Below are 57,671 nucleotides of genomic sequence, written 5' to 3'. Positions count from 1 at the left end.
TGAAATAGATGAAATGAAACTAAACTTTTTCACTCATCTAAGCCATGACTTCCGTACCCCACTATCTTTAATTATAGCTCCACTAGAAGAAGTGCTCAAAACTCATCACAACGAAGATATTACATCAAACTTGAATATTATTCATAAAAATGCTTTGTCCCTTCTGAATTTAGTGAACCAAATATTGGATTTCCGTAAAATTGAAATACAAGAAATGAAACTGCATCCAGAGAAAGGAGACTACATTGAGTTTATAGACGATATTATCAAACATTTTTCCGTATATGCAACCACTTATCAGATTACTTTAACCTTCGAAAAAGAGATTGACACTTTATCTATGGCATTTGATAAAGACAAAATACATAAGGTTCTTATGAACCTTTTATCTAATGCTATAAAATATGCAGGTATTCCTGGTAAAATTACAGTTAAAATATGGATCGAAGACGAAAAAGTATTTACTAGTGTAGCCGACAACGGAAAAGGGATAGAAGATAATGAGAAGTGCAAGGTCTTTGATGCTTTTTATCAAATAGCTGATGAAAAATCATCGTATGGAAGTGGCATAGGACTGCATATTGTAAAAGAGCTTCTCTCTTTACATCATGGAGACATACATATAGAAGACAACCTGCCAACAGGAGCTAAATTTATATTTTATATTCCTATTACTCCCATGGAGCAAATTGTAGAAACAGAATTTCATATCCAACCGACCGAAGAAGAAATGGTATCTTTAGAATCAGAGGAGAAAAACGAAAATCTGGATCAAAACACCCTACTCATTGTAGAAGACAACCAAGACTTACGCTTATTTTTATCCGATTCTCTAAAAAAGGAATATCATATTTTTTCTGCAGTTGACGGACTACATGCATTATCTATTCTCAAGAAAGAGCATATTGATATGGTCATTACGGATATTATGATGCCTAACATGGATGGGATTGAACTATGCCATGCCATAAAAAGTGACATCAAAATTTCACATATACCAGTTATCATGCTGACAGCTAAGAATGATATTGAACATATAAAGAAAGGACTAACTGAAGGAGCAGACGATTATATTGCCAAACCCTTCAACCTGAATATTTTAAAACTTCGCATCAATAAAATACTTAAATGGAAACAAGAATGCCATAGAAAGTTTTCTATTGCAGATATACCAGTGAGTGACATCACCTCAAGCTCATTGGACGAATCTTTCATTCAAAAAACCATCAAGACTGTAGAAGAACACATCGAAAATCCTCAATTCTCGGTAGAAGAATTAAGTAGCATTATTGGTATGAGCAGAAGTAACTTATACAATAAACTCATGTCTATAACAGGAAGTTCTCCAAGCAAATTCATACGCATCATACGGCTTAAGAAAAGTCTGAAACTACTGGAGAAAACCCAGATGACAGTCGCAGAAGTAGCTTACAAAGTGGGATTTAATACTCCAAAAATCTTTACACATTATTTCAAGGAAGAATATAAAATGACTCCTACGGAATACAGAAAGAAAAAAGAAGCATCCCCTAATGAAGCGCAATAGCAATTTTCTAGATTTTCTCCTACCAGCTTACCATTACAAAGTAGTCACATATTGCGGAACAACCTGCACTGAATCAACCCGAACTACCGAACCTTTGGAAAAATCAGGAACAGCTTCTCCCGGCAAATCAGACAGGAAAGGTGCATTTTTCCGCAACGGACGAATGTAAAAACTCAGTTCCTCATCAGTCAGTTCTTGCTGGAAACGTTTCAGACTAATCTGCCAAGGGGCTCCATAATAAAAGTGATCCAACACCAGCTCACCCTTCAAGAAAGCCATGGCCACGTCGCCTGTATAATCCAGCCGCAAGAAATAGTCATTTACCTGAGGATATTCCTTTCCGGAAAAACGAACTGCCAACCGACGGCTTCCAACCTTACGGAAGGTATATTCGGGCTGCACGGAAGGAACTTCTTTCATCTGTTCCTTAAAGCCTTTTGCCGAAGAATATTCTACATAACGGAACACCGGGTCTCCCATATTCAGCAACCGTACTCTTCCTGCTTCCGGCAGCACCATGGAAGAAGTTATCAACAACTTACCGTTGATTTTACAAGCATTCAAAGCCTGTTCGCGGGTCAGCGTGGTTACTTTAAACCGTTTTCCACCGGATGTCTTCACCGTAAACGTACTTTTTAAGCCTGCTTCCGGAGTATAACAATATTTTCCGGCTACCGTAGTCTTGTCAAACACAAATTCCGGTTGAATACCTTCCGGCACAAAGAAAAAGTAATGGTCTGTCCCCCTGTCATCCAGTTTCAGCAATAACTGAGCGGTGGCATACTTCAACAAGGCATCTTCCATCTGAAAATTAAACGGCAGAATCAGGCTCTCATCTTTCGGCAGAGTAAACGTACCTTGCGAAGGAATACGAAGTGTTTCATCCGCAAACTTCAGCCGTAAGCACAAATCTTTCTGGTCTACCCGAGCCGTATCGTGGTCTTGAAAGTTCACCATAAACACGAAACCCGATTTTCCTCTTACCCGCGCCGCATATCGCAACGTTTCCCGGTTATCCGGAGTCATCCGTTCATATCCCTTCGGAAGCACCGTTTCCATCGGTGCCAGCTGGCTGGAGAAATCGTTCAGGAACAGATGCAACAGGCGCAACGCACGATAAGAACCATGTTCCAAACCAAATTCTCCCAAGGGAGCCTGAAAATCATACGATATCTTGGGCATTCCCATCGGTTCATCGCTGAAAAAGGCCGTAGGTCCCATTTTCGGAGTAGAACCTCCATGATACATATAATACCCGATGCCATTGGCACCGCTCCCCAGCGTACGCACCATCAACGCCTCTGCGGCCTTAGCCGTGACAATAGGGCGGCGGGTATAAATCATCTGAATGCCGACTCCCATTTCTGCACAGAAGGAAGGATATTTCTCGGTGTCATAACGCACCGGTGCATAATCGGGATTCTTCTGAATATCCTTGAACATGCAAAAAGGAGACATACCCGGTTTGGCCCAGAAAGGATATGTATAGGCAGCCGTCACAGGAATGGCCTCCTCTCCGATTACAGCTGCATTACCCCATCCGGTAGCTGTGTACAAAGGTGTCTGAATTCCGGCCTCTTCGGCCATCTTTTTCAGCGTTTTCATGTGCAGGTTACCTAAATCAGCCGTCGTGATTTTCTTGTCCTGTACACTCACTCCTATCATCGTAATATTGGCATCATAAGTGGCCGACGTCATGTCCTTCGGTTCGCCCGGATATGTAATTCCCCAAGGAGCCGCCGAATGCTGGTGTTCATTTTCTATCTGCGTGCCGATAATCGTTCCACCGTCTTTATAATACAATCCTTCCAACTGTCGGCCAATCTCTTCATAAAGCCGTTTCACATACTTCAGGTAGTTCGCATCGTTCGAACGAATTTCCAAGGGCTTGGCAAACAACCAGTCGGGAAGTCCTCCGTTTCGTATTTCCCCATGACAGAAAGGACCAATTCGTACCACCGTCCACACATTATGTTTCTGACACAATGACAAAAACTTACGAAGATTTCGGTTCCCTTCCCAATTAAATACGCCTTCCTTTTCTTCATGAATACTCCAGAATACATACGTAGGAATCACCGTTACTCCTCCTGCCTTCATTTTCAGAATTTCTTCTTCCCACTGGCATTCCGGATAACGGCTATAGTGGAACTCTCCCATTACTGGAATAACCGGCTTTCCCCCTACCGACATATAATAGCTGTTTACCTCAATACGCTCACCGGAAGGATTACTTCCTCCCAACTTCAGGTGCCCACTATAAATTGTCTTTTCCTTGACAGGCATATCCAGTTCATACACTTGCTGTGCCATGGCCAGCATTCCCGTCATCATACATATAATTGTTCCCGTAAATCGATTCATTGTTTTTCCTAGTTAAAGTAAAAAAATGAGACATAATATCTTCAATTCAAAAGTACCGCCTCAACATACACGAAAAAATGGAATCTTTTACGGAATACATGTAATTTTTTGCGACCATACTATCACACGTTTTCAACAGATACACGCAAAGCTTTTATATTCTTCCCCAAACGCAAGTACATTTCAAACGGAACGTAAGTACATTTTACCTGAAACGCAAGTACGTTTAGATACAAACGTAAAGGCGTTTACCTCCAAACGTACTTGCGTTTTTCCGATTACATCCAATCGGACTATATAAACTTAATAGTCAGGATATTACAGACCAGTTTACATTTTTCTTACGAAGTTCCTTCAACTGTTGCCAGATAATTTGATTTTCCGGTTTCATGCCTTCAGGGTCGTCATCCAGCAGGCGTTCAGCTATTTCACGGACATACTGCAACAACTGGCCGTCTTTGGCGATGTCAGCAATTTTCAAATCGAAGGCGACCCCGCTCTGCTGGGTACCTTCCAAATCGCCGGGACCACGTAGTTTCAGGTCGGCTTCGGCAATTTCAAAACCGTCATTGGTCTGTACCATGATTTCAATGCGCTTGCGGGTTTCTTCCGTCAACTTGTATCCGGTCACTAAAATGCAATAGGACTGGTCGGCACCACGACCTACTCGTCCACGCAACTGGTGGAGCTGGGAAAGTCCGAAGCGTTCGGCATTCTCAATAGCCATCACCGAGGCATTGGGTACATTCACGCCGACTTCTATCACGGTAGTGGCCACCATAATCTGGGTTTCGTTGGCCAAGAAACGCTGCATTTCTTCTTCTTTCTCGGCCGGTTTCATCTTACCGTGCACCTTGCTGACCTTGTACTCGGGAAACTCCTCGCAGACGTGCATGTAACCCTCTTCCAGGTTCTTGATGTCCATCTTTTCGCTCTCCTGTATCAATGGATACACGATGTAGACCTGACGGCCTTCCTGAATCTGTTTCCGCATGAACTCGTACATGCTTTTCCGGCGGTTGTCAAACTGATGAATGGTCTGGATAGGCTTTCGGCCAGGAGGCAATTCATCAATGACCGACACATCCAGGTCGCCATACAAGGTCATGGCCAGCGTACGTGGAATCGGAGTGGCCGTCATAACCAGTACATGAGGAGGACGGGTATTCTTAGCCCACAACTTGGCTCGCTGGGCTACTCCAAAACGATGTTGTTCGTCAATCACCACCAGTCCCAAAGAAGAGAAGTTGACGGTATCTTCAATCACAGCATGCGTACCAATCAAGATATGCACATCCCCTGTTAATAAGTCGCGAAGAATCGTTTCACGACGCTTTCCTTTCACGTTGCCGGTCAACAACTCCACCCGTACAGACATCCCATTCAGAAAGCGACGGATGGTTTCATAATGCTGTGTGGCAAGAATTTCCGTCGGAGCCATCATGCAGGCTTGGAATCCGTTATCCAAGGCTATCAGCATAGTCATCAGGGCTACTAATGTTTTTCCACTACCCACATCGCCTTGCAACAAACGGTTCATCTGTCGTCCACTGCCCATGTCGCGACGCATTTCCTTGATTACACGTTTCTGTGCCCCCGTCAACTGGAAAGGCAGGTGATGCGCATAGAAGGTATTGAAAATTTCATCCACCCGTTCAAATACCAGTCCACGGAATTTATTGCGACGTTCTTTGGTATAACGGAGAATATTGAGCTGTACGTAAAACAGTTCCTCAAATTTCAAGCGATACTGTGCCTTACGAAGAAGTTCCGGATTCTGCGGAAAATGAATATTATACAACGCATCGGTCAGGGGCATCAGCTGATGTGCTGCGATTAAAGAGGGACTTAGCGTTTCCTCAAAGCTTTCTTTCTGCAAGGCCTGAAAAAGATTTTTCATCAGCTTTTCCAGCGCATGAGAATTCAGGCTGGTACGCTTCATCTTTTCCGTAGTATTGTAATAAGGCTGAAGCCCCATGGTAGAAAGGGTCAGTTCTTGTGTCGGGTCAATATCGGGATGCGCCACGTTGATACGTCCGTTGAAAACCGTGGGCTTGCCGAACACAATGTATTCTTCGTTGGCTTTGTACTTTCCAGTGATATATTTCAATCCTTGAAACCACACTAAGTCCACCACTCCCGTACCGTCGGAAAAATGTCCCACCAGCCGGCGCTGACGACCTTCTCCGAACATTTCAAAACTCAGAATCCGTCCGCGCAACTGTATGTAAGGCATGTTGCCGTCTATCTCATGGATGTAATACAGACGACTGCGGTCCACATACTTGTATGGGAAATAATACAACAGGTCGCGTAAGGAATAGATATTTAATTCCTTATTCAGTATGGCCGCCCGCTGCGGCCCTACTCCTGGCAAATATTTCACATCGCGTGTGGATAGGTCAAACATTAGTCATCGATAAGAGATTCTGCTACTTTCAAGTCAAAAGGCGTGGTGAGTTTGATGTTCTCCCGGTTGCCGGATACCGGATGTACAGGCTGTCCCAATGCTTCCACCACCGAAGCATCGTCGGTAAAGAAGGGCTTGTAGTCCTGGGCATAGGCCCGTTTCAACAACTCCACAGTGAAGACTTGAGGAGTCTGCACCAGCTTGTAGTCATTGCGTGATACAGTCTCACTTCCTCCTTCGGGCAACAAATGACGGACTGTTTCCACTACATCTGTTACCGGAACCACAGCCTGCAAAGTGGCTGCCTGCGCATAACAATTCGCAATGACTTCGGCAGAGACGAAAGGACGTACCCCGTCGTGCACACCGACCACACCGTCTTCTTCCACCAGTGCCAATCCGTTCTTTACGGAATGGAAACGCGTTTCTCCACCTGCCGCAATACGGTGAGGCAACGTAAAGCCGTATTCAGCACAAAGGTGCTCCCAGTAGGAACGCTGTTCCACCGGAAGCACCACAATCAATTCAATGTTCGGGTCACAGGCATGAAAAGTTTCCAGCGTACGCATCAATACCGGCTTTCCTTTTACCGGAATGAATTGTTTGGGAATCTCTCCCCCCATACGCAGGCCTTTTCCTCCCGCTACCACTATCACATATTTCTTCATTAAGCCAGCAACATTCCTTTTTTCACTTCGAGTGCTTTTTCTGCTCCTGCAAATTTCTCCAGGATAGTAAAGCCAAAGGCAGGTGCGGCACCCGGACCTTTACCCAAAATGAAGTTGTCGACTACTTCCACCATATTTCCTGTATATTCAGCTCCTTCCAGGAACTTGTCGAAGCCCGGATAGCAGGTAGCTTTCTTGCCTTTCAGCAAACCGCGCTTGCCATATACCATCGGAGCGGCACAAATGGCAGCCAACGGTTTTCCGGCAGCCGCAAAGCTCATAATCAGTTTGTCCAGTCCGGCATGTGCATCCAAGTTAGTAGCACCCGGCAGTCCACCAGGAAGAACAATCATTTCTACATCTTCCTCCTTCAGTTCTTCGAACAACAAATCAGCCACAATGGGTACCTGATGAGAACTGATGACCGTCTTGTTTCCAGTGACAGACACCGTTTTTACGTTCAATCCGCCTCTGCGCATAATATCCAACGGAAACATGGCTTCCATTTCCTCGAAACCTTCAGCCAAAAAGATACAAACTGCTTTCATAAATCTATTATTTAGAATTAAAAGTTTTATTTCAACTTAAAGTAGTACGTAATGGTACCGCTCTGATTATTCACTCCATCCACCGCATTAAAGCGTGCTTTTCGAGCTGCCTCTTCCGCCGCTCTTCGCAATGCCGGATTCACTGTGTTCGTCCGTTTGTTAATGCTGGTACTGATGACCTGTCCGGCTGGATTCACCACAATGGTTACAACCACACGTCCTTCATCCTGCACATTGTAGACGGGTACAGGAAGCTTTCCACCTCCCAAAGTTCGCCCGTTCAGGTCGAATGTGCCATAACCACCTACACCACTCGTTTTTCCAGTAGAAGAATTTCCTGTAGGACTACCCTGCAGTCCGGCTCCGGCGGCATTTCCTTTGCTCCCCATCTGAGAACCTTTTCCAAATGCCCCAGCAATGGCATTGGCCGCAGCCTGAGCAGCCGCTTTTTCTGCTTCTGCCCGTTTTTCAGCCTCTGTTTTCTCCTTCGGCTTATTCACCTTCTGCGTTTCAGTCTTTACCGGTGTCTTTTTAGGTTGTTCCTTCTTCGTCTCTGTTTTAGGCTTTTCTTTCTTCACCTGCAAAGAAGGTTCATCCTGCTGCGTAATCATGGGCTGTTCCACCTCTGGCTCTGCTGCAGCTTCCGGTGCAGAAGAAGGAGCTTCCGACGGCATGACATCCACCTCGGTCATCGTATAAGGGTCGGCATCACCTGCAGCCAGTTCCGTATTGCCTAACATGACGGGCACACCGCCTTCCTCCTGTTCTGCCGGAACGGTCAGCTTCAGAAGAAACAGCAACAGCAGCACCAGCACGTGCAAAGCCACCGTACATACAATTCCGATTACCTTATTTTTTTTCAACGTTACTCTGTTTTAGTTTTTATCCGGACGGCGAGTCGCCAGGACCATTTTAAAATGATTCTCGTTCGCAATATTCAGCACCCGCACGATTTCCCGATAAGGAATCGATTCATCGGCATACAATGCCACATACATTTCCGGTTCTTTCCGAGCACATTCCTGAAGAAAAGCCGTCACTTCATCAATGGCCAGCGGCATTTCATCTTCGTTACCGAAAGCCCCGTAATAATTCAGGTCCTTATCTATAATCACCCGTGCCATAGGTTTAGCCGAAGTCTGCTCCGAACCTTGCGGCAGAAGCACCTTGATGGCATTCGGCGATACCATGGTAGAAGTAATCATAAAAAATATCAGCAGCAGGAAAATCAAGTCGGTCATAGACGACATGCTGAAGCTGGGTGATATTTTCTGTCTTCTCTTTAAAGCCATACGCGATTATTTTTCAGTCGGTTCATTCAGCAAGTCCATGAAAGCCAGCGTACGTGCTTCCATCTGACTTACTACCTTATCTACACGATACACCAGATGATTATAGGCAAACATCGTAGCAATACCTACTACCAGTCCACCCACCGTAGTAATCATGGCCTCATAAATACCACTTGACAAAAGGGTAATATCAATGTTGTTTCCAGCGTTAGCCATATTCCAAAAGGCACGTACCATACCGGTTACCGTACCCAAGAATCCCAACATCGGTGCCCCACTTGAAATGGTAGCCATAATGGACAAACCATTTTCCAGCTTGGCCACTTCGATGTTTCCGGTATTTTCAATGGCAGCCTGCACATCGGCAACCGGACGTCCCATACGTGTGATTCCTTTTTCAATCATACGTGCAGAAGGAGTGTTCGTAATGCGGCAATAATTGATAGCCGATTTGATTTCTCCCGATTTGATATAATCACGGATACGGTCCATAAACAAAGGATCATCCTTTCCAGCCTTGCGGATAGCCACCGCGCGTTCAAAGAAAATATAAAAAGCAATTACCGACATCAAAGCCAGTACAATCATAATCCAGCCTCCTTTGCAGGCCATATCCCAAAGATTCATCTGCGGTTCCCCCGAAGCAACCGGAGTCAACACCGGATTTGCTCCGGCCATTGTATCGGCTACAGCTTGTGCGGCAGCCAGTAAAGTTAATGTCATCATAATTTAACGAAGGCAATTTTTATATTCTTCAATGGTTTTCTTTAATCCTAAATAAAGTGCATCACAAATCAGTGCGTGACCAATAGAAACTTCATCCAGCCAAGGGATATTATCATGGAAATACTTCAAGTTCACCAGACTCAAATCGTGTCCGGCATTCAATCCCATTCCCAGTTTATGTACTCTCTCAGCCGCTTCTATAAAAGGAGCCACGGCTGCTTCCGGATTCTTGGGATAGAGTGAGGCATAAGGTTCCGTGTACAATTCCACACGGTCGGCTCCTGTCTTGGCCGCATACTCAATCAGTTCCAGGTCTGTACCTACAAAAATAGAGGTACGTATGCCTGCTTCACCGAACGTATCCATCAATTCTGTCAGGAAAGCCTGATGCGTTTTGGTGTCCCATCCACAATTCGAAGTAATCTGGTCAGGAGCATCCGGCACCAAAGTCACCTGTGTAGGTTTTACTCTCAGTACCAGGTCGATAAACTCTTTCGAAGGATATCCTTCGATATTGAATTCAGTTTTCAACACCGGGCGCAAGGCATATACATCCGCATACCGGATATGACGTTCATCCGGACGTGGGTGAACCGTGATACCTTCCGCCCCGAACAGCTCGCAGTCCAGCGCTACTTTCTCTACATCAGGGTTGTTTCCACCTCGTGCATTACGAAGCGTAGCCACCTTATTTATATTCACACTTAATTTAGTCATATTTCATGAATTTCGTTATCTTTTAAGAAGACAGGAAACGGCTCGGCATAGTCCTATCGAAAAACTTTGTTTTTCGTTTGTCTCTGCTCTCGCCTTTCACTATCTTTGCATCAACAACGTGCAAAGTTAGCAGGTTTTACGAGAAACTTGACATGTTTATTCTTAAAAAGATTGATAAAAAAGACACATTCTATGCAGCGGAAGATGAAATTCGCCCTCTTTGGAAATACGTATCAGGAGCATAAATCGGCTCATGTAACCCATCTGCTGGAAATCCTCCGGCGCAAGGAGGCACACATTTGTATCCATCGTGAGTTTTATGAGTTCCTTCGCCTGCACACAAACGCAGATTTAACCAATTTAGAGATTTTCAACGGTCATGACTTTACCGCCGACATGGCACTCAGTGTAGGAGGAGACGGTACGTTTCTGAAAACAGCCAGCCTGGTTGGCAACAAGGAAATCCCCATATTAGGCATCAATACCGGACGATTGGGCTTCTTGGCTGACATTTCACCCGACCAGATGGAAGAAACCTTCGACGAGATTTATCAGGGAATGTATCTGGCAGAACCACGACGGGTACTGAAACTTACCTGCAACGGCCAGGTACTGAAAGGTTATCCTTACGGACTGAATGAAATCGCCATTCTGAAACGAGACAGTTCTTCCATGATTACCATTCGTGCCTATATCAACGGGGAACTGTTGAATGTGTATCAGGCAGACGGGCTGATTGTGGCCACCCCTACCGGCTCTACAGGCTACTCCCTCAGTGTAGGCGGTCCGATTTTAGTACCTCAGAGCGGTACCATCAGCCTGACTCCCGTAGCTCCACACAGTTTAAACGTACGCCCCATTGTCATTCGCGACGAGTGGGAAGTCACACTGGAAGTAGAAAGCCGCAGTCATAATTTTCTGATTGCCATCGATGGCCGGAGTGAGACCTTCCGTGAAGGTACCCGACTCACTATTCGGAGGGGAGAATACTTCATCCGCATCGTCAAGCGCTGCCACCACTCTTTCTTCAATACCTTACGTGAGAAAATGATGTGGGGAGCCGATTCACGCAACTAACTATCCATCATACAAATACACAAAAAGCCGGAGCGTTCAACTTGTCACTCCGGCTTTTTGTGTATGTATACCTTACAGTATCCTATTTGGAAAGCTGCACATCATAGCTCTTTCCTTCACGGCAAGTAAACTGCAATATGGTGTGCTTCTTGTCCGATTCCAGCACCTTCACGGCAGGATGAGATGCCACATTCCATTTCCCTTTCAAAGTGATGGTTACCGGAATCTCCTTACTCTCGTCATCAATCCACGGGCGAGAATAAATACTACGTTCAATGCGTTTGCCATTTTCATCAAAGGCCTCATCACTCGGACCGCGATAGAAAGCCATATCCGGTTGTGCCACGGTCAGCACCAGTTTTTTCTTGTCCACCTGCTTTACCATAGCCAGACAAGAAGTATCCGCCTTCTCAATGAAATCACCTGGCAAAGCCTTCTGTGGAGTTTCAAAAAGCACGTATGAAGTCAAATGTTCTGCACTGGAAGTCACGATATGCGCATTCCGGTCTCTCTGCAACACCTGATAAGTCGGTTGTTTGGCAAACTGTGTCAAACCTTGTTCATCAGTCTGCGGCAACACCGCATATTCATACGAAGCCCCCTGAGGTGCTTTTCCGTGATTGAACACCAAAGATACCCAATCGCCGGAAGTCGGTTTTACACTACGTTCACCAACTGTTACCTGAGGGAAGTTCTTTTCAAACTGTACATTTCCCGGTACATAATACCCCACTCCATTAGGAGCCAGATACGTATGTCCGTTATCCTTCCAGTTGTCCCAATATGCTTTTTCTTCCGGCGTAATGGCAGCCAGCTGGAATACAGTAGTTTCTGTAGGATAGTCCTGATTGACATTCTCAATGTCAGAGCCAAGAGCTACGATGGTATTTCCAAAGAAATGATACGAAATCCGCGCACGGTGCGAACCGTTGTACTTATCATGTTCGTGCAACTTCATACCAAAGTTTCCATTCTCACGTTCTTGAGAAAGCCCTCCGGCAAATGCCTCATCAGAATACAGCATTTCTTCCATTCCGGAAAAAGCATCCACATTCAGCACTTTCGCACGCAACTGGTCAAAAGGCAGATGAATGGAAGTAGCACCCGGAATTCGGTTCCAGTCGAATCCGTTTTCCTGCCAGCCACTCGTTGTAAAGGTTACTCTTTCTCCCGGCTGAGCAGTCAGCACCTGCATGCTGCCATAACCCAAGTATCGTCCATAGAAATTGGCATCCAAGTAATGCTCGGCATCCCATAAGTAACGTGAATGACCACGTACCACTGCCGCCCAGTTGTTCCGTCGCTGTACAGACACACAGCCATATCCCAACGCTAAATTTCCCTGCGGGTCTTTTTCAGGAGTAAAGCCTGCCTTCAGCAGTTTCTTCTCCAGCTTGCGTTCCAGTCCGGCCGGTGCCTGCGGTAAATAATCCGGTTCATTGGCACCCGGTTTTGCCGGTTCTCTTACCAGACGCAGGTAAGCAGCAGCCATATCGGCATCATACTTTTCTTTTCCGTCAGGAGTTCCAGAGATAGCCATCATGGCATACTGTACCGGAATCAGCTTTCCTTTTCCATTGGGGTGACGTCCCGACATTGACAGCGGGAACTGTTGCTGGTTACAATAGAAACGCATGGTCAGCAACACATCTTTTACAGTCTGATGAGCCAGTTCAGATACCGCAAAAGTTGTTCCGCTCATCAGGTAAATCATGTTAGTTGCCCCATCCAGACCTCCAACCGCATACGCAGGATAGTTGTTACGGTGATGGAAAGCAGCCCCGTCACTCTTGAAGGCACCTGCCAATCCCGGAGCCGGACGGCATCCGTAGTCAATCCAGCGTGAGAAGGCACGCAAGTAACGAAGTTTTTCCGGCGTATCCTCCATCATCAGAATGCTGGCAATGCGTCCGGAAGTCTGCGTGTTAAAGGAATCCATGTCAATACCGTTTCCGGTCGGCTTTGGATATACTTCATTCGTAATGGCATACCAGCGCATAGTAGCTTCCGCTTCCGCCAGACGATTTTCTTCACGCAGCACATCCTTCATCAGGAAATAAGAAAGATACAAACTGCGTACACTGTATCCATAATGATGTATGTTTCCCCAGCAGCTGCCATACGCTACTCCCTGGTCGGTGATATGGTCATACATAGCCATGAATTTCTGGCGCATTTCCTGTTTCACCTGTGCGTCCTGCGCGTTGTGATATGCCACGGCAATGGCTTTCATCAGGTCGAAATAAGCCTTCATTTCCATACCCAGTTTCGTAAACATATCCTTGTTCCAATGGGGAATCATACGCTCGTATGCTTCCGACTGACGTACCATAAAAATAGGCAGTCCGCTCACCTTACCATTTTTACATACAATCTTATAGGCATCATACTTCCGGCGAATTTTGTCTATCTGTTTTTGAGACAATTTACCCGGTGTATAAATCAAATCCCGGTAGCGCTTTTCCATCAGGTGCATATCCTGAAGCTCTTTTTCTGAAACCGGTTTCAAAGGTAAATCCGATTTCCACAATGAATGCGGATAAATCACCAGCCAGTGATTGGTCGTTCCTTTATGCACAAAAGGTACCTGTACATCGGCAGCCTGCTGACGCGCGTCTACCTTGCTGGCCGGAATCAGATGATCGATAAAAAGTTCCCCTTCTACATCCGGTGCCAGTATCCTCAACTCATTCATACCTTCTTCCGGCGTACCTTCCATATCGCGTTCATAGCAAACCCATGCCGCGCGCCATCCGGTGAAGTTTATGCCGAAGGGAAAAGATGTACATACCTTTCCATCCTTCAAGAATTGAAAGGTTATTTTCTTATCTACTGCCTTCTCGTTATACACCCATACAATAAAAGCCGACAGATACGTATCTTTTCCCGTCGGATCTTTGGCTTCAAACTTCAAATCCTTTTTCAGGGAAAGGACAGCCCCCGGTTTATACGTCCAACGCAGGGAACGGCTTCCATCTTTATAGTGTTCATCACTAAGAGATAAAGTCGACCCTGCGCCGGAGAGTTCCTGCGGTACAGCTTCTTCAAAAGAGAGCAACCGCTCATGCTTTACGACCTGTGCTGTCAACTCACCAGAGATCGCAAAGAAACTTAATACAGATGCTAGATTAATAAAAAATTTTCCTTTCATTTGCACCGTTCTATATAAAATTTAAGTATCGATGCAAAGATAGTATTTTTTATCATTTAATTGTTGTCTTTTTGACGGATTTCCACACGGCGGATTTTTCCACTGATGGTTTTCGGCAGTTCATCCACAAACTCAATGACACGCGGATACTTGTAAGGAGCTGTCACCCGTTTCACATGGTCCTGCAATTCCTTTATCAGTTCCGGTCCGGCCTTCTGCTTGTAGTCCTTTGCCAATACGATAGTGGCCTTTACCACCTGACCGCGGATTTCATCGGGCACACCGGTAATGGCACATTCCACTACTGCCGGATGCGTCATCAAGGCACTTTCTACTTCAAACGGGCCGATACGGTAACCGGAGCTCTTGATGACATCGTCGGCACGTCCTACGAACCAGTAATAACCGTCTTCATCACGCCATGCCACATCGCCCGTGTAATAGATACCATCGTGCCAAGCCTCACGGGTAAGTTCAGCATCACGATAATATTCCTTGAACAAGCCTAATGGTTTACCTCTATCCGTACGTACCACAATCTGTCCCTGTTCTCCATCTTCCGCTGAACGGCCGTCTGGTTTCAACAAGTCAATGTCATACTGCGGATTAGGCACACCCATACTTCCCGGTTTCGGTTCCATCCACGGGAAAGTAGCCAGCGTCAATGCCGTTTCCGTCTGTCCGAATCCTTCCATCAGACGGATGCCCGTAATGCGTTTGAAAGTCTCATATACAGAATAGTTCAACGCCTCGCCCGCCGTCGTGCAATATTCCAGTGAAGACAAATCATATTTCGACAAGTCTTCCCGAATCAGGAAACGATAAATCGTAGGAGGTGCACACAGTGAAGTAATATGATAATCATGAATCTTTTGCAGAATATCTGCCGGAGTAAACTTCTCATGGTCGTATACAAAGATATTGGCACCGGCAATCATCTGTCCGTACAGCTTTCCCCACACTGCCTTTCCCCATCCGGTATCTGCAATGGTCAGGTGCAGACTGTTTTCATGCAGATTATGCCAGAAGCATCCGGTAGCAATATGTCCGAGCGGATAAGTAAAGTCGTGTGCCACCATCTTCGGCTCCCCGGTAGTTCCCGAAGTAAAGTACATCAGTGAAATATCCTCGTTGGTATTCACATGTTCCGGACGTACAAAAGGAGCGGCAGCTTCCATACCCTTATGGAAATCTTCAAAGCCCTCCGGATATTCCGGACCGACACTCACCAGGCGTTCTACCGTAGGAGAATCAGGCATGGCTGCCAGAATATGTTCTGTGATGACCGGTTCACCGGCAGCCACAATCATCTTGATACCGGCAGCCTGACAACGATATACAATATCTTTCTTTGTCAGCAAGTGTGTAGCCGGAATGACCACTGCTCCCAACTTGTGCAGAGCAATGATAGAGAACCAAAATTCATACCGGCGTTTCAAAATCAGCATGACCTTATCTCCATGACCTATTCCCAAGCTCTGGAAATAGGAGGCGGTCATATCGGTATATTTCTTCAAGTCCGCATACGTAAACTGTATATGTTCTCCTTTGTCGTTTGTCCACAGCAACGCATTTTTATCGGGCTGTTCAGCCGCCCAGGCATCTACCACATCATAACCGAAATTAAAATTTTCCGGCACCTTCACTTTAAAATTCGCAATGAAATCCTCTTGTGAGGTAAAGTGAGTTTGTTCAACAAATCTTTCTAGCATATTTCTTTTCAAAATTAATTACTACATAACGATGGCGAGGAACTTCACCGCTTTCCCGTCGAGCGCCTTCATTCCGTGAGGCAGTGAAGAATCGAAATACAAACTGTCTCCCTGCTCCAGAATCAGATCTTTTCCGTTTATGCTCAACAGCATCCGGCCCTCAATCACCAAGTTGAATTCCTGTCCGTAGTGCGTATTATAATAAATAGGTGTATCCTCCGGCTTGGGCTCTACCGTTACCAGGAAAGGATCGGCCTTGCGGTTGCGGAACCCTGAAGCCAGCGACTGGTATTTATATGCCTTCGTACGCTCCACCGAAATACCGGTTCCCCAGCGTGTCAGGAAATAAGCATTCATCTTAGGTTCTTCCCCGAACATCAGCACGTCAAGCGGCACGTTGCACTTCCGTCCGATTTGCTGCAACGTACTGACCGCAATGTCACACTCGCCCGACTCAATCTGCTTATATTGTTCCACCGGCAATCCACATTGTCCGGCCATGTCCTCTACACTCAAATCCAGCGCATCGCGTAGTCCGCGGATACGTTCTCCTATTTGTCTTATTTGTTCGTCCATAGTGCAATTTTTTAGTTATTCGCTCAAAATTACGAAAGATTATGAAAAACCAAGAAAAATATTTCGAACTTTGTAACCGAAAATTTTAAAACCATGATCAGACAGGATTACATCATACGCATGATTCAGGAAATATTTGCCGCAATAGCCAACCTGATTCTCCGCCGGAAGCACATCAGCAAGTCGGACTGGGAGGAATATGAAAGTACGGCACGGCAAGTGCTGGAGGTCACTCCCCAGCAGCTGGAAGAAATGGACGGACAAACCATACTGGAAAAATACAGTCAGGAAAAAGATGGCATAGAGAAGACCGAACTAGCTGCCATGATGTTACTGAAAATGGCAGAAGACACCGAAAACATCGTGCCTAAAGCCCGACTTCGTCAGGAAGGACTCTACCTGCTGAAATATGTGCAGGAACATGGAAATACCTATTCCCTACCCCGCAACCTGCTGATTCAATTTTTACACGCTAAACAATAATATCAAATGAAAAATTCCGTATCACCGAAGTTAATACGGAATTTTTCCTCATTTATCAAACTTGTCATTTCGTAGAACTATTGGCATAAATTCCTCATCGGTTACTTTCGCTTTCTCCTGCAAATAACCTTTTTTACGGAACAACAAGCACTCTCCCTGCTGAGCATGAATCAAATATCGTCCATTTGTATCTGTATATCCCAAAAAGTTCCCCTTGCTCTCTGATAAAATCTCCACTCCCTCAACTGGAGTAGCTTGTATATCACGTACTACTCCTCCGATTTTCATGTTTTTCCCCAAACAAGATTGTACTTTTTTCACTTGCCGAGACAATTCCCCCCAGTTCCATCTTCCCCTATCACCTACCTGAATCACCTCCTTAAATAAAATGTAATCAGATGACTTACCTATCTGAATTTCAAATTCACCAGGCTCGATACGACTATTTCCGTTCTCATCCGTCAAAGCTAACTCTTCCAAAGGAAATGCCAAAACGATGCGCATAGAATCCTTTGAAGATAATTCTATTTTCTGAAATGCCTTTAATTGCCGTACTGGCGTTTCTATCGAACTGACTACATCCCTTACATATAATTGAGGAACGTCCATTCCCGTTCTTTCTCCAACATTTTTGATGGTCACGAAAGCATAGACAGAATCGTTCCGTAAAAGAATCTCTGGAGAAGAATATTCAAACTGTGTATAGCTCAACCCATACCCAAAAGCCCACAATACATCCGGTGAAGAAAACACATAATCTCTTCCTGGTTTATCCAGAGTGCCTGGTTGATGATAAAAACCTTTATCACTAGGAAGATAATTATAAAAAACAGGCAAATGTCCTGCGCTTTGTGGAAAAGAGACAGGCAGTCTTCCAGATGGATTCACTTTTCCAAAAAGGATATCAGCAATCGAAGCACCTTCCTGTTCACCAGCATACCATTGCACCAAAATAGACGGCAAATGCAGCTTTTCCCATGATATAGCAAAAGGTTTTCCAGTTACTAAAACGAGTATAACAGGAGTTCCTGTGGCATACACAGCCTGAATCAGTTTTTCTTGTGCCCCAGTCAAACTCAAATCAGAAAGATCAAAACCCTCGCCACAATTAGCACCTTTATAATCACGTGCTAAAGAAGCACTAGAACTTCCGCAGAAAACAACAGCAACGTCACTTTTACGAGCGACTTGTTGAGCTTCTACAATACCACTCTCATCATTCGACATCAAATCACACCCCAAAGCATAATTCACTTGAATACCACGATTTAACGTGTATGCCAGAATTCCTTCCAAAGGACTTATACCATCTTCTGTCGACCTACTCCAACTATAATCACCAAACTGTACACTCTGGGCATTAGGACCTATTACAGCTATAGAGCTGATTTTAGACAAATCCAAAGGCAGTAATCCACCTTCATTTTTCAACAACACCACGGACTCGTCTGCAATTTTACGAGAAAGTGCCACACTCGCATCAGAGTGCATTTGAGCATGTGCCCATCGTTCACCATAAGGATCTTCAAACAAGCCCATTTTAAATTTAGCCATCAATACCCGCCTTACAGCCTTGTCTATTATTGCTTGCTTCACCATGCCTCTTTGCAATATCTCTGGCAACCACGCATAACATTGGCTGGCGGCCTCCACATCAAGGCCTGCAGATACGGCCAGAAAAGCTGCTTCTGCAGAATTAACAGCAGTACGATGAAAAGTATGAAGCATATCTATAGCTCCCCAGTCAGCATAGACATATCCCTCAAACCCCCAGTGTTCTCTCAAGACCTCAGTCAATAAATAGTGAGATGAAGATACAGGAAATCTATTCCACGCATTATAAGATGACATCACAGCCTGTATCGGGAATGAAGTAATTACTTTCCGAAAAGGCTGCAAATAAATATCATGAAGTTCACCAATACCGCAATTAACAGAAGCTAAATTCAATCCTCCAGAAGGATTGCCATGAGGACCAAAATGTTTCAACATCGGAGATATTCCATTATCCAAATAACCTTTCACCTCCTGACAAGCAAACATTGCATTCAAAAAAGGATCTTCCCCATAACTTTCTTCTACACGTCCCCACCTCAAGTCACGCACCACATCCACACAAGGAGCCAAAATCTGACGTATTCCTTGATAATGTAAATCTTCCGAGATCTTAGATGCCTTATCATAAGCCAGAGAAGGATTAAAAGTCGCCCCCAAAGCTATATTTTGAGGATAAATAGTGGAACCTTCATGCACCGACCCATGAAGAGCTTCTGCTATGGTAAACACAGGAATACCTAATCTGGTTTTATTTACCATATATTCCTGTATACGTCGCATATGCAAACGGCAATTCTCGCCAGTAAGTGGAAAACCTTCTACAAACCCCCAAGCAACGTCTCCCGCTAATTTTTGAAGTTTTTCTTCATCCAGTTCCTGGTCATTGAATATGTCCCATGAATGAATATGCCTAATTTGAGCTATTTTCTCTTCTAGTGTCATACGCCCTAATAAATCATCCACACGAATATCCACAGGTAAGCGTGAATCTTTATAAGGCTGTGAATACAGTTGAACAAGAAAGCAAAATACAAAACTTAAAAATAAAATCAGTCGATTCATAAACCTATTTAATTTAAATTATAGTGAACAGGTGTATACACCCGTTCACTATAAAAATATATTGGTATAATACTTCCATTCAATCAGCGAATGCATGCCGATATCCCTTTACCTTATTCCATGCCCCCCGAGTAAAATCGGGTACTTCAACTGGAACAAACCCATTTTCTATAGACAACTGAGTCAAAGGTATCAGCGCACACCATTCCGCTAAATCATATACATCCATATCCAACGGAAGTCCATGATGTAAACAATAGATTAGACGGGAATCCATAATAAAATCCATACCTCCATGGCCACCCACTTCTTTCGCCCTCTCTTCCATATTACGCACGATCTCATCCTTATAATAAAGCATCAGACGCTGTTTTACTTCCTCAGTCATAAATTCATGAGCCGTAAAAGTTTCTTTTCCTACAACTTCAGTGGGCAGATTCTTACTGTCAAGTGCATATCCTTCCACCGGATATTTTTCTGCAAACCCTTTTGTTCCGGTCAACTGATACATACGACTATAAGGACGAGGAGATGCCACATTGTGCTCTATCTGTATTGTTTTCCCTTTCTCCGTTCGGATCAGGGTCAACGTTACTTCTCCATTCCGAAATCCTTCCGCATCTTTATCCCTTCCATGCACCTTCAACCAAACCGGTAGAGACAACGGATCACTATCCATAGATACCAGATATTTCATCCGGTCCCCCCGATGAATATTAAGCAACTGACAAGCTGGCCCCATCCCATGAGTTGGATATATATCCCCCCTATACTTCATATTATACTGCATCCTCCAATCAGCATTATAATCCGGCCAAATATCAGACAAACAATGATTGTACGCCCCTTTTACATGAGTGATATCTCCAAAAACACCTTGTTGGGCCATATTTAAAGTAGTAATCTCAAAAAAATCATACACACAATTTTCCAGCATCATACAATGCTTGCGAGTCAGTTCTGCCGTATTGACCACCTCCCAGATTTCCTCCAACGTCAACGCGGCAGGCACTTCACAAGCCACATGTTTTCCATGTTGCATAGCATAAATCATTATCGGAGCATGATTCACCCAGTCTGTCGCTATATATATCAAATCAATATCTTCACGCTCACAAACTTTTTTCCACTGCTCATCATCTCCATAATACACATCCGCTTCCTTCATTCCTGCACGTACCAGCATGCGATTGCAAGAATCGGTGCGAAACTGGTGTAAATCGCATAGAGCCATGACCTCAATTCCTTTCTGATAAGTAAATCGTCGTATGGCTTCCGTCCCTCTTGCTCCTAAACCTATGAATCCAATACGTACAGTATCTATCGGATCACAAGCCAGTCCAACTACATCTTGCTGTCCGGACGCACGCTCAGGCGTTTCAACTGAAAGGCATTCCACTTTGACTGTCTGCGACTTGTGTTTTCCGTCACAACCTGACAAAAACAATCCTCCGACAAGAAGAATCATATAAACTAATGTTTTCATATCTGCAATTTTTAAATTCATTAATATTGAGGATTCTGTATCACTTTCCCCTTCCCATCATTAATAGCAGAAAGAGGCAATGGATATACAGATTTATAATCAGCCGCATAAGGAGTGCCCTTGATATTTCTCGCATGTTCTACAAACTTACCCAAACGAATCAAATCTGCACGATACTGTCCATTTTCACACCAGAACTCATGGCTCCGCTCTTTTAGTATCACATCTATTAATAACTCATCCGTCGCAATATCTGCGTCAGACAAGGCTCCAAGTCCAGCTCTTCCACGAATGTCATTTATCAAGCCAAGCGCCTCCTGCCGGTCAGCAACAGACGATGAAGGTTTCCGACAAAGCGCTTCAGCCAACGAAAGATACACATCCGCATAACGATAGATGATAGGATCAATGCTACTCTTACCTCCATTCCCTACCACATTTATATCATATCCATATTTCAAAGGAATAGGCCCTACATCTAAATGCTTATCCGGATTTCCGGGATGTTCCCGATCTACAGTTTCTCCCTTATTGTTCGTGTAAGAAGCAATCAAATAGGTTTTCCGTAAATCCCTCGGCTCAAAACTATCATAAAACGCCCACGTACTATTGACCAGTTCATACCCTGCTTCCATTCCATGATCTTCAAAATCTGTTGGTAACATAGACATATGCCAGTCATTCCAACTTACCTGTTCCAAAACGACCGGAATCGCCCAAATTATTTCCGGATTTGCCTTTCCCTGCCCTCCAACTTCAAACATTCCAGTATAACTTTGGGCCAGTGAATAACCATAATCCTTCATTTCCCGACAAAGATTCTCTACCTTCTGATAGAACTCTCGGTTTGTCGGAGTTTCATGTAAATAAAGACGAATCAATAGCATCTTTGCCAGCCCTTGAGAGAATCTTCCATACTCCGTATCCGCCGGAACAGGTAAGTTTGTGGAAGCATACAGCAAATCATCCTCTATAAACTTGACCATATCCTCTTGCGAAAGCCGGGACAACGGCTGTTCTACAATGGGATTCTCCAGGAGTTCAATCGGAGCCACCACCAACGGACCAAACATATCATAAAGAGTATAAGAAAGCAAGCCACGGGCACAACGCACTTCTGCCATCAACTCTTTTTTCACCTCATCCGACAAAAAATCGCACACTTCAATCTGTTTTAATACTGAAGTACACTGGCTGATATCATTCAGCCAACCATCACTATACGCATCCGTATCACTGTAATAAAAGCGAGTTAAATCATTAGTCGTAGGGAAAAAATTCAAGTCAGACACGTCTTTCATCCATCCGGCCTTACAAGAAAGAATTTCTGTGGTCAAATCATTTACAATCGTTACTCCACGTTCATTCGTCGCAAAAAGTCCGTCAAACCAACTCGACCTTACAGACTGATAACACCCGTTGACCAAAGAACGCATATCCTCTTCCGTACGTGGATAAATAGAAGGATTAATCTCAGACGAATCCATGGGATCCAAGTCAACACAAGAACTCATGGAAAATATACTGCACAGAGCCACAAAATATAGAATTGAATAGTACATCTTTTTCATACTCTTTTCTTTTTTAAGTCATTATTTTCTACTTCAAAATGAGACATTAACTCCAAAACTAAAGGTACGTGCGTTCGGATAGGCAGCAGCATACGAGTCTGTTTCGGGATCAAGTCCCTTATAAGGAGTAATTATAAACAAGTTATTGGCGCTGACATTCAAACGCACACTGCTCAATACCTTGGCTTTCGCTATCCAAGACTTAGGCAAAGTATACCCTAGACTTATAGTCTGCAGGCGGATAAACCACGCCTTTTGATAAAAGAAATCTCCATAAGTATAATTATGTCCCGTATTGTAAAAAGAACTTGGACGGGTCACAGAAGGATTCTCTGGCGTCCAACGATTCTTGATTACTTTCAACGCATTATAACCGCTCGTCGCTATATTATTGCCAAGTAACCCAAAATCCATTTCTGTCGGATCTTCCATTATACGGTCAAACATTCCGTTCAATGAGAAACTGAAATCAAATCCTTTATAACGGAAAGTATTTGTCAAACTTCCCATCCATCCGGGATCTACCGAACCGATTAATTGCGTATCGGCTTCATCAATAATTCCGTCTGCTTTCCCCGTCCGTACAAAACGTCCCTGTTCATCCACCATAGGGTTTCCATTGCTATCTCTCTTATAACCATCCACATCCTTGATGACAATCTGCCCAGGAAGCAAATCCGGCTGAGCAGCAGGAGGTGCTTCTCCAACTTGCAGTATATGGTCTGCCCGGCGAGCATAAATCGGACGAATCGGATCATCCACCGATTCATATACATTCGGTTTCCAGTCCGGCGTACGTTCTTTCCAGCGGTCTTCATACTTTGCATAAGTCAATGTCGTCCCCCAGAAAAAATCTTTCGTAACGATATTGCGCGTATTCAGCGTCACTTCAATTCCCCTGCTTTGTGTCTTTCCGATATTGGCCATGATTTGTTTGACCTCTTGATAAGAATTCAATGGCTTATAATTCAGCAAATCCGAAATAACCCGCTGATACACATCCACCGAACCTGTAATCCGGTCTTTCAGGAAACCAAAGTCAAGTCCAAAGTTCCATTCTGTCGTGGTTTCCCACTTTAAATCAGGATTTTCCAGTTTAGCTTTTGTTACGGCCGTAACAGGATTATGGTCGGCACCCACCCATCCATTAGCGGCCTGATAGCTGGCAAACGCATTAGTACTGATATCTGCATTACCAGTCTGCCCCCAACTCAAACGCAGTTTTAAGTTGGAAAGCCAGTCCACATTACGCAAAAACTTCTCCTGATTCACATTCCACCCCAACGCAACAGAAGGGAAATATCCCCATTTATTGTTACGGGCAAACACGCTCGCACCGTCCGCACGCAAAGTAGCAGTCAGCAAATATCGGTCATGCAAGACATATCCCAAGCGGAAAAAGTAAGAAAGCATCTTGTTCTCAGTCGCCGCCGATTTGACAATTTTTGTTCCAGCTCCAGAAGCGATATTTTTCCACCCGAACCCGTCTGTCACAAAGTTATTGTTGCCTAGTTCTGATGCATCATAGTTAAACTTCTCATAAGAAGTTCCCGCAAGCAGATTCAAATTGTGAATCTGATTGAAAGTCAGCTGATAAGTAGCCGTAGCTTCCAGCAGATACTGATTGTTCGCAGTATTGTAAATATACGCCACTCCTCCATTCTTTTCTCCGTTTAACGTAGTACGAGGCTGATAAGTATTACGTCCTATATTGGCATGGTCAATACCTGCATTTAAACGCAGTGTCAGTCCTTCTACCGGTCTGGCCTCCAAAAAGACATTGCCCAACAGACGGTCTATCCGGCCTTCATCTATATTGTTGAGTAAGGAATAAGGATTCGGCTGCGTACCTATCAGAGGATTTATCGGATAAGTTCCGGTTTCCTCATCATAAGCTTCGATATTAGGCCCCATCTGTAAGGCCGACCGGATAATGCCGGAGTTCTCAAACTCTCCTGCTCCAAGTTGTGTATTGTCATTATCTATCCGGGTTAACACCATGTTCAGCCCCACCTTGAAGATATCCAGAAATTTCTGGTCAATATTGGCCTTGGCTGTATAACGGGTCATACCGGAATTCTTTATAATACCCTTATGATTATAATAATTAAAGGAAAGCATATACTGGGTGTTTTCACTTCCCCCCTGAATACTCACATTATGCTCTTGAATCTGTCCGTTACGGGTTATTAATCCCAGCCAGTCTGTGCCCAGACCTGCCTGAGCTATTTCCTCATCAGTGTAAGGCTGTTGATATTGGATACCGTTATACGGATTCTGACGCGCCTCTTCCAGCGTCTTTGTGCCCCATGGAGCGACCTTGTTATCCCATAACCATCCTTCCCAGGTGGTACGATTCTTTTCAATCATCCATTCTTTCAAATTCAACAAATCATACTTGTCCGCATACTTCTGCAAAGAATAACTATAAGAATAATCTACCTTAGCCTTTCCTTGCTTTCCGCGCTTTGTGGTGATAATAACAACTCCATTAGCTGCACGTGCCCCATAGATAGACGTAGCGCTGGCATCTTTCAACACCTCTATTGACTCCACGTCATTCGGATTCAGGAAATTCAGGATACCCTGCGTACCAGGATCCATCTTAGCGTCTCCTCCGTTGGCCTGGTCCAGCTTGGCAATCGGAAAACCATCCACAATATAAAGAGGATCATTCCCTGCATTGACAGATCCGGCTCCACGAACCAGAATATCCAGACCACCTCCCGGCTGTGCACTATTCCGTTTTACGTACAGCCCTGCCGCCTTTCCGCTAAGCGCATGTCCCACGGAAGCCATCCCTCCAAGATCCAAATCTTCTCCTTTCACACTGGAAACAGATCCAGTCAAATCACGTTTCTTTACCGTACCATACCCCACGACAACCACGTCATCCAACACCTTCGAATCCTCTTTCAGGCGCACAACCGGACACTCCCCTTTCGTGCATGAAAACTCCTGAGTGGCATATCCTATATATGACACGACCAGCACACTTCCTTCAGGAGCCATAAACGAATAATTACCATCCAGGTCAGTAATCGTTCCCACCGATGTGCCTTTCACACTTACATTGGCACCGATTACAGGCATTCCAGCCTCATCCAGCACTTGCCCCTTAAACTCCCTCTTCTGTGTATTCTCGCCAGAAGGCGCCTGCTTGCGAACCAACATAATTCGTTTATCAGACATACTCCAAGAGATAGCCGTATACTCCAAAGCCTGACGAAGTGCCTCCTTCACATCTCCATTCTGAAGTTTCACTGTCACAGGACATGTAGTATCCACTTGTCCTTCTTCATAGAAAAACTTAAAGTCTGTTTGTGTTTCCACCGCCTGGATAAATTCCGCCAACGGACGATTTAACAGGCTTAACTGAAGCGATGTGTGTTGTGCAGTTACACTGAAAGGCAGCAGTAGCCACATCAGCCCCACCCAAATTCTACAGGAAAACTTTGTCCACCAGTCTTGTAATACGCATTTCCTCATAATAAATTAGATTTTAGTTAATAAAAAGTTCCTTTTTTCCTCAATCCCAGGACTCCTTTGTTTAAAACAAAGAAAAAGAACTGGAAATATTTACTCATACGGCATCCGGTTTTTAAACATTTATTAATAAAACAGTTGAAATAAAATGCTTCGGCGTGCAGAGAAATACGCTTCGACATGCAGGATGAAACGCCTAGACGTTTTTTCGAGGGAATAAAACAAGCTTTCCTGAAACCGGTAGGAGAAGGCCAGATTATACATTATTTGATATTTCAAGGAAAGAACCGTAAATAGAACCATCATAAAAAAAACATTTACTATTGGTCTGTACAAGATAAAACATTATCTTTGAACCATCCTTTTTCCTTATTCCACAAACAAGACCTTATTACAACTTACTCACTTTACTCTCTGTAAAGAACAGCATTATGGAAGCACATGCAATTTATTCTGATATCAAACAAGGAAATCTGGCATCGTTTGAGTGGTTCTACAAAAAATACCACCCAAGAGCCTATGTCTTCTGTAAAAAGATATTAGGAGACGAAGACGAGGCAAAAGACGTGACACAGGAAAGTTTCATTCTTTTCTGGGAATATCGGAACCGTATTGAAAGTCCGGAGACCTTATGCTCCTACCTGTTTCAGATTCTGAAAACTCAATGCCTGAAACAAATAAGAAGAAATGCCTTACAAAACAATTTCTCCAACCTGACAGACACCAAATTAAAAGAACTGGAACTTTCATATTATACTAAGGAAAAGAACGTGCTGGAAGACCTTTATTTTAAGGAACTCGATGAAAATTTCCAGAAGGCTCTGGAGCAACTGCCTCAGCAATGCCGTCTGGTTGTACAGATGAACCACCGACAAGGAATGAAGAGCAGCGAAATAGCCGAAGAACTCAATTTATCCATCCGGACGGTAGAAAACCATTTGTACCGTGGGCTGAAGGTAATAAGAGCCTCGCTGACACACTTTCTTCCTTTACTTTTCTAACCTTTTAAAATCCGATATCTCATGATGAAGAAAATTGACTTTCAAAAATATATGCACCACCAGCTGACAGAGGAAGAAACCCGGCAGCTTTATGAATGGTTATGCGAAAGCAAGGAAAACCAGCAAGCATGGTTTTCTCTGAAAGAAGCCTGGCTCCACCAAGAATATGAAAAAGAAAAACTGGAAGCTGATACTCAGAATGAATGGAAAAAATTCGCAGACCGGACAGGCATCAGCCCACAGACTACCCGCAGACGGAGTATCCGGACAACATGGCTTTATGCGGCCTCCATTCTCCTTTGCCTGGTTATCGGATGGCAAGCGGAAAGATTATTCACGCCTCAGACAGAATCCTACCCAGTCATCGTAGAAACAGAAACCGGACAACAGGCTAAAGTAAAACTGCCCGACGGCTCCAGTGTCTGGCTGAATGCCTGTTCAACCCTTTCCTATACGACCGGCAACTGGAAAAAGGAACGAAACGTCACCTTACATGGTGAAGCCATCTTCGACGTAAAATCTCAAAATGGAAAACCCTTCTACGTACACACCGCTCACTATAAAATTAAAGTGCTGGGAACCAACTTCGACGTCTCGGCTTACACAAACGAAGAACAGAGCCGGGTCACCTTGCTCAAGGGAAAAGTAGAAATATCTCCCGACTTTACTTCACAAAAGACCATACTCTCTCCAGGAGAAAGTTTTTTATGTCAGCCCAAGGACAGTACTTTTCAAAAGATACAAATTCCTGTAGGTTCCGTCTATGCATGGCGCGAAAAAACAGTTATCTTTGACGGCCATACACTAGAAGATAAGCGAGGAGAACTTTACCGGCACTACGGTTACCAGTTTCTTCTTTCATCTTCCGCCAAAAAACTCAAATACAAAGCAACGCTGCGTGACGAAAGTCTAGACGAGTTCCTCTCCACACTCAAATTTCTGAGTCCGGGAATCCGCTACAGAATCAATCACGAGCAAAAGAAAATATGGATTACGGATTATAAAGATGAATAACGACATACTGCATATCGCTTTTATCGGTATGGGCTACCGCGGAAAACAACTGCTCTCGCTCATCCGTCATATTTCCGGTTACCACGTCACAGCCATTGCCGACCCTGAAGCGCGGGAAGAAGACTACGGAGTGCCCTGCTACAACCGGGGAGGAGAAGATTACCGGCGAATGATCAAGGAACAGGCACCGCAACTAGTTTTCATTGCCTCTCCGTGGCTGCTTCATGTCACACATGCCCTATACTGCATTCAAAAAGGGTGCCACGTAGCACTGGAAATAAAAGGAGGACTGTGCCTGAACGAATACAAGCCCCTGATACAGGCAGCCGAAAGCACCGGAAGAAAAGTGTTTCCGATGGAAAATGTCCTTTTCCGGAGAGAGGTGTTAGCATTGTACCGTCTGGTAGAAAGCGGCGAGATGGGAGAAATTGTATACATGCGAGGCGGATACCGCCACGACCTGCGCAGCCTCTTGCTCGATGACCATGGCCGTCTAGGCAACCGGAAAAAGACAGAAAGCATCTGGCGAAGCAAATTCTACCAGCAGGAAAATGGCGACCTTTATCCTACTCACGGACTGGCTCCTCTCTGCCTCATCGCCGGCATTCCCCGCAAAGACCGTTTTGTACGCCTGACCACCTTTTCTTCCAAACCCGCAGGCCTATACCAGCGTATCCGTGAATTAGGAGGAAATCCTCACGTGCCTGTCACGCAGGGAGACGTAACCGTCACCCAACTGGAGACAGCTTCCGGAACCTTGGTTTCTTTGACTCACGACACCACTCTTCCCCGCCCCAGAAGCCTGGACTTCGAAATACAAGGCACCAAAGGAATCTGGCAGGGAGAACAGCGACGCATTTACCTGGAAGGAAAAAGTCCGCACGAAACATGGGAGACAGATACCGCTTACCTGCAAAAATACGAACACCTCTATTGGCAACAATGGGGAGAAGAAGCACTGCGCATCGACACGCACCATGAGGGAATGGACTACATCATGCTCAAAGCATTAGAAGCCGAAATGAAACAGGAGATACCTTACCCGGCCGATATACACGACCTGGCTCTTTGGACTTCGGTTACCCCTCTGTCCATACAATCCGTGGCAGAACAACGCACCGTACCGATGGAGTAAGCCATCCCGGTTTATTCCAAATACAGATAATCGTAATGTACCAGCGGTTTCTGCCCGTGCTGTCCCACCATGGAAAGTGCTTCTGCCGAGTCGGCTGATACACGGCCTACTCCAATCTGCCGTCCTTGCTCGTCCATCACGCGCACGAGGTCATCTTTCTCAAAATCTCCCACAACCCGCGTCACTCCCACCGGAAGGATGCTGGTAGCCTTCACTCCTTTGACGGCCTCTACTGCCTGACGGTTCAGATGAAGTTCCCCTTTGGCAAAGCCTTCACTGTGCGCAATCCACTTCTTCATACTCGACACTCCCTCCATAGCTGGAAGGAAACGGGTACAGACTGTCGTATCCGGATGACACAACAAATCCGACAGGATGTTCTCTTTCTTGCCATTGGCGATAATCACGGCAATACCTTCATCGGCCACCTTACGGGCAATGGTGCTTTTGGTAAGCATCCCTCCCCGTCCGAATCCGGACTTTTCCGTCTGAATGTAATCCGACAAATCCTTTCCACGCTCCACCGTACGTATCACAGAAGTACCCGGCTGCGAAGGTGAACCGTTGTAAATGCCGTCAATGTTACTAAGGATAATCAATGCCTGCATGTCCATCATCGAAGCAATCATACCCGATAGTTCATCGTTGTCGGTAAACATCAGCTCGGTCACCGAAATCGTATCATTTTCATTCACGATAGGAATCACCCCGTTCTCCAACATCACCTTCATGCAATTACGCTGGTTCAGGTAATGCCGACGGGTAGAAAAACTCTCCTTAGTCGTGAGTACCTGACCTACGGTAATGCCGTGCTCACGAAACAGTTCATAATAACGGTTTATCAACTTAGCCTGTCCCACTGCCGAAAAAAGTTGCCGCTGGTCCACACTGTCCAGTTTCCGCAAGGGTTTCAACTCGCTTCTTCCTGAAGCTACCGCTCCGGAAGACACCAGTACGATTTCCACTCCTGCTTTATGCAACTCGGCCACCTGGTCCACCAATGCTGACATGCGGGTTATATCCAGTGTGCCGTCACGGCGGGTCAGCACGTTACTACCTATCTTTACCGTGATTCTTTTATACTGATACGTTTTGTTTTCCATGATTCACTCTCACTTTTGCACAGGAAACACCTGAAAAATCTTTCAAATACACATTATTTAATCATATTCAGTGGCAAATGTAATAAATACCACACAGAAACAAAACAATTTATCACAATTATATAAATACTCTCCTTCAGAACAAACCTTTCCTCTTCCCTGCAGATAAAAAAACACAGTACCCCAATCAAGAATTCCAAATTACATTTTCTATGTTTCCCTTGCCCAAAACCTATGTTTCCGCATCGGGAACCGTAAGTTTCCGCGTCGGAAAACCTACGGTTCCGCCATGCGAAACGTAAAAGAGTCCGGAAAGTTTTATACAGATTTTACTAGAGTTTCCGCCTCATCATCATATTCATTAGTCCACTTATCATCTGGCAGATTCCACATAGGTCCAAAAAATTCTCCTAAAAATTCGCTATCTTTGCACGGACTTTTAATACACGAAAAATGGTAAAAGCGATATTCTTTGATATTGATGGAACATTAGTTTCTTTCCAGACTCACACCGTGCCGGAGTCTACCCGCGAAGCCCTGCGACTTTTGAGAGAAAAAGGTATTAAGGTATTCATTGCCACCGGCCGTCCAAAGACATTGATGATGGATGCCGTAGGTGACCTGGATTTCGACGGTTATGTCACGCTGAACGGAGCACATTGCTTCACAGCAAATCATGAAGACATTTACAAGGGTTGTGTGCCGCAAGAAGACATTGAACGACTCATTCAGTACCAGCATGACCATCCGGAAATGCCGTTTGTTTTTGTACACGACAATACCTGGTTCCTGACACATGAGGATGAGGCTGTCAGAGAGATTGCCCGTCTGATTCAAATTGACATTCCGGAAATCCGTCCCATAGAAACTGCAAGAGAGAAAGAAATTCTGCAAATCATGGGATATTTCCCCGAAGAGAAAGACGAAGAAATATTTGGGAAGGTGCTGACTCATTGTGAACCCATGCGCTGGCATCCGCTCTTTGCCGACATCATTGCACGGGGAAACAGTAAAAGTCACGGTATCGACCAGATGTTGGCTTATTACGGCATTGACCTGAAAGATACCATGGCTTTCGGCGATGGCGGAAACGATATTCCGATGTTGAAACATGTAGGTATGGGAATTGCCATGGGAAACGCGGCTCCTCACATACAAGCTGCAGCCGATTATATCACCACCTCAGTGGATGAAGAGGGTATCATGCAGGCATTGAAGCACTTCCATATCCTGTAACAGTCCAAATTCTCTAACCGTAACCCGTTACATTTTATAGGACAAACTACACAATACCTACAAATAGGTATTTATACATAGTCTAAATTACCCATATTTGGCGATTGCCCCACCCGGACAATCGCCTTAATTTTGCACCCAGAAAATTAGTCCTGAACAAAAAATACGAGTTACAGTAAATGAGAAATTTATCTTTTTCGCGGGGAAGCGAAAATTTGAAATGGGGTGTACTTTTTATGTTATTGGGTGCTTGTGTCTTATCTCTTTCTGCACAAGGCCGTTCGTTACTATCTGGAAAAGTTCTTTCTTCGGACAAGAGTGTCATTGACTTCGCCACGGTGTACCTGAAAGGTACGCAATATGGCTGTACAACCAACGAAAAAGGCTTGTATCATCTGAAAGCACCCGCCGGGAAATATATACTGACCGTTTCTGCCATCGGATTTGAGACGGTAGAAAAAGAAGTGGAAATTCTGGCAGACGGACGTAGCAAGCAAAATGTAATCTTGAAGCCTTCAGTCACCGAGCTGGATGAAGTCGTAGTCGTTTCCAACGGAGTCGGACGCATCAAGCGCTCGGCCTTTAATGCCGTAGCTGTAGATACGCGTGAACTGCAGAATTCTACCAAAAACTTGAGTGAAGCGTTACAGAAACTTCCGGGAATGAAACTGCGCGAATCTGGAGGTGTGGGATCGGACATGCAGCTGATGCTCGACGGCTTCAGCGGCAAGCATGTAAAAGTATTTATCGACGGGGTGCCACAGGAAGGGGCAGGAACAGCTTTCGACCTGAATAACATCCCGGTCAACTTTGCCGAGCGCATTGAGGTATATAAAGGTGTGGTACCCGTAGGATTCGGTACCGATGCCTTGGGTGGAGTTATCAACATTGTAACCAACAAACAGAAGCGCAACTGGTTTCTGGATGCGTCATACTCGTACGGCTCGTTCAACACGCATAAATCGTATATAAACTTCGGGCAGAGTTTCAGAAACGGACTGACATACGAAATCAATGCATATCAGAATTACTCTGATAATAATTACTATATCAACAACTGGGTAGAAGAGTTCAACCACGAAAACAATACGTCTGTCAGCGATGAAAGTAATATACAGCGTGTAAAACGATTCAATGATACATTCCACAACGAAGCGGTCATCGGAAAAATCGGAGTTACCGGGAAAAGCTGGGCCGACCGGCTGATGTTTAATGTGGCCTACTCGCATTTCTACAAAGAAATACAGAATGGAGTGTACCAGGAAATCGTATTCGGCGAGAAACATCGTCATGGCTATTCCATCGTTCCTTCGGTAGAATATCGCAAGCAGAATCTTTTCACCAAAGGACTGGATGTGACGGTTACGGCCAATTACAACCACAACCTGACGACAAACGTAGATACAGCAATGTACAAATACAACTGGCTGGGTGACCGTATCCCCAGATCGACTGCCGGCGAACAGAATCACCAGTTCAGTGAACAAATCAATACAAACTGGAATACCACACTTACTGCGGTATACCGACTGGGCAAAATGCACTCGTTTACATTTAATAATGTATTCAGTACTTTTCGTCGTACAGGACGGAGTCTGATTGAGAAAAATTCCGTACTGGAAGATTATGATGAACCTACCAAAAGCCGAAAAAACATTGCAGGGTTATCTTATCGCCTGATGCCTTCTGAAAAATGGAATCTGTCGGTCTTCGGCAAGCACTACAATTCTTACAGTGAAGGAACGGTACAGCTAAGCGACAACAATGTAGGAAGTGATACGAGGGTGTCACAAAGTGTCAGCTCTTTTGGATATGGAGCCGCCGGAACCTATTTCTTAGGGAAAGCCATTCAGTTGAAACTCTCTTACGAAAAGGCTCTGCGCATGCCCAGCACACAGGAACTGTTTGGTGACGGTGACCTTGAAGCGGGGAAAGCTGACTTGAAACCTGAACGTAGTGACAACGTGAACCTGAGTGCCAGCTACAACAAGCAGTTAGGCAAACACGGATTGTATGTGGAAGGAGGAATCATCTACCGTAATACCCAAGACTACATCAAGCGCGACTTGTCGACCGTAGGAGGCACCAGCTACGGAAGTTACACCAATCATGGCCGGGTAGAGACAAAAGGGTTCAATGTATCTCTGCGATACAGTTACAGCAACTGGTTCAATATGGGAGGTACATTCAACAACCTTGACACCCGTGACAAGGAAAAGAAACGGGCAGCAAGCAGCGGACAGAATGCACTGACGTACGGACAGCGCATCCCGAACATTCCTTACCAGTATGCAAACGTAGATATGAACTTCTACTGGCATAACCTGTTTGCAAAAGGGAATACCCTCACATTCGGATGGGATTGTTTCTACCAGCATGACTTCCCGTTGTATTGGGAAAGCTTTGGTGACCCGTCTACTAAAATCCGGGTACCGCAGCAGATATCGCATAACCTCTCCTTGGGATACAGCATCCTGAACGGACGTTACAACATTTCATTTGAATGCCGGAACCTCACCGATGAGAAACTGTATGACAACTTCAGTCTGCAAAAAGCCGGACGGGCATTTTATGGAAAGTTCCGGGTGTATTTTGGAAAGTAATAAACCAATAAAAATATAAATACAAGTATATGAATAAAAAGAATTTTATGTTAGGACTGGGCGCTTTCTGCATGGGAGGCCTGTTCATGGGGTGTCAGAACGAAGAAAATGACCCAACCTTCAGCAATCACAACAACTTCAAGGGAAACTACGTCATTCCGGTCACCGCAGGAGGTACTTCCTATCTGCTTACGGCAGAAAGTCTGGACGAAGGCAAAATCTCAGTCATTGAAAACGGAAAGGAATTTCAGGACCAGATTTCTTACTGGATTTTTTACGACCAGAATTATTTTTTCGGAATCAAATACAACGACGGATCACAAGGCACCGGAGGATGTTACTATCTGGATGCCAACAATGTGCCGCAGAAAAAATACAGTTATACATTCAACCGTTTTACTACCTACGGCACATGGGGTGACAATGTGATTACCGTATCTACCGGAGACACCAAGCAGACTGACAGTAAAGGCAATGCAGCACAAGGCTTTTTATTTAACTACCTGAACGCCAAAAACGGTACCACCAGTACCAACCAGCAGGATATTTTGGCTGAGAACTTCTTAGGGAACGGTGAAAAGGTTACCATGGCCGGATTTGTGGAAGCCAACGGAAAGCTCTACACCTCCATTATTCCCATGGGTATGAGTCACTACGGAGTGAATACCTGGCCCGATAAGGTGTTGAGTCAGGATTATGTGGCAACCGGTACCGGCGGCTCAGGAAGCGGTAAGTATACTGCAGGACAGATTCCTTCTACCCAATATCCGGATAATGCTTATATTGCCATTTACAGCGGCAGCAACTTTGATGAAGAACCGGTTATTGCGACAACAGACAAGATTGGTTTTGCCTGCGGACGCATGCGTTCTCAGTACTATCAGACCATTTGGAGCGACGATGACGGAAACTTGTATGTATTTTCAGGAGGATATGGACGTACGGCTACCCAGCCTGCGGCTGATGCCAACTTAAAGGCAAAGGTACAAGGTACACTTCCTTCTGGTGTCGTGCGCATCCCTGCCGGAAGTACTGCCTTCGATGAGTATTATTGCAATCTGGAAACGATGAGTGGTGCGAGCGGCCATCCGTTGTTCCGCTGCTGGCACGTAGGTGGCGATTATTTCCTGCTCAATAATTACGGATGCAGCATTGAAGAAGTAGCCACACTAGGAACTAATGCACCTAAAAATGAACTGGTGATATTCAAAGCCAGCGAAAAGAAGCTGATTCCTATTACAGGATTGCCTGACATGAACCTGATTTCTTCTTTCGGAAATTCCCCTTATCTGGAAAATCAGTATTTTTACATCCCGGTACTGACTACCGAAGAAGGAGCCACTCCCACATTCTATAAAATCAATCCTCAAACAGGAGAGGCTGTAAAAGGACTGGAAGTGGAAGCCGATGAAATTACAACAGTAGGTAAAATTGCATTAACCCAACAATAACATTTAGAAATGAGAAAATTATTCGGGAAAATACACCTCTGGCTTTCTATTCCAGTGGGAATTATTCTTTCCATTATTTGTTTCTCGGGAGCTGCACTGGTATTCGAAAAGGAAATCACTCAGGCGTGTAACCCCCATCTATATAAGGTAAGCGTTCCAGAAGGGAACGCTGCCGTTCTTCCACCTTCACAACTGATTGCACGCATAAAGGAGCAGACCGCCGATTCACTCAAGCTAACCTCACTGCAATATTCAGGAAAAGCCGATGAGGCAGCTACAGTGACTTTCAAAAACGCAGGCAGAAAAAGTCTGAGTGTGAATCCGTACACGGGAGAAGTGAACGGATGGATAGAAGGAAACGCTTTTTTTCAAACCATGCGGAAACTGCATCGCTGGCTGCTGAACCCTCCACCGCAGAAAGGAGCTTCCTCTGTAGGGAAAATGATAGTCGGTATCTCCACCCTGCTGATGGTCGTGATTCTTATCAGTGGCCTTGTTATCTGGTGGCCTCGCACCCATAAAGCGTTAAATAACCGACTGAAAGTTTCCTTCCGCAAAGGATGGCGCCGTTTCTGGTATGACAGTCATGTGACGTTGGGCTTCTATTCTACCCTCTTCCTGCTGGTCATGGCACTTACCGGGCTCACCTGGTCGTTTGGTTGGTATCGTTCGTTTGCTTACGGACTTTTTGGAGGAAACACTTCGAAGCAGGCCCAAACTCACGGAACTTCCCTCCCTCAAAAGGAAAACGATGCACGTACCAAGAAAGGAGGAAAGAAACAAACCGATTATACGGCTTGGGACAGGGCGGCTCAGGAAGTACAGACAAAATACACCGGCTACACTTCACTCCGTATAGAAGAAAAAAAGATACAAGTTATCCAGAGACAGCAACTGCGTCGTACGGATACCCTGAAATTCAATCCGAAGAACGGAGAGATTACAGAAACCACAACCTATGCAGAAGTGCCTCGCGCACAGAAACTGAAAGGCTGGTTCTATGCCTTCCACACCGGAGACTGGGGAGGTATCTATACAAAGGTACTCTATTTCCTGGCAGCTTTTGTCGGAGGCGTACTTCCACTCAGCGGGTATTATTTATGGCTGAAAAAGAAACAAAGAGTTACAAGGTAAGTTTGGCCAAATAGTCATAATGACTGCCTTCCTTCACCAGCTCTGCTTTGAAACCATATTGAGAAGCATACAGACTCAGGGTGTTGAAATCCACATACAACCAGTCGAATGCTTCTCCTTTTATTTGTTTATATTGCATCTGGAAATCCAGTTGACCGTAATAATCGCCCGCCAAATCAACGACAAAACTTCCATCTTCCTCCTCAAACAGGTATCTCAAATCGCTTGAATCCATTAAGATACAACCACCAGGATTCAACAACAGCTTCATCCGCTGAAAGAAATCACCGAAATTCTCTACCCGTCCGATAATTCCCGAACCGTTCATCAGCATCAGAATGGTATCAAAACGTTCAACGAAATGCGTGTCGAACAGATTGACCAGACGGGCATCCAGTCCACGTGCCTGCATGACTTCTACCGACAGAGGAGAAATATCAATAGCCACAGACTCTTTTCCCATTTGCTTTAAAGCCAAGGAATGACAGCCGCTGCCTGCTCCTACATCTAAAATCTTTCCCTGAGCCATATCCAGTGCGGTTTGTTCCAGCAAGGGCATGTATTCATACGTACGGAATAATTCGCTCACTGGAATTTCATCTTCCTCAAACTGTGAAGAGAAAACTCTTAACTTTCCAGCCTTTCCATTCTTGAAGTAATCGTATATGGCAGCTCCCATCGGATCCTTTTCTGCCTGTAGCCATGTGGTCTTCATGATTCTTTGTCTCTGTAATTAACGTGCACAAAAATACAAAATAAAATTCACAATGGTTATTTATTCATTATATTCATGCATTTTTCAGAATAAACACACAAAAAAGTAAGAATTTATGCATGATATTCAAAATATATCCGTATTTTTGCAGCCGTAAAAGAATAATTATACAATGAAGAACAAGAATAGCAGACTTGATTCAATCAAAATGATTATCTCCAGCAAGGAGATTGGAAGTCAGGACGAACTCTTGCAGGAGTTGACAAAAGAAGGATTCCAATTGACACAAGCCACCCTGTCGCGCGACTTGAAGCAACTGAAGGTAGCCAAAGCTGCCAGCATGAACGGGAACTATGTATATGTACTCCCCAACAATACCATGTACAAACGCATGACAGAGCCGCAAAAAGCCAGCGAAATGCTGCGTCACAACGGATTCATCACCATTGAATTCTCCCACAACATTGCTGTGATCAAGACTCGCCCGGGATATGCCAGCAGTCTGGCATACGACATTGACATGCACAATTTCCATGAAATCATCGGTACCATTGCCGGCGACGACACCATCATGCTGGTGATTCGCGAAAATTGTACGCGTACAGAAGTCAAGCATGCTCTTGCCAACATTATACCGAATATAAACCAACTCTAACTGATAAGAATAAAAAATGGAACCTACTAAACAAATTGATGTAATGGTAGCCGACGCCTCACACGAGGTTTACGTTGACACAATATTGGACACGATTAGAGAAGCAGCCAAAGTTCGCGGTACGGGTATTGCCGAACGTACACACGAATACGTAGCTACCAAGATGAAAGAAGGAAAAGCCATCATCGCATTGTGCGGAGATGATTTTGCCGGATTTACTTACATCGAATCATGGGGAAACAAACAGTACGTAGCTACTTCCGGACTGATTGTTCATCCAAAATACAGAGGATGCGGACTGGCTAAGCGTATCAAGCATGCCTCTTTTACTTTGGCTCGTCTGCGATGGCCGAAAGCCAAAATCTTCAGTCTGACTTCAGGAGCTGCGGTCATGAAAATGAATACAGAGCTGGGATACGTACCTGTCACTTTCAACGAGTTGACCGACGATGACTCATTCTGGAAAGGATGTGAAGGATGTATCAACCACGAAATCCTGATGGCGAAAAACCGCAAATTTTGTATCTGCACAGCCATGCTTTACGATCCGGCTTTGCACACAGACGATAAAATAAACAATTTCTAAATACAAAAATAATCTCAAGCGAGGTTTTCCCCTGAACTCATACAGGCGAAAAGCTTCACGATATAAAGATAAGCACCATGGAAGAAAAGAAAAAAGTTGTCGTTGCTTTCAGCGGCGGATTGGACACTTCCTTTACCGTAATGTATCTGGCAAAGGAAAAAGGATATGAAGTATATGCAGCATGCGCCAATACCGGTGGTTTCAGCCCGGAACAGTTAAAGAAGAACGAAGAAAATGCGTACAAACTGGGAGCTGTGAAATATGTAACTCTTGACGTAACACAGGAATACTACGAAAAGAGCCTGAAATACATGGTATTCGGAAACGTACTGCGTAACGGTACTTACCCTATTTCTGTAAGTTCTGAACGTATCTTCCAGGCATTGGCCATCGCCCGTTATGCCAACGAAATCGGAGCTCATGCCATTGCTCACGGTTCTACTGGTGCCGGCAACGACCAGGTGCGTTTTGACATGACTTTCCTAGTAATGGCTCCGGGAGTGGAAATCATTACCCTGACACGTGACATGGCGTTGAGCCGTGAATATGAAATCAATTACCTGAAGGAAAATGGTTTTGAGGCAGATTTCACCAAGCTGAAATATTCATACAACGTAGGCATCTGGGGCACGTCTATCTGTGGTGGTGAGATTCTGGATTCCGCACAGGGATTGCCGGAAAGTGCTTACCTGAAGCAAGTAACGAAAACAGGCAGCGAACAGCTGAAACTGGAATTCAAGAAAGGAGAGCTGTATGCCGTAAACGGAGAAGTGTTCGATGACAAGATTAAAGCCATCCAGAAAGTAGAAGAGATTGGTGCAGCCTACGGTATCGGTCGTGATATGCATGTGGGTGATACGATTATCGGTATCAAAGGCCGTGTAGGATTCGAAGCTGCTGCTCCGATGCTGATTATCGGCGCTCACCGCTTCCTGGAAAAATATACCCTGAGTAAATGGCAGCAATACTGGAAAGACCAGGTAGCTAACTGGTACGGCATGTTCCTTCACGAAAGCCAGTACCTGGAACCGGTCATGCGCGACATCGAAGCCATGCTGACCGAATCACAGCGTAACGTCAACGGCACTGCGATTCTGGAACTCCGCCCCTACGGTTTCTCTACGGTAGGAGTGGAATCGAAAGATGACCTCGTGAAGAACAAATTCGGCGAATACGGGGAAATGCAGAAAGGATGGACCGCAGAAGATGCCAAAGGCTTTATCAAGGTGCTGTCCACTCCGCTCCGTGCCTATTATGCGAACCATAAAGACGAGGCCGACGTATGATAAAAGCAGGAATTATAGGAGGCGCAGGATATACGGCAGGCGAACTGATTCGCCTGCTGCTTAATCATCCGGATGTAGAGATTGCATTTATCAACAGCTCCAGCAATGCGGGCAACAAGATTACTGATGTACACGAAGGCTTGTATGGAGAAACCGATTTAGTGTTTACAGATGAGCTTCCACTCGATACCATCGATGTATTGTTCTTCTGTACGGCTCACGGTGATACAAAAAAATTCATGGAGAGTCATAATGTACCGGAAGACTTGAAAATCATTGACCTGTCCATGGACTACCGAATCAAATCGGACGACCATGACTTTGTATATGGTCTGCCAGAACTGAATCGCCGCACTATCTGTCATAGCAAGCACGTAGCTAACCCGGGATGCTTTGCTACATGCATTCAGCTCGGACTTCTGCCATTGGCCAAGCATTTGCTGTTGAACGACGACGTAATGGTAAACGCCATTACCGGAAGTACCGGAGCAGGTGTAAAACCGGGAGCTACGAGTCATTTCAGCTGGCGTAACAACAACCTCAGCATCTACAAACCGTTCTCACACCAGCATGTGCCAGAAATCAAACAGTCACTGAAACAGCTGCAGAACAGTTTCCATTCAGAAATCGATTTCATTCCTTACCGAGGTGACTTTGCCCGTGGTATTTTTGCCACTATCGTAGTAAAGACCAAGGTAGAGCTGGAAGAGATTGTAAAAATGTACGAAGAGTACTATGCAGAAGATTCTTTCACCCACATCGTGGACAAGAATATCGACCTGAAGCAGGTAGTCAACACCAACAAATGCTTGATTCATCTGGAAAAGCATGGCGACAAGCTGCTTATCATTTCTTGCATTGACAACCTGCTGAAAGGAGCCAGCGGTCAGGCTGTACACAATATGAACCTGATGTTCAATCTGGAAGAAACAGTAGGACTGAAGCTGAAACCGAGCGCATTCTAATTAATGAATAATGAATAATGAATAATGAAAATGAATAACCAGGCAGGACTCCTTGATTGCTGCTCTTAATTATTCATTCTTAATTCTTAATTATATGAAGTTATTCGACGTATATCCTTTGTTCGATGTAAACATCGTAAAAGGAAAAGGCTGCCACGTATGGGATGACAAAGGTCAGGAATACCTTGACCTCTATGGAGGACATGCCGTTATCTCCATCGGTCACGCACATCCTCACTATGTGGAAACCATCAGCAAACAAGTAGCTACATTGGGATTCTATTCCAACTCTGTAATCAACAAGTTACAGCAGGAAGTAGCCGACCGTCTGGGAGCCATCAGCGGTTATGATGACTATCAGCTTTTCTTAATCAACTCTGGAGCAGAAGCCAACGAAAATGCATTGAAACTGGCATCTTTCTATAACGGACGTACACGTGTGATTTCTTTCGCAAAAGCTTTCCACGGACGTACTTCACTGGCAGTAGAAGTAACCAACAATCCGAAAATCATTGCTCCGATCAATGACAACGGACACGTGACATACCTGCCGCTGAACGACACAGAAGCGCTGAAAGCCGAACTGGCTAAAGGCGATGTATGTGCAGTCATCATTGAAGGTATCCAGGGCGTAGGAGGAATTCAGCTCCCTACTACTGAGTTCATGAAAGCCATTCGCCAGACGTGTGACGAAACCAATACTGTCATGATTCTGGATGAAATCCAGTCGGGTTACGGAAGAAGCGGTAAATTCTTTGCTCACCAGTACAATGACGTACGCCCTGACATGATTACTGTAGCTAAAGGCATTGGCAACGGATTCCCGATGGCCGGTGTACTGATCAGTCCGAAATTCACTCCGGTATATGGCCAGTTAGGAACGACTTTCGGTGGCAATCATCTGGCATGTGCAGCAGCTATCGCTGTACTAGATGTGATGAAAGCAGAAAATCTGGTTGAAAATGCGGGCAAAGTAGGTACTCACCTATTGGAAGAATTGAAAGGCTTCAAAGGAATCAAAGAAGTACGCGGTCGCGGCTTGATGATTGGAATGGAATTTGAGGAACCCATCAAGGAACTCCGCCAGAAACTACTTTTCGAAGAAAAAGTATTTACCGGTGTCAGCGGTACCAACGTCATCCGTTTGCTTCCGCCGCTCTGCCTGAGCATGAACGAAGCAGATGAATTCCTAAATCGCTTGCATCACGTAACGAAATAAAAACAAAATACTTATCCACAAAAACGGAATCTTCTTAATCAAGATTCCGTTTTTATTTTTACGTACAAGTACATCAAATCAACATTGTTCATGCTCTATTCTTTATATTATAAATTTCAAAGAAATCAATAGTTTTTCCAAATCATCCTCTAAGCATCGTTACATTATTTACCACATCCCCTTACACGTTCTACGTTCTCCCACGCAAAACCCTACGTTTCCCGAACCTAAAACCTACGTTTCCGCACTGAGAAACATACGTTTCCTTTACGAGAAACGTAAAACTCACAAAGAAAATATTCCATTATTCCCGAAGCATTTCCACAAAACAATCTCGCCTTTTCCATATACCACCAAAATAAATTCCATTATATAGCCCAACTCTCATTTTTAATTATAACTTTGCGAATAAAGAACTCAAAATTGAAAGATATGAAAGTAGCAATCATCGGAGCCGGAAACATGGGAGGTGCCATTGCCCGTGGACTGGCCAACGGACATTATATTCAGGCACAAGAAATTTCGGTATCCAACCCCAGTGCCGGCAAACTGGACGCACTGAAAGCGGAATTTCCTGCCATTCACGTAACGCATTCCAATAAAGAAGCAGCAGAAGATGCGGACATTATCATTATTGCCGTCAAGCCGTGGAAAGTGGAAGAAGTGTTGAAGCCGCTGAGATTAAGAGGACCACAGATTCTGGTATCGGTGGCGGCAGGACTGACTTTTGAAGACCTGGCACATTTTGTAGACCCGGAAATGCCGATGTTCCGCGTCATTCCTAACACAGCCATTTCAGAAGGAGCCAGCATGACACTGATTGCCGCACGCAATGCTTCGGAAGAACAAATCACTTCCCTGACTGCGCTCTTTAACGAAATGGGACGTTCCATGCTGATTGAGGAAAAACAATTTGCAGCTGCCACCTCGCTGACTTCCTGTGGCATTGCCTACGTACTGAAATACGTACAAGCTGCCATGCAGGCAGGAGTAGAACTGGGTATCAAGCCACACGATGCACAGACCATGCTGGCACAAACACTGGAAGGGGCAGCCAAACTCTTGTTAAACAACGAAAATGCACATCCGGCCACAGAAATCGAGAAAGTGACTACTCCGGGAGGAATTACCATCAAGGGTATCAACTCGCTGGAGCACGACGGATTTACCTCGGCCGTTATCCACGCCATCAAGGCCAGCTTATAAAAACATCATACGGGGAGCTTCATGCTCCCTTTTTCATTACAAAACCTGAACCGACATGAAAAACAACATTCTTATCACCATGGGAATCCTTGTATTGTTAGGAATAGCCGTACAGGGTTTGTTTGGCATCGTAGCCGGTGTATTCCTGTCTGCCATTTTAGGAATCATCTACGGAGCCGTCAAGAAGAACAAGCAGTTTCTGCGCTGGTCGGTCATTGCACTTACCATCGACATTATCTGCATCATCCTGTTCTATTTCTGCCTGATTCAATCGGACATGTAGCTTTTACTTCACAAAACCTTTTTTCGCCCATTTCAGGCTGTTCCACCGTTTCACAAAGATAAAGGCACGGATGTTCTCGTCGAGCAGGAAGGCACACCACATACCGACCAGTCCCCAACCCAGATGAATCCCGAACAGATAGCTGAGTCCGACAGAAACCGTCCACTGCACAATCAAGCCGACATAGAACGGGAAATTCACATCACCAGCCGAACGGAGGGCATTCGTGGCATAGATATTTACAGCACGCCCTATCTCTACGATGACATCGACAATGAGAATGGTCACTCCCAACCGGATAATATTCTCGTTGTCCGTCAGCATACTGAAGATTGTATGACCGAATATGGCCCAGATGCACGAAAGTCCCAGCGATACCAGAATGGACAGACGCATGACGTACTTTCCCAACAGGTAGGCCGCACGTATTCGCTTCTGCCCCACCAGATGGCCGATACTGATGGCTCCTCCTTGTGCCATGGCGATGGCAAAGAGATAGACAAACATGGTAGTATTCACCGTATAAGTTCGTGTGGCCAGCGAATCATTTCCTAAGATATTGATTAAATAGGTGATGACCACCTGCGAAAAACTGTACGACATATTCTCCCCGGCAGAAGGGACTCCCACCTTCAACAGGTTTTTCAGTTCTATCCAAGGGAAAGGACGGAACAGAGCCATCGGGAAAGACGGAATATGTTTTCTGAAGAGAATGACAAACAAGACAATCATGCTCACCCCACGGGCTATGGAGGTAGATATGGCCGCTCCTTCTGCTCCCATGGCAGGCAGGCCGAACTTTCCGAAAATCAGGGAATAGTTTCCGATGATGTTCATCACGTTGACCAGTACCGTAACCAGCATGGGGTAAATGGCTTTGTTGGCACTACGCAAGGACGCGGAAATAGTCAGCGAAATAGCCTGGAAGAAAGCAAACGCACCTACAATCTCCATGTAACCGATACCATATTTCAGCAATTCCGGACGAAGTCCCATCCATCCCAATAATGTAGTTGCTCCATAGTGCAGGATGGCACTGACCACCAGTCCCACGACCAGGTTCAGCAACAAAGACACACCGACCACCTGCACCATCTTGTTCCTCATCCCTGCTCCCAGGTACTGCGAACACAGCACAGAAGTACCGATATTGATTACCTCAAAAATAAGGAAAGCAAACATCACAATCTGGTTCACCACCCCTACTGCCGCCACACTTTCATCGGAATACTGACTCAGCATAACGGTGTCGACAGCACCTAACATCATAATCAATAAGGTCTCGATAAAGATAGGAATCACGAGCTTCGTCAAGCCTTTCCGGATACCTGTTTGTTGAATTGCCTGTTCCACGTACTAACTCTCTAAAAAACGTGACAAAATTACAACATTTAGCCCGTAGAGTGTCTTGACATAGGTCAATTTAAAGGTGTAAATCCTACAATGCACTATTTTCCCCCTTTTCTTCACTATTTTCCCCCTCTGAATCCTAATAAAATATGATTTTTGCAACACCTAAAAACAATTATTATGAAAACCAAGCAATTTCTACTGATCGTATTAGCATGTCTTTGCATTCCTTTTACTCAATTATGGAGTAATCCTGTAAACGGACTCTTGGAAAGAATTGATCCGGGAGCTTCCAAGAAATTCATCATACAAGTAAAAAAAGGACCATCCGATTTTTTTGAACTCGACCAGAAAGGTGACAAAGTAGTCATTCGGGGAAACAACTACGTAAACATCGCTACCGGCTTGAACTGGTATCTGAAATATTACGCAGGCATTCATCTTTCATGGAACGGCATGACTGCCGAACTGCCGAAAAGCTTGCCGAAAGTTTCTACTCCGGTACGCAAGGAAACCAACCTCTCCTTACGCTACGATTTCAACTATTGCACTTATTCCTATACCATGGCTTTCTGGGACTGGGAACGCTGGGAAAAGGAAATCGACTGGATGGCACTACACGGAATCAACCTGCCACTGGCAGTAGTCGGTCAGGAATGCGTGTGGAAAAACATGCTCGAAAAATTAGGTTATACGAAAGAAGAAATCAATAAATTCATTGCAGGACCTGCTTTCTTGGCATGGTGGGCCATGAACAACCTGGAAGGATGGGGCGGTCCCAATCCTGACAGCTGGTACACACAGCAGGAAGCACTGCAGAAGAAGATTCTGAAACGTATGCGCGAATACGGCATCGAACCGGTATTCCCGGGCTATTCCGGTATGGTACCTCACGATGCCAATAAGAAGTTAGGACTGAACGTAACCGAACCCGCATTGTGGAACGGATTTACCCGTCCGGCTTTCTTACTTCCCACCGACTCACGCTTCAACGAAATTGCTTCTTTATATTATAAGGAACTGGAAAAACTGTTCGGCAAAGCCAACTATTACTCTATGGACCCGTTCCACGAACTTGAAGATGCAGGAAGCGTGGATTTTGATGCAGCCGGAAAAGCTGTACTTAAAGCAATGAAGGATGTCAACCCGAAGGCTACATGGGTGATTCAGGGATGGACGGAAAACCCGCGCCCGGAGATGATCAAGAACCTGAACAACGGGGATATCCTGATTCTGGACCTGTTCAGCGAATGCCGCCCGATGTGGGGTATTCCTTCTATCTGGAAACGTGAAAAGGGTTATGAGCAACACGACTGGCTGTTCTGTATGATAGAAAACTTCGGAGGCAACGTGGGTCTGCACGGACGTATGGACCAGTTGCTGAACAATTTCTACCTTACCAAGAACAATCCATTAGCCGCCCATCTGAAAGGCATCGGTCTGACCATGGAAGGTAGTGAAAACAATCCGGTGATGTTCGAACTGATGTGCGAACTTCCCTGGCGTCCGGAAAAGTTCACCAAGGAAGAATGGTTAAAAGACTATCTCTTCGCACGCTACGGTGTACGGGATGAAAAAATTACACAGGCATGGAGCATTCTTGCCGACGGCATCTACAACTGCCCGTTTGGCAATAACCAGCAAGGCCCTCACGAATCCATTTTCTGCGGCCGTCCCGGACTGAATAACTTCCAGGCATCCAGCTGGTCTAAGATGCAGAACTATTATGACCCGACCAGCACGGAAGCGGCAGCCCGCCTGATGCTGGAAGTAGCCGACAAATACAAAGGCAACAACAACTTTGAATACGACCTGGTAGACATCGTCCGTCAGTCACTCTCCGACAGAGGACGTATCGTCTACAACCAGACCATTGCCGACTTCAAGAGTTTCGACAAAAAGAGCTTTGCAGCTCACTCACAAGAGTTTCTGAATATCTTGCTGGCACAAGACCGGCTGTTAGGTACAAGAAGTGAATTCCGTGTAGGACGTTGGATTGAACAGGCCCGCAACCTCGGAACTACTCCAGAGGAAAAAGATTTGTACGAATGGAATGCCCGCGTACAGATTACCACATGGGGAAACCGCGTATGTGCCAACGACGGAGGTCTTCGTGACTATGCCCATAAGGAATGGAACGGTCTTCTGAAAGACTTCTACTACAAACGCTGGGCAGCCTACTGGCAGACACTCCAGGATGTGCTTGATGGCAAACCGATGGTAGAACTGGACTACTATGCCATGGAAGAACCTTGGACACTTGCTCATAATCCGTACACATCGCAACCGGAAGGTGACTGTGTCAGCGTAGCAAAAGAAGTATTTAATGAAGTGTTTCCGAATAAGTAATTAAGAATTGCAATAACCATTAATCAGAAAGCACCATGAAACGATTGCTGTCATTAGACATCTTACGCGGCATCACGGTATGCGGCATGATTCTGGTAAACAATGCCGGAGGCCCCGTTTCGTACGCACCGTTGCGTCATTCTGTATGGAACGGACTCACTCCGTGCGACCTGGTTTTCCCGTTCTTTCTGTTTATGGTCGGTATCTCCACCTACATTTCTCTTCGGAAATTTAACTTCGAACCTACCTCGGAAGTGGTCAAAAAGATTGTTCGGCGTACGTTCCTTATCATTCTAATCGGATTAGCGATTGACTGGTTTGGATATGTGTGCAATGGAGACTTCTTCCCCATCGACACTCTGCGCATTCCTGGTGTATTGCAACGAATTGGCCTATGTTACGGCATCGTATCGCTTATGGTCATTTATATCAATCATAAGTATCTCCCATGGATTTGCGGTGGATTACTACTTGCTTATTCCATCTTACTTCTGACAGGAAATGGCTATGCCTGCGATGACACCAATCTGCTTGCGGTCATCGACAGAGGCGTATTTGGAGAAGCCCATCTTTACAAAAAGAGTCCGATTGATCCGGAAGGCCTTGCCGGCACACTATCTGCCGTAGCCCACACGCTCATCGGATTTATGTGTGGCAGATTGTTGCTGGAAAAGATTTCTGTAAACAAACGGATTGTCAAGCTCATTACAGCAGCTGTAATTATGCTGGTCATCGGTTATGTACTTTCCATTTGGATGCCGATTAACAAACGAGTATGGTCTACCACCTTCGTTTTAGTCACATGTGGATGGGGCTCTCTGTTATTGGCATTACTTATGTATGTAATAGACGTAAAGAACATCAATAAAGGATGGACCTTCTTCCTGGTTTTCGGAATGAATCCTTTGTTCCTTTACGTGCTCAGTGAGGTTGTGGCAATCATATTCTCTCAATGGGAAATAAAAGACGCTATCTATCAAACAATCACCATTGCTGTTCCAGATGAATATCTGGCCTCTCTTATCTATTCATTACTATTCTGCTCAGTAATGGGATTAACTGGCTACATCCTTCATCGTAAAAAAATCTATATCAAGATTTGATAAAAACTAACCTTTTAAAAATCTAAGTTTATGTGTAAAGTACAATTGAAAAATGCAAGACTAAGGCCATTCGCTTTGTTTATGGCTCTTTTTCTGATGAATGTCTCATGGGCATTTGCGCAGCTCACAGTTACAGGACATGTAAAAAGTACATCCGGTGATCCTTTGATTGGAGTAAACGTAGTTGAAAAAGGAACTACCAACGGAACCGTGACTGATATGGATGGTAATTTTTCTCTTCGAGTAGAGAAAGGTAAAACACTTGTATTCTCTTATATCGGTTTTCTTTCACAAGAAAATGTAGTGAGAGGTAATAGAATGAATATAACCTTGAAAGAAGATACAGAAACTTTAGACGAGGTGGTTGTTATTGGTTATGGTAGCATGCAACGTAAAGATGTAACCAGTTCTATTACTACTGTAAAAGCAGAAGATATGAATGTCGGTGTTATTACAACTCCGGCTCAGATGCTTCAAGGTAAAGTTCCTGGGCTGACTATCGCCAATACCAGCGACCCGAACGGTTCGGCTTCCATCTCTTTGCGTGGTGCTTCTTCACTGCGTACCGGTGAGGCTATGGAACCTTACTACGTAGTAGACGGGGTACCGGGAGTAAGTATCTCTCTGGTAGCTCCAGAAGACATCGAAAGTATCGATGTCTTGCGCGATGCTTCTGCTACAGCCATCTATGGTTCTAAAGCTGCCAATGGTGTGATTATCATCACTACGAAAAAAGGAAAGAAAGATGGACGTACGAGTGTAAGCTACAGCGGTTACGTAGCATGGGATCGTACCTTAAAGACCTTAGATATGATGACGGCAGATGAGTTACTAAGCTATGCCAAAACAAATAACATTACCCAGCTGAATGATTACTACAATGTAGATAATCCGGCTAACACCAATTGGCAAGATGAAGTGTTACGTACTGGTTTCAGCCATAATCATAACGTATCTATTAACGGCGGCAATGAAAAAACAAACTATAGTGCTTCACTTAACTTCCAAGACCGTGAAGGTGTGGTAAGAGGCACTAATATGGATCGTTTGAATGCACGTACCTTCGTACAAACCAAAGCTCTAAATAACCGTTTAGAATTAGCCCTCAGTCTAAATGCCAGCATCCGTAATAGTTCTACAGGACCAACCGACATCCAAGGTCGTAGCGTATTGGATGCAATGTACTACTACAACCCTTTGGTTCCTGTAAAAAATGAAGATGGTACATGGTATCGTAACCTGAATATTTCACAGAACTATAACCCGCTGTCAATGATTAACGAAGACCGTTATGACACAAAAGAAAAATTGTTGCAAGGTACAGCGCAAGCCACCCTGCATATCATCGACGGTCTGGACTGGAATCTTAATCTTTCATACCAAAACCAACAATACATCTACAACATCTACAATACCACACAAACCCAGTTGCCTTCAGTTATTTCGAAACACGGACAGGCAGACCGTAGCACTACAGAAAACATCCGCAAGCAGATGGAAACTTACCTGAATTGGAACCATACTTTTGCAGATGCACATAAAGTAGGTATCATGCTGGGTTACTCATGGGAACAAGCTGACAACAACGACGGTTTCGGACTGAGAGTCTATAATTTCTATAATGACGATTTAACTTACCACAACTTGGGTATGGCCAATAACATAGATATTAATGACGTCATCAGTAACAACCTCTCTACACTGAGAATGATCTCCTTCTATGGACGTATTAATTACAGCTATAAGAGCAGATACTTACTGCAAGCAACTGTTCGTCGAGACGGTTCTTCTGCTTTCGGTGAAAACAATCGCTGGGCAACTTTCCCATCTGTATCTGCAGCATGGCGCATCACAGAGGAACAATTCATGAAAAACCAACACGTATTCGATGACTTGAAATTAAGAGTTGGCTACGGTGTAAGCGGAAACTCTTTGGGATTCGACGCTTTTATCGCACGTCCCCTGTATGGTGCTACAGGATGGTTCACCTACGTAAATCCAGATGGAAGCACATCCAATTATAGAATGCTGGGAGCTACCCGAAATGCTAATCCGGATTTGAAATGGGAAAGTACCAGTATGTTCAACATCGGTATCGACTTCGGTTTCCTTCACAACCGCCTGAGCGGTACCATCGAATACTACGACAAACGTACCAGTGATTTAATTTATGATTATCCGGTTTCTACCAACCGCTATCCTTATGGTACCATGACAGCCAATGTAGGTGATATCAGCAACAAGGGTATCGAAATCACCATCAATGCTGTGCCTGTGCAAACCCATAACTTCACATGGAGTACAACCCTTAACCTGTCACATAACAAAAACGTGGTAGAGAAATTGACCAACGCATCCTATTCTGTACCTTACATTGATATGTCTGACCCTGATGTTGGCGGATTCTCAGGTCAAAATGTACAACGCATTATGGAAGGTTCTCCTATCGGACAGTTCTATACTTACGAATGGGCTGGCTACAATGAAAGCGGAGTATCCGTATTCAACGACTATGATGCCGATGGAAAACTGATTGGAACGACCGACGCCCCAACAGACGAAGACCGCCGCAAAACAGGTAGCGCACAACCTAAATTGACTTACGGATGGAACAATGATTTCACATGGAAAAACTGGACACTAACTGCTTTCTTCCAAGGTGTAGCAGGAAACCAGATCTACAATGCAACCCGAAACTACTATAATAACGTTGGGTTGGTAGCAGCTGGGAAAAACGTGTTAAGCGAAGTGGCCACAGAACAAAAATTCTCTGATTCCAATGCACAGCGTCCTTCTGACCGCTATCTGGAAAATGGCTCTTATTTCCGCCTGGCTACATTAACACTGGGATACAATTTCGGAAAGTTAGGCAATTGGGTGAATAACCTGCGTATCTATGCCACCTGCAATAACGTATTTACCATTACCGGCTACAAGGGATTAGATCCGGAAGTCTATCTGGGAGGTCTGACACCTGGTATGGACTGGCGTAATACCCAGTATCCGCGTACACGTACATTCATGGTAGGTGTAAATGTAAACTTCTAATCTAAAATATGGAGACATAAAAATATGAAAACAAGATATTTTATTTCTGCTGCCTTACTGGCACTTACAACTGTCGGTTGTACGGACCTAGACGTAGACATCAAGTCTCAGTACACTGAATATCCTGATTCTGAGATTGCACTGAGTGCGCGCATAAACAATGCTTATTACGCCTTCCGCGGTGCTTTGGGGCGCCGTTATGACGAACTCATATCTTGCAACTCCGACGAATATACCGCAGTCAGTTTCGATGGAGATTACCTAAACGGACGTGATATGTCCAACATTTCTCTCCACATGGTCAATGCGGATGCCAGCAACAGCCAGCTGGCGGTTTACAACGATATTCAAGCTGGTATTGTAAATTGCAACCAGTTACTGATGGACTTAGGAGAAGGTGAAGACCAGGCAAGCCTCACCGCCCCACTCCGCGCCGTTCGTGCCTTCTACACCTTCCTTTTGATGGACAACTGGGGAGATACCCCCATCATTGACTACAAAGTGGTAGACAACAATTCAGCCATCGAACGTTCTCCACGTGCAGAAGTAGCTAAATGGATTGAAACAGAACTACTTGCTGTACGTGATAACTGTCCAAGTGAAGTATCTGAATCGACCTACGGCACACCAACATGCTGGATGGTTGATGCACTATTGGCTAAACTGTATATCAATTGGAACGTGTATACACAAGATGTTACCAGCTCCAGTTGGTCCTCTACTACGCCTAATGAAAAATTGAATGATTGTATCGCAGCCTGTGATCGCGTCATCAAGTCACAACTATTCAATTTAAACGACGGTTACAAAGAAAAGTTCATGTACACCAACGGTGCACAAATCAAAGACTTTATCTATGCCATGCCGTATGATGCTGTCACCGCACAAGGTATGACTTATGCCCGTTTTCGTACCTGGCGTCGTGGACAGAACGACAATGGTTTCTATAGTATTGAAATGACCAATTCTGTAGGTGGTAACATGACTCTAACCCCTGAATTTGTTGAATTATTCTGCCTGCCAGGAGATGACCGTAATACAGTAATTGCCGGAAATACAGGGGAAAATATTGATGAGGAGTCTTTCGATGTATACCAATATGATAATGCAACAGGTATGCCAACTAACGTACGAAACACTTATAAAGGAGATTTAGTCACTTTCAGCAAATCTATTTCTTTGGCAACTGGCAGTTATACAGACAATTCTGGTAATGTTATTATACGAACACCAGATGCAGACCTCAATTGTGGCGCAACTTTAACCGGATGGACACAAGGTTATCGTTCCATCAAATTCTTCCCAGATATCAACGATTACAACGTATACAGTCGTAACCAAGACAACGACGTACCTATCTTCCGTTATGCAGACATTATCTTGATGAAATGTGAAGCTATTGTCCGTGGCGGTACAGCTACATTAGGCGACACACCTCAAAGTCTATTCAACCAGATTCGCACGTATGTACACGCTCCAGAATTGAATCATGACCCGGATCTCCAGGAAATTTTGGACGAACGTGGACGTGAATTCCTCGACGAACACTGGCGTCGTAACGACCTAATTCGTTTTGGTGACTTTGAGCGTGACTGGGGATTTAAGTATGATTATAATCCGGATGCAGCTAATCCCCAATATCGTCTGCTACCGTTGGCACGTGACGTACTCAATGCAAACACCAACTGGAAACAGAATCCTGGATACGGAGAATAATTACTCTATATAAATTATCGGTGAGGAAAATACCTCACCGATAATTTGAGCTATTCCAACATTAGGTTTGCAAAAGACAATTTTACTACAACATTTACCAAATACAAGTTTAATAGTCTTAATCCCACAAAGAATATACCATTTCATTCCTTATTTTTACAGAAACAAAAAGACGCTTTCACGTAGTTTGAAAATTCATGAAGACGCATTTTGCCATATTATTCAAATCACTGTTTTTGGGAACAATCACCCCATTGGTTATTTCATGCACTCACGGTCAGACCACCGAGAGGCTTCTGCCATACATTGACACAAGAATGAGCACTGCCGCCAGCATCACGCATACTGCCGGCATGTTTGGAAAGCACACGGAGGAATACGGACAGACGCTGCCTGCCGTACTGGAGCCTAACGGGATGAACTTCTGGACACCACAGACACAGGATACCGAGCAAAAATGCATCGCACCTTATTATTACCGTGACTCCTTGTTTCAAGGCTTCCGCAATTCGCACTGGATTACAGGAGGATGCACCCAGGATTACGGTTCTATGACATTGTCAGCGTTATTCGATTCATTACGCTGCATACCCGAAAAAAGAGGGACACGTTTCGCACATGAACAGGAAACGGCTACCCCTTCCTACTATTCAGTTACTTTGCCCGAAGAGCATCTTCAGGCTGAAATGACAGGCCGTTCGCGGTCGGCCATATTCCGCTTTACCTACCAGAAGGCAGGAAAAGCCTATCTCATCGTCAATCCTAACAGCGATGAAGGAGAAGGATACATTGAAATAGATACCCTTCAAAAACGTATCTACGGATACAACCCCGTACACCGCATTTATCAAGGCTGGGGAGAACCTGCCGGATACAGCGGTCATTTTATCATTGACTACCAAAAGGAACCTTGCGAATTCGGGACCTTCCGTGAAGACAGTGTATTCCCGGGACAAATTAAAATTGAGAAAGAAAAAAACATCGGCATATATATAGGTTTTCATGTAGAAAACGACGAACAGATATTAGTCAAAGCGGCTTCTTCATTTACCGATAAAGAAGGAGCTGAAAAGAATATGCAGCAAGAAATTCCGCATTGGGATTTCAACCAGACACAGAAAGAACTTACTGCCATTTGGGAAAAACATCTGTCTGCTATTGAAGTGGAAACACCAGACCAAGAGGCCAAGGAGAAATTCTATGGAGCTTTCTACCGGGCTTCTTTCCTACCACGTACATTCAATGACGTAGATGGCAGGTATCCAGCTTTCGCCCAAAAAGATTCGATTCTCCAACTGGCATCGAATGAAGTATACTACGATGACTACAGTATGTGGGATACTTATCGTGCCCTGCATCCACTTATCAACTTGTTATATCCTACTCAGGGAGGAAACATGATGCAATCGCTTATTAATAAGTTTGAACAAGGAGGATGGATCCCTATTTTCCCATGCTGGAACAGCTATACGGCAGCCATGATAGGCGATCATTGCATTGCAGCTATAGGAGATGCCTACATAAAAGGCGTACGTAACTTCGACATAGAAAAGGCTTACGAGGCCATGCGAAAAAATGCTTTCGAATCACCTGCTAATAAAAAAGACTATCAAAATGGAATGGGACGCCGTGCACTGCAATCGTACCTAAAATATGGTTACATCCCATTAGAGGATAGTGTGCCCGATGCCTTCCACACAAAAGAACAGGTGTCACGTACGTTGGAATATGCCTACGATGACTTTGTCCTCTCCCAAGTAGCCAAACAGCTTCAAAAGAACGAAGATTACAAGTTGTTGTCCGTACGTGCCCTGAATTACCGTAATGTGATTGACCCGCAAACAGGCTATGCGCAAGGAAGACATACCGACGGCACGTTCTTGAAAGAACAAAACGCATTCCAGTTTGCCAAATTTATCACAGAAGGAGCTCCTTGCCATTACACATGGTATGTGCCACATGATCCATACGGACTGATGGAGTACATGGGAGGAAAAGAAAAATTTGCTCTGAAACTGGATTCGATGTTCAGCGAACACCGCTATTGGCACGGAAATGAGCCTTGCCACCAAGTCGCATTCATGTTTAATTATGCAGGAGAGCCCTGGAAAACGCAACAGGCAATACGCCATATCATGGAAACTGAATATTTGAATGCTCCAGGAGGACTTTCAGGTAATGACGATGCAGGACAGATGTCAGCCTGGTATATTTTTGCTTCTTTAGGATTTTATCCAGTTTGTCCAGGTTCACCTTTCTATGTATTGGCCAGTCCTTCATTCCCTAAAGCTGTACTACATCTGGAAAATGGAAAATCATTTATTCTTCAAGCAGAGAATGCCTCTGAAGAAAATATCTACATACAAAAAGTAACCTTAAACGGGAAGGCTTATACCAAGAACTATATTTCGCACAAAGATATTATAGCAGGAGGTGAGATGGTATTTACAATGGGAAATACTCCCAACAAAACATGGGGAAATACTCCTGAAGATTGTCCACCTTCCTTAATTGAGGTTGCAGAATAAAAACGTAAAAAATTTGCATAATGAAAACAAGACACATTCTTTTTGCACTACTTAGCATCTTCTTATTCGGAGCATGCCATTCACCTCAAACAGGGGTTTACAACATCATGGACTATGGTGCTACGGGAGATGGAAAAACCGATGACGCCTCAGCCATTCAGAAAGCTATTAATACTTGTTCGGAAGCAGGCGGAGGAACAGTGCTTGTTCCATCCGGGCATACGTTTCTTTGCGGACCATTTAAGTTAGCTTCTTACGTAGAGCTACAACTGGCCCCTAACTCCCGTTTGCTGGCAAATCCAGACGAAAGCATCTATACAGAAAGTGCATTCGGTGCCAACCGAGGAGAAGGCATGATGTGGATTAGTGGAAAGGACCTGAAAAATGTATCAATCACCGGAACTGGAAGCATTGACGGAAACGGAGTTGCATTCATGGGAAAGGAACTGGAAGATTCTTATGAGTTGAAACCTGTCACCGATTTCGACCCGCGTCCACATGTTCTGACACTGACCAACATAGAAAAACTTGTCATACGTGATGTGAACATCTGCAACAGCGCTTACTGGACTGTACACTTAATAGGTTGCAACAATGTAATGATTGATGGTATCAGCATTCTTAATGACCTGAAAATACGTAATGGTGACGGAATTGATATAGACCACTCCAAAGACGTACGTATTTCCAACTGCTTCATCGAATCAGGAGATGACTGTATCTGTCTGAAGAACCGACGTGAATTTGAACAGTATGGAAGCTGTGAAGACGTGGTAGTGACCAACTGCACCATGACTTCACGTTCATGCGCCGTAAAAATCGGTTCGGAAAACATGGACAAAATCAACAATGTGTTATTCACTAATTGCATCATCAAAGACAGCAACCGGGGCATAGGTATTCAAAACCGTGATGAAGGTACAGTTACCAACGTCATATTCTCAAATATGATTGTAGACTGCCGCTTCTTCTCTGATGTATGGTGGGGAAAAGCAGAACCGATTTACGTCACATCTTTCCCACGTGCAGTAGGAAATCATAAAGATGCCGGATGGCGTTTCCCGAAAGGAGCCGTAAAAGGTGCTTGTGGAGAAGTCAGCCGTATTTATTTCCACAATATCAAATGTACAAGTGAAAACGGAATATTTGTCAGTGGAGATACGATAGACAAAATCAACCGAATTTATTTTGACCAGGTAGAAGTAAATCTCCACAAACGGACCACTTTTGAAGGTGGGGTATACGATAAGCGTCCATGCGACGGAGAAGGCTTTCTAAAAGGAAAAACGTATGGATTCTTCTTCCACACAGCATCCGACATCCAAATGGAAGGATGTACAGTCAATTGGGGAGATACCCGTCCTGATTATGCTGCAGAAAATATACACTTGGAAAATACAGCTGGGGTAATTCAAAAATAGCCCCAAGTGTTTTTAAAAATGCCGTTGTGAAACGGTACATTTCTAAATTCCTTTTTTTAAGAGGCTGTCTCAACATAAGTTTGTACTGCACCCCAAAAGTTAGACACAAAACTTTTGGGGTGTTTTTTATGA

At 44.6% G+C, this 57,671-nt stretch carries 41 protein-coding genes (1 of these 41 running past the window's edge); 23 read left to right on the top strand and 18 right to left on the bottom strand.

Annotated elements, in window-relative coordinates; genetic code table 11:
- Positions 1 to 1,546 carry the final stretch of a hybrid sensor histidine kinase/response regulator transcription factor gene (locus DXD04_RS01605; protein WP_117670286.1) on the top strand. It extends 2,471 nt beyond the left edge of the window, so the window shows 1,546 of its 4,017 coding nt (coding positions 2,472–4,017); its start codon lies off the left edge, out of view; it ends in the stop codon at positions 1,544 to 1,546.
- Positions 1,547 to 1,579: 33 nt separating this feature from the next.
- Here DXD04_RS01605 and DXD04_RS01600 read toward each other — a convergent pair whose 3' ends face one another.
- The 8 genes from DXD04_RS01600 to DXD04_RS01565 all read right to left on the bottom strand — a co-directional run bounded on the left by DXD04_RS01600 (position 1,580) and on the right by DXD04_RS01565 (position 10,271).
- A complete protein-coding gene (locus DXD04_RS01600) occupies positions 1,580 to 3,910 on the bottom strand; it encodes a beta-galactosidase (RefSeq protein ID WP_259299489.1) in 2,331 nt (776 codons plus the stop codon).
- Between the two features lie 310 nt (positions 3,911 to 4,220).
- Positions 4,221 to 6,320, bottom strand: a complete 2,100-nt coding sequence (gene recG / locus DXD04_RS01595) for an ATP-dependent DNA helicase RecG (RefSeq protein ID WP_117670281.1) — start codon at positions 6,318 to 6,320, stop codon at positions 4,221 to 4,223.
- Entirely contained in the window at positions 6,320 to 6,988 is a 669-nt protein-coding gene (locus DXD04_RS01590) for a 2-C-methyl-D-erythritol 4-phosphate cytidylyltransferase (protein ID WP_117670279.1), read from the bottom strand. The genes recG and DXD04_RS01590 overlap by 1 nt, the downstream gene beginning before the upstream one ends.
- The gene (locus tag DXD04_RS01585; RefSeq protein WP_022054611.1) at positions 6,988 to 7,536 is read right to left on the bottom strand and encodes a DJ-1 family glyoxalase III; all 549 of its coding nucleotides are present in this window, start codon (positions 7,534 to 7,536) and stop codon (positions 6,988 to 6,990) included. The genes DXD04_RS01590 and DXD04_RS01585 overlap by 1 nt, the downstream gene beginning before the upstream one ends.
- A 26-nt stretch (positions 7,537 to 7,562) precedes the next feature.
- Positions 7,563 to 8,399, bottom strand: coding sequence for a TonB family protein (locus tag DXD04_RS01580; protein ID WP_117670277.1), 837 nt, complete (start codon positions 8,397 to 8,399; stop codon positions 7,563 to 7,565).
- Positions 8,400 to 8,411: 12 nt separating this feature from the next.
- Positions 8,412 to 8,828, bottom strand: a complete 417-nt coding sequence (locus tag DXD04_RS01575; RefSeq protein WP_022054609.1) for an ExbD/TolR family protein — start codon at positions 8,826 to 8,828, stop codon at positions 8,412 to 8,414.
- Between the two features lie 6 nt (positions 8,829 to 8,834).
- Positions 8,835 to 9,554, bottom strand: coding sequence for a MotA/TolQ/ExbB proton channel family protein (locus tag DXD04_RS01570; RefSeq protein WP_007564418.1), 720 nt, complete (start codon positions 9,552 to 9,554; stop codon positions 8,835 to 8,837).
- A gap of 3 nt (positions 9,555 to 9,557) precedes the next feature.
- Positions 9,558 to 10,271 carry a pyridoxine 5'-phosphate synthase gene (locus tag DXD04_RS01565; protein ID WP_117670274.1) on the bottom strand — a complete coding sequence of 238 codons (714 nt, stop codon included), beginning with the start codon at positions 10,269 to 10,271 and terminating at the stop codon, positions 9,558 to 9,560.
- A gap of 192 nt (positions 10,272 to 10,463) precedes the next feature.
- Between DXD04_RS01565 and DXD04_RS01560 the strand changes: the two genes are divergently transcribed.
- A complete protein-coding gene (locus DXD04_RS01560; protein ID WP_022054607.1) occupies positions 10,464 to 11,348 on the top strand; it encodes an NAD kinase in 885 nt (294 codons plus the stop codon).
- 82 nt (positions 11,349 to 11,430) lie between these two features.
- Here the strand turns inward: DXD04_RS01560 and DXD04_RS01555 are convergent, their stop codons facing one another.
- From DXD04_RS01555 to DXD04_RS01545, 3 genes are read right to left on the bottom strand one after another with little or no spacing between them, the layout of a single operon-like run.
- Positions 11,431 to 14,499 (bottom strand): chondroitinase family polysaccharide lyase, encoded by a 3,069-nt coding sequence (locus tag DXD04_RS01555; RefSeq protein ID WP_117670272.1) that lies wholly within the window; start codon positions 14,497 to 14,499, stop codon positions 11,431 to 11,433.
- Between the two features lie 56 nt (positions 14,500 to 14,555).
- Complete coding sequence (locus DXD04_RS01550) at positions 14,556 to 16,211, bottom strand: AMP-binding protein (protein WP_117670270.1); 1,656 nt, start codon at positions 16,209 to 16,211, stop codon at positions 14,556 to 14,558.
- Between the two features lie 21 nt (positions 16,212 to 16,232).
- On the bottom strand, positions 16,233 to 16,787 hold the full coding sequence (locus tag DXD04_RS01545) for a helix-turn-helix domain-containing protein (RefSeq protein WP_117670268.1): 555 nt from the start codon (positions 16,785 to 16,787) through the stop codon (positions 16,233 to 16,235).
- A gap of 93 nt (positions 16,788 to 16,880) precedes the next feature.
- Between DXD04_RS01545 and DXD04_RS01540 the strand changes: the two genes are divergently transcribed.
- Positions 16,881 to 17,270, top strand: a complete 390-nt coding sequence (locus DXD04_RS01540) for a hypothetical protein (protein ID WP_117670266.1) — start codon at positions 16,881 to 16,883, stop codon at positions 17,268 to 17,270.
- 48 nt (positions 17,271 to 17,318) lie between these two features.
- Here DXD04_RS01540 and DXD04_RS01535 read toward each other — a convergent pair whose 3' ends face one another.
- The 4 genes from DXD04_RS01535 to DXD04_RS01520 all read right to left on the bottom strand — a co-directional run bounded on the left by DXD04_RS01535 (position 17,319) and on the right by DXD04_RS01520 (position 26,372).
- Positions 17,319 to 19,889: a glycoside hydrolase family 3 N-terminal domain-containing protein gene (locus tag DXD04_RS01535; protein ID WP_117670264.1), complete on the bottom strand. Its 2,571-nt coding sequence runs from the start codon at positions 19,887 to 19,889 to the stop codon at positions 17,319 to 17,321.
- A gap of 79 nt (positions 19,890 to 19,968) precedes the next feature.
- The gene (locus DXD04_RS01530; protein ID WP_117670262.1) at positions 19,969 to 21,375 is read right to left on the bottom strand and encodes a Gfo/Idh/MocA family protein; all 1,407 of its coding nucleotides are present in this window, start codon (positions 21,373 to 21,375) and stop codon (positions 19,969 to 19,971) included.
- Between the two features lie 20 nt (positions 21,376 to 21,395).
- Positions 21,396 to 22,946, bottom strand: a complete 1,551-nt coding sequence (locus DXD04_RS01525; RefSeq protein WP_117670260.1) for a RagB/SusD family nutrient uptake outer membrane protein — start codon at positions 22,944 to 22,946, stop codon at positions 21,396 to 21,398.
- Positions 22,947 to 22,979: 33 nt separating this feature from the next.
- Positions 22,980 to 26,372: a TonB-dependent receptor gene (locus tag DXD04_RS01520; RefSeq protein WP_181977442.1), complete on the bottom strand. Its 3,393-nt coding sequence runs from the start codon at positions 26,370 to 26,372 to the stop codon at positions 22,980 to 22,982.
- Positions 26,373 to 26,863: 491 nt separating this feature from the next.
- Between DXD04_RS01520 and DXD04_RS01515 the strand changes: the two genes are divergently transcribed.
- The 3 genes from DXD04_RS01515 to DXD04_RS01505 are packed head-to-tail and all read left to right on the top strand — an operon-like array spanning position 26,864 to position 29,582.
- Positions 26,864 to 27,433, top strand: a complete 570-nt coding sequence (locus tag DXD04_RS01515; RefSeq protein ID WP_117670256.1) for an RNA polymerase sigma-70 factor — start codon at positions 26,864 to 26,866, stop codon at positions 27,431 to 27,433.
- Between the two features lie 21 nt (positions 27,434 to 27,454).
- Positions 27,455 to 28,447: a FecR family protein gene (locus tag DXD04_RS01510; protein ID WP_117670254.1), complete on the top strand. Its 993-nt coding sequence runs from the start codon at positions 27,455 to 27,457 to the stop codon at positions 28,445 to 28,447.
- Positions 28,440 to 29,582, top strand: coding sequence for a Gfo/Idh/MocA family protein (locus tag DXD04_RS01505; protein ID WP_117670252.1), 1,143 nt, complete (start codon positions 28,440 to 28,442; stop codon positions 29,580 to 29,582). The genes DXD04_RS01510 and DXD04_RS01505 overlap by 8 nt, the downstream gene beginning before the upstream one ends.
- A gap of 11 nt (positions 29,583 to 29,593) precedes the next feature.
- Here DXD04_RS01505 and proB read toward each other — a convergent pair whose 3' ends face one another.
- Positions 29,594 to 30,685 carry a glutamate 5-kinase gene (gene proB, locus DXD04_RS01500; protein ID WP_117670250.1) on the bottom strand — a complete coding sequence of 364 codons (1,092 nt, stop codon included), beginning with the start codon at positions 30,683 to 30,685 and terminating at the stop codon, positions 29,594 to 29,596.
- 453 nt (positions 30,686 to 31,138) lie between these two features.
- Here proB and DXD04_RS01495 point away from each other — a divergent pair, with 453 nt between their 5' ends.
- The 4 genes from DXD04_RS01495 (at position 31,139) to DXD04_RS01480 (ending at position 37,109) form a co-directional block, all read left to right on the top strand.
- Positions 31,139 to 31,921 carry a Cof-type HAD-IIB family hydrolase gene (locus tag DXD04_RS01495; protein WP_022054592.1) on the top strand — a complete coding sequence of 261 codons (783 nt, stop codon included), beginning with the start codon at positions 31,139 to 31,141 and terminating at the stop codon, positions 31,919 to 31,921.
- A 179-nt stretch (positions 31,922 to 32,100) separates the two neighbouring features.
- Positions 32,101 to 34,524: a TonB-dependent receptor gene (locus tag DXD04_RS01490; RefSeq protein ID WP_373103221.1), complete on the top strand. Its 2,424-nt coding sequence runs from the start codon at positions 32,101 to 32,103 to the stop codon at positions 34,522 to 34,524.
- A gap of 29 nt (positions 34,525 to 34,553) precedes the next feature.
- Positions 34,554 to 35,975, top strand: a complete 1,422-nt coding sequence (locus DXD04_RS01485; RefSeq protein ID WP_117670246.1) for a DUF4374 domain-containing protein — start codon at positions 34,554 to 34,556, stop codon at positions 35,973 to 35,975.
- A 9-nt stretch (positions 35,976 to 35,984) separates the two neighbouring features.
- Positions 35,985 to 37,109 carry a PepSY-associated TM helix domain-containing protein gene (locus DXD04_RS01480; protein WP_117670244.1) on the top strand — a complete coding sequence of 375 codons (1,125 nt, stop codon included), beginning with the start codon at positions 35,985 to 35,987 and terminating at the stop codon, positions 37,107 to 37,109.
- Here DXD04_RS01480 and DXD04_RS01475 read toward each other — a convergent pair.
- A complete protein-coding gene (locus DXD04_RS01475; protein WP_117670242.1) occupies positions 37,099 to 37,824 on the bottom strand; it encodes a class I SAM-dependent methyltransferase in 726 nt (241 codons plus the stop codon). The two genes, DXD04_RS01480 and DXD04_RS01475, sit on opposite strands and share 11 nt — an antisense overlap.
- Before the next feature lie 172 nt (positions 37,825 to 37,996).
- Here DXD04_RS01475 and argR point away from each other — a divergent pair, with 172 nt between their 5' ends.
- The 7 genes from argR to DXD04_RS01440 all read left to right on the top strand — a co-directional run bounded on the left by argR (position 37,997) and on the right by DXD04_RS01440 (position 44,024).
- A complete protein-coding gene (argR, locus tag DXD04_RS01470) occupies positions 37,997 to 38,479 on the top strand; it encodes an arginine repressor (protein ID WP_117670239.1) in 483 nt (160 codons plus the stop codon).
- A gap of 16 nt (positions 38,480 to 38,495) precedes the next feature.
- Positions 38,496 to 39,065 carry a GNAT family N-acetyltransferase gene (locus tag DXD04_RS01465; protein WP_117670237.1) on the top strand — a complete coding sequence of 190 codons (570 nt, stop codon included), beginning with the start codon at positions 38,496 to 38,498 and terminating at the stop codon, positions 39,063 to 39,065.
- A gap of 77 nt (positions 39,066 to 39,142) precedes the next feature.
- Positions 39,143 to 40,351, top strand: coding sequence for an argininosuccinate synthase (locus DXD04_RS01460; RefSeq protein WP_007564380.1), 1,209 nt, complete (start codon positions 39,143 to 39,145; stop codon positions 40,349 to 40,351).
- Positions 40,348 to 41,316, top strand: a complete 969-nt coding sequence (argC, locus tag DXD04_RS01455; protein WP_117670234.1) for an N-acetyl-gamma-glutamyl-phosphate reductase — start codon at positions 40,348 to 40,350, stop codon at positions 41,314 to 41,316. The genes DXD04_RS01460 and argC overlap by 4 nt, the downstream gene beginning before the upstream one ends.
- A 94-nt stretch (positions 41,317 to 41,410) precedes the next feature.
- Positions 41,411 to 42,535, top strand: a complete 1,125-nt coding sequence (locus DXD04_RS01450) for an aspartate aminotransferase family protein (protein WP_117670232.1) — start codon at positions 41,411 to 41,413, stop codon at positions 42,533 to 42,535.
- A 423-nt stretch (positions 42,536 to 42,958) separates the two neighbouring features.
- Positions 42,959 to 43,741, top strand: coding sequence for a pyrroline-5-carboxylate reductase (gene proC, locus DXD04_RS01445; RefSeq protein ID WP_259295961.1), 783 nt, complete (start codon positions 42,959 to 42,961; stop codon positions 43,739 to 43,741).
- 55 nt (positions 43,742 to 43,796) lie between these two features.
- Positions 43,797 to 44,024: a hypothetical protein gene (locus tag DXD04_RS01440; RefSeq protein ID WP_117670230.1), complete on the top strand. Its 228-nt coding sequence runs from the start codon at positions 43,797 to 43,799 to the stop codon at positions 44,022 to 44,024.
- A gap of 3 nt (positions 44,025 to 44,027) precedes the next feature.
- Here DXD04_RS01440 and DXD04_RS01435 read toward each other — a convergent pair whose 3' ends face one another.
- Entirely contained in the window at positions 44,028 to 45,377 is a 1,350-nt protein-coding gene (locus tag DXD04_RS01435) for an MATE family efflux transporter (RefSeq protein WP_117670228.1), read from the bottom strand.
- 177 nt (positions 45,378 to 45,554) lie between these two features.
- Between DXD04_RS01435 and DXD04_RS01430 the strand changes: the two genes are divergently transcribed.
- From DXD04_RS01430 to DXD04_RS01405, 6 genes are all read left to right on the top strand, one after another.
- Positions 45,555 to 47,723 carry an alpha-N-acetylglucosaminidase gene (locus tag DXD04_RS01430; protein ID WP_117670226.1) on the top strand — a complete coding sequence of 723 codons (2,169 nt, stop codon included), beginning with the start codon at positions 45,555 to 45,557 and terminating at the stop codon, positions 47,721 to 47,723.
- A gap of 35 nt (positions 47,724 to 47,758) precedes the next feature.
- A complete protein-coding gene (locus tag DXD04_RS01425) occupies positions 47,759 to 48,826 on the top strand; it encodes an acyltransferase family protein (RefSeq protein ID WP_117670224.1) in 1,068 nt (355 codons plus the stop codon).
- A 30-nt stretch (positions 48,827 to 48,856) separates the two neighbouring features.
- The gene (locus DXD04_RS01420) at positions 48,857 to 51,874 is read left to right on the top strand and encodes a SusC/RagA family TonB-linked outer membrane protein (protein ID WP_117670222.1); all 3,018 of its coding nucleotides are present in this window, start codon (positions 48,857 to 48,859) and stop codon (positions 51,872 to 51,874) included.
- Positions 51,875 to 51,898: 24 nt separating this feature from the next.
- Positions 51,899 to 53,590: a RagB/SusD family nutrient uptake outer membrane protein gene (locus DXD04_RS01415; RefSeq protein WP_117670221.1), complete on the top strand. Its 1,692-nt coding sequence runs from the start codon at positions 51,899 to 51,901 to the stop codon at positions 53,588 to 53,590.
- A gap of 197 nt (positions 53,591 to 53,787) precedes the next feature.
- On the top strand, positions 53,788 to 56,118 hold the full coding sequence (locus DXD04_RS01410) for a GH92 family glycosyl hydrolase (protein WP_117670219.1): 2,331 nt from the start codon (positions 53,788 to 53,790) through the stop codon (positions 56,116 to 56,118).
- Between the two features lie 20 nt (positions 56,119 to 56,138).
- Positions 56,139 to 57,539, top strand: a complete 1,401-nt coding sequence (locus tag DXD04_RS01405; RefSeq protein WP_117670217.1) for a glycoside hydrolase family 28 protein — start codon at positions 56,139 to 56,141, stop codon at positions 57,537 to 57,539.
- Positions 57,540 to 57,671: the final 132 nt, after the last annotated feature.

The organism is Phocaeicola plebeius (assembly GCF_003437535.1).
Lineage (GTDB): Bacteria > Bacteroidota > Bacteroidia > Bacteroidales > Bacteroidaceae > Phocaeicola > Phocaeicola plebeius_A.
The sequence above is the reverse complement of the archived record's forward strand: the minus strand, read 5'-3'. Positions and strand labels throughout refer to the sequence as shown.

What these genes read in the sequence shown, in the direction of transcription:
- DXD04_RS01600 (WP_259299489.1), bottom strand. Translation starts at nt 3,910, where the DNA reads ATGAATCGATTTACGGGAACAATTATATGTATGATGACGGGAATGCTG.
- recG (WP_117670281.1), bottom strand. Translation starts at nt 6,320, where the DNA reads ATGTTTGACCTATCCACACGCGATGTGAAATATTTGCCAGGAGTAGGG.
- DXD04_RS01590 (WP_117670279.1), bottom strand. Translation starts at nt 6,988, where the DNA reads ATGAAGAAATATGTGATAGTGGTAGCGGGAGGAAAAGGCCTGCGTATG.
- DXD04_RS01585 (WP_022054611.1), bottom strand. Translation starts at nt 7,536, where the DNA reads ATGAAAGCAGTTTGTATCTTTTTGGCTGAAGGTTTCGAGGAAATGGAA.
- DXD04_RS01575 (WP_022054609.1), bottom strand. Translation starts at nt 8,828, where the DNA reads ATGGCTTTAAAGAGAAGACAGAAAATATCACCCAGCTTCAGCATGTCG.
- DXD04_RS01570 (WP_007564418.1), bottom strand. Translation starts at nt 9,554, where the DNA reads ATGATGACATTAACTTTACTGGCTGCCGCACAAGCTGTAGCCGATACA.
- DXD04_RS01565 (WP_117670274.1), bottom strand. Translation starts at nt 10,271, where the DNA reads ATGACTAAATTAAGTGTGAATATAAATAAGGTGGCTACGCTTCGTAAT.
- DXD04_RS01560 (WP_022054607.1), top strand. Translation starts at nt 10,464, where the DNA reads ATGCAGCGGAAGATGAAATTCGCCCTCTTTGGAAATACGTATCAGGAG.
- DXD04_RS01555 (WP_117670272.1), bottom strand. Translation starts at nt 14,499, where the DNA reads ATGAAAGGAAAATTTTTTATTAATCTAGCATCTGTATTAAGTTTCTTT.
- DXD04_RS01550 (WP_117670270.1), bottom strand. Translation starts at nt 16,211, where the DNA reads ATGCTAGAAAGATTTGTTGAACAAACTCACTTTACCTCACAAGAGGAT.
- DXD04_RS01545 (WP_117670268.1), bottom strand. Translation starts at nt 16,787, where the DNA reads ATGGACGAACAAATAAGACAAATAGGAGAACGTATCCGCGGACTACGC.
- DXD04_RS01540 (WP_117670266.1), top strand. Translation starts at nt 16,881, where the DNA reads ATGATCAGACAGGATTACATCATACGCATGATTCAGGAAATATTTGCC.
- DXD04_RS01535 (WP_117670264.1), bottom strand. Translation starts at nt 19,889, where the DNA reads ATGAATCGACTGATTTTATTTTTAAGTTTTGTATTTTGCTTTCTTGTT.
- DXD04_RS01530 (WP_117670262.1), bottom strand. Translation starts at nt 21,375, where the DNA reads ATGAAAACATTAGTTTATATGATTCTTCTTGTCGGAGGATTGTTTTTG.
- DXD04_RS01525 (WP_117670260.1), bottom strand. Translation starts at nt 22,946, where the DNA reads ATGAAAAAGATGTACTATTCAATTCTATATTTTGTGGCTCTGTGCAGT.
- DXD04_RS01520 (WP_181977442.1), bottom strand. Translation starts at nt 26,372, where the DNA reads ATGTGGCTACTGCTGCCTTTCAGTGTAACTGCACAACACACATCGCTT.
- DXD04_RS01515 (WP_117670256.1), top strand. Translation starts at nt 26,864, where the DNA reads ATGGAAGCACATGCAATTTATTCTGATATCAAACAAGGAAATCTGGCA.
- DXD04_RS01510 (WP_117670254.1), top strand. Translation starts at nt 27,455, where the DNA reads ATGATGAAGAAAATTGACTTTCAAAAATATATGCACCACCAGCTGACA.
- DXD04_RS01505 (WP_117670252.1), top strand. Translation starts at nt 28,440, where the DNA reads ATGAATAACGACATACTGCATATCGCTTTTATCGGTATGGGCTACCGC.
- proB (WP_117670250.1), bottom strand. Translation starts at nt 30,685, where the DNA reads ATGGAAAACAAAACGTATCAGTATAAAAGAATCACGGTAAAGATAGGT.
- DXD04_RS01495 (WP_022054592.1), top strand. Translation starts at nt 31,139, where the DNA reads ATGGTAAAAGCGATATTCTTTGATATTGATGGAACATTAGTTTCTTTC.
- DXD04_RS01490 (WP_373103221.1), top strand. Translation starts at nt 32,101, where the DNA reads ATGAGAAATTTATCTTTTTCGCGGGGAAGCGAAAATTTGAAATGGGGT.
- DXD04_RS01485 (WP_117670246.1), top strand. Translation starts at nt 34,554, where the DNA reads ATGAATAAAAAGAATTTTATGTTAGGACTGGGCGCTTTCTGCATGGGA.
- DXD04_RS01480 (WP_117670244.1), top strand. Translation starts at nt 35,985, where the DNA reads ATGAGAAAATTATTCGGGAAAATACACCTCTGGCTTTCTATTCCAGTG.
- DXD04_RS01475 (WP_117670242.1), bottom strand. Translation starts at nt 37,824, where the DNA reads ATGAAGACCACATGGCTACAGGCAGAAAAGGATCCGATGGGAGCTGCC.
- argR (WP_117670239.1), top strand. Translation starts at nt 37,997, where the DNA reads ATGAAGAACAAGAATAGCAGACTTGATTCAATCAAAATGATTATCTCC.
- DXD04_RS01465 (WP_117670237.1), top strand. Translation starts at nt 38,496, where the DNA reads ATGGAACCTACTAAACAAATTGATGTAATGGTAGCCGACGCCTCACAC.
- DXD04_RS01460 (WP_007564380.1), top strand. Translation starts at nt 39,143, where the DNA reads ATGGAAGAAAAGAAAAAAGTTGTCGTTGCTTTCAGCGGCGGATTGGAC.
- argC (WP_117670234.1), top strand. Translation starts at nt 40,348, where the DNA reads ATGATAAAAGCAGGAATTATAGGAGGCGCAGGATATACGGCAGGCGAA.
- DXD04_RS01450 (WP_117670232.1), top strand. Translation starts at nt 41,411, where the DNA reads ATGAAGTTATTCGACGTATATCCTTTGTTCGATGTAAACATCGTAAAA.
- DXD04_RS01440 (WP_117670230.1), top strand. Translation starts at nt 43,797, where the DNA reads ATGAAAAACAACATTCTTATCACCATGGGAATCCTTGTATTGTTAGGA.
- DXD04_RS01430 (WP_117670226.1), top strand. Translation starts at nt 45,555, where the DNA reads ATGAAAACCAAGCAATTTCTACTGATCGTATTAGCATGTCTTTGCATT.
- DXD04_RS01425 (WP_117670224.1), top strand. Translation starts at nt 47,759, where the DNA reads ATGAAACGATTGCTGTCATTAGACATCTTACGCGGCATCACGGTATGC.
- DXD04_RS01420 (WP_117670222.1), top strand. Translation starts at nt 48,857, where the DNA reads ATGTGTAAAGTACAATTGAAAAATGCAAGACTAAGGCCATTCGCTTTG.
- DXD04_RS01415 (WP_117670221.1), top strand. Translation starts at nt 51,899, where the DNA reads ATGAAAACAAGATATTTTATTTCTGCTGCCTTACTGGCACTTACAACT.
- DXD04_RS01410 (WP_117670219.1), top strand. Translation starts at nt 53,788, where the DNA reads ATGAAGACGCATTTTGCCATATTATTCAAATCACTGTTTTTGGGAACA.
- DXD04_RS01405 (WP_117670217.1), top strand. Translation starts at nt 56,139, where the DNA reads ATGAAAACAAGACACATTCTTTTTGCACTACTTAGCATCTTCTTATTC.